The organism is Mycobacterium paragordonae (genome assembly GCF_003614435.1).
GTDB classification, from domain to species: Bacteria; Actinomycetota; Actinomycetes; order Mycobacteriales; family Mycobacteriaceae; genus Mycobacterium; species Mycobacterium paragordonae.
This window is the reverse complement of the sequence record NZ_CP025546.1, coordinates 2,973,688-3,031,358: the sequence shown is the minus strand read 5'-3', so window position 1 is coordinate 3,031,358 and position 57,671 is coordinate 2,973,688. Positions and strand designations below refer to the sequence as shown.

At 67.1% G+C, this 57,671-nt stretch carries 51 protein-coding genes and 1 tRNA gene (2 of these 52 only partly in view); 27 read left to right on the top strand and 25 right to left on the bottom strand.

The window, feature by feature from the left end; genetic code table 11:
* On the top strand, positions 1 to 230 hold the end of the coding sequence (locus C0J29_RS14000; protein WP_065049054.1) for an oxygenase MpaB family protein. 814 nt of this gene lie to the left of the window's left edge; the window shows 230 of its 1,044 coding nt (coding positions 815-1,044); the start codon falls outside the window, past its left edge; the stop codon is at positions 228 to 230.
* A gap of 89 nt (positions 231 to 319) precedes the next feature.
* Here C0J29_RS14000 and C0J29_RS13995 read toward each other — a convergent pair whose 3' ends face one another.
* The 6 genes from C0J29_RS13995 to infC all read right to left on the bottom strand — a co-directional run bounded on the left by C0J29_RS13995 (position 320) and on the right by infC (position 4,579).
* On the bottom strand, positions 320 to 1,114 hold the full coding sequence (locus tag C0J29_RS13995) for a PE family protein (RefSeq protein ID WP_120792688.1): 795 nt from the start codon (positions 1,112 to 1,114) through the stop codon (positions 320 to 322).
* A gap of 185 nt (positions 1,115 to 1,299) precedes the next feature.
* Positions 1,300 to 2,286: a PE family protein gene (locus tag C0J29_RS13990; protein ID WP_120792687.1), complete on the bottom strand. Its 987-nt coding sequence runs from the start codon at positions 2,284 to 2,286 to the stop codon at positions 1,300 to 1,302.
* 152 nt (positions 2,287 to 2,438) lie between these two features.
* Complete coding sequence (locus C0J29_RS13985; protein ID WP_120792686.1) at positions 2,439 to 3,239, bottom strand: TrmH family RNA methyltransferase; 801 nt, start codon at positions 3,237 to 3,239, stop codon at positions 2,439 to 2,441.
* 19 nt (positions 3,240 to 3,258) lie between these two features.
* Positions 3,259 to 3,648: a 50S ribosomal protein L20 gene (gene rplT, locus C0J29_RS13980; RefSeq protein WP_065049062.1), complete on the bottom strand. Its 390-nt coding sequence runs from the start codon at positions 3,646 to 3,648 to the stop codon at positions 3,259 to 3,261.
* An 89-nt stretch (positions 3,649 to 3,737) separates the two neighbouring features.
* On the bottom strand, positions 3,738 to 3,932 hold the full coding sequence (rpmI, locus tag C0J29_RS13975) for a 50S ribosomal protein L35 (RefSeq protein ID WP_065049064.1): 195 nt from the start codon (positions 3,930 to 3,932) through the stop codon (positions 3,738 to 3,740).
* Between the two features lie 56 nt (positions 3,933 to 3,988).
* Complete coding sequence (gene infC / locus C0J29_RS13970; protein ID WP_082978315.1) at positions 3,989 to 4,579, bottom strand: translation initiation factor IF-3; 591 nt, start codon at positions 4,577 to 4,579, stop codon at positions 3,989 to 3,991.
* Between the two features lie 415 nt (positions 4,580 to 4,994).
* Here infC and lysX point away from each other — a divergent pair, with 415 nt between their 5' ends.
* Genes lysX through C0J29_RS13940 form a run of 6 tightly spaced genes read left to right on the top strand, consistent with a single transcriptional unit; the run spans position 4,995 to position 12,738 of the window.
* Entirely contained in the window at positions 4,995 to 8,330 is a 3,336-nt protein-coding gene (gene lysX, locus C0J29_RS13965; RefSeq protein ID WP_120792685.1) for a bifunctional lysylphosphatidylglycerol synthetase/lysine--tRNA ligase LysX, read from the top strand.
* 57 nt (positions 8,331 to 8,387) lie between these two features.
* Positions 8,388 to 9,896 (top strand): alpha/beta hydrolase, encoded by a 1,509-nt coding sequence (locus C0J29_RS13960; RefSeq protein WP_120792684.1) that lies wholly within the window; start codon positions 8,388 to 8,390, stop codon positions 9,894 to 9,896.
* A gap of 3 nt (positions 9,897 to 9,899) precedes the next feature.
* Entirely contained in the window at positions 9,900 to 10,337 is a 438-nt protein-coding gene (locus C0J29_RS13955; RefSeq protein WP_065049070.1) for a DUF6653 family protein, read from the top strand.
* Between the two features lie 10 nt (positions 10,338 to 10,347).
* Positions 10,348 to 10,596, top strand: coding sequence for a hypothetical protein (locus C0J29_RS13950; RefSeq protein ID WP_065049116.1), 249 nt, complete (start codon positions 10,348 to 10,350; stop codon positions 10,594 to 10,596).
* A gap of 41 nt (positions 10,597 to 10,637) precedes the next feature.
* Positions 10,638 to 11,819, top strand: coding sequence for a winged helix DNA-binding domain-containing protein (locus C0J29_RS13945; protein ID WP_120794719.1), 1,182 nt, complete (start codon positions 10,638 to 10,640; stop codon positions 11,817 to 11,819).
* A 34-nt stretch (positions 11,820 to 11,853) separates the two neighbouring features.
* Positions 11,854 to 12,738, top strand: coding sequence for a DMT family transporter (locus C0J29_RS13940; RefSeq protein ID WP_172834742.1), 885 nt, complete (start codon positions 11,854 to 11,856; stop codon positions 12,736 to 12,738).
* A gap of 31 nt (positions 12,739 to 12,769) precedes the next feature.
* Here C0J29_RS13940 and uvrA read toward each other — a convergent pair whose 3' ends face one another.
* Positions 12,770 to 15,673 carry an excinuclease ABC subunit UvrA gene (gene uvrA / locus C0J29_RS13935; RefSeq protein WP_065049072.1) on the bottom strand — a complete coding sequence of 968 codons (2,904 nt, stop codon included), beginning with the start codon at positions 15,671 to 15,673 and terminating at the stop codon, positions 12,770 to 12,772.
* Between the two features lie 145 nt (positions 15,674 to 15,818).
* Between uvrA and C0J29_RS13930 the strand changes: the two genes are divergently transcribed.
* A complete protein-coding gene (locus C0J29_RS13930; protein WP_120792683.1) occupies positions 15,819 to 16,505 on the top strand; it encodes an MBL fold metallo-hydrolase in 687 nt (228 codons plus the stop codon).
* Positions 16,506 to 16,514: 9 nt separating this feature from the next.
* Here C0J29_RS13930 and C0J29_RS13925 read toward each other — a convergent pair whose 3' ends face one another.
* Positions 16,515 to 16,955, bottom strand: a complete 441-nt coding sequence (locus C0J29_RS13925; protein ID WP_065049076.1) for a universal stress protein — start codon at positions 16,953 to 16,955, stop codon at positions 16,515 to 16,517.
* A gap of 123 nt (positions 16,956 to 17,078) precedes the next feature.
* Between C0J29_RS13925 and C0J29_RS13920 the strand changes: the two genes are divergently transcribed.
* Positions 17,079 to 18,650: a mannosyltransferase gene (locus C0J29_RS13920; protein WP_120792682.1), complete on the top strand. Its 1,572-nt coding sequence runs from the start codon at positions 17,079 to 17,081 to the stop codon at positions 18,648 to 18,650.
* On the opposite strand, the gene C0J29_RS13915 is transcribed toward C0J29_RS13920, so the two are convergent.
* The 5 genes from C0J29_RS13915 to C0J29_RS13895 all read right to left on the bottom strand — a co-directional run bounded on the left by C0J29_RS13915 (position 18,639) and on the right by C0J29_RS13895 (position 27,733).
* Positions 18,639 to 20,045, bottom strand: coding sequence for an MFS transporter (locus C0J29_RS13915; RefSeq protein ID WP_120792681.1), 1,407 nt, complete (start codon positions 20,043 to 20,045; stop codon positions 18,639 to 18,641). The genes C0J29_RS13920 and C0J29_RS13915 overlap by 12 nt on opposite strands.
* 27 nt (positions 20,046 to 20,072) lie before the next feature.
* Entirely contained in the window at positions 20,073 to 21,506 is a 1,434-nt protein-coding gene (locus tag C0J29_RS13910) for an MFS transporter (protein ID WP_120792680.1), read from the bottom strand.
* Positions 21,503 to 23,659: an excinuclease ABC subunit UvrB gene (gene uvrB, locus C0J29_RS13905; RefSeq protein ID WP_120792679.1), complete on the bottom strand. Its 2,157-nt coding sequence runs from the start codon at positions 23,657 to 23,659 to the stop codon at positions 21,503 to 21,505. The genes C0J29_RS13910 and uvrB overlap by 4 nt, the downstream gene beginning before the upstream one ends.
* A 75-nt stretch (positions 23,660 to 23,734) precedes the next feature.
* Positions 23,735 to 25,588 carry a PE family protein gene (locus C0J29_RS13900; RefSeq protein ID WP_120792678.1) on the bottom strand — a complete coding sequence of 618 codons (1,854 nt, stop codon included), beginning with the start codon at positions 25,586 to 25,588 and terminating at the stop codon, positions 23,735 to 23,737.
* A 177-nt stretch (positions 25,589 to 25,765) separates the two neighbouring features.
* A complete protein-coding gene (locus C0J29_RS13895; protein ID WP_120792677.1) occupies positions 25,766 to 27,733 on the bottom strand; it encodes a serine/threonine-protein kinase in 1,968 nt (655 codons plus the stop codon).
* A 158-nt stretch (positions 27,734 to 27,891) separates the two neighbouring features.
* Between C0J29_RS13895 and C0J29_RS13890 the strand changes: the two genes are divergently transcribed.
* From C0J29_RS13890 to C0J29_RS13875, 3 genes are all read left to right on the top strand, one after another.
* Positions 27,892 to 30,438 (top strand): FHA domain-containing protein, encoded by a 2,547-nt coding sequence (locus C0J29_RS13890; protein ID WP_242460431.1) that lies wholly within the window; start codon positions 27,892 to 27,894, stop codon positions 30,436 to 30,438.
* Between the two features lie 87 nt (positions 30,439 to 30,525).
* Entirely contained in the window at positions 30,526 to 30,990 is a 465-nt protein-coding gene (locus C0J29_RS13880) for a ribonuclease FAU-1 family protein (RefSeq protein WP_120792675.1), read from the top strand.
* Between the two features lie 59 nt (positions 30,991 to 31,049).
* A complete protein-coding gene (locus C0J29_RS13875; RefSeq protein WP_120792674.1) occupies positions 31,050 to 31,526 on the top strand; it encodes a DNA polymerase ligase N-terminal domain-containing protein in 477 nt (158 codons plus the stop codon).
* Positions 31,527 to 31,542: 16 nt separating this feature from the next.
* On the opposite strand, the gene C0J29_RS13870 is transcribed toward C0J29_RS13875, so the two are convergent.
* On the bottom strand, positions 31,543 to 31,989 hold the full coding sequence (locus C0J29_RS13870; RefSeq protein WP_120792673.1) for a hypothetical protein: 447 nt from the start codon (positions 31,987 to 31,989) through the stop codon (positions 31,543 to 31,545).
* A 39-nt stretch (positions 31,990 to 32,028) separates the two neighbouring features.
* On the opposite strand from C0J29_RS13870, the gene C0J29_RS13865 reads away from it, so the two are divergent.
* Positions 32,029 to 32,727, top strand: coding sequence for a TetR/AcrR family transcriptional regulator (locus tag C0J29_RS13865; protein ID WP_231513393.1), 699 nt, complete (start codon positions 32,029 to 32,031; stop codon positions 32,725 to 32,727).
* On the opposite strand, the gene C0J29_RS13860 is transcribed toward C0J29_RS13865, so the two are convergent.
* The 6 genes from C0J29_RS13860 to C0J29_RS13835 all read right to left on the bottom strand — a co-directional run bounded on the left by C0J29_RS13860 (position 32,713) and on the right by C0J29_RS13835 (position 40,623).
* On the bottom strand, positions 32,713 to 33,693 hold the full coding sequence (locus C0J29_RS13860) for a DUF2889 domain-containing protein (RefSeq protein ID WP_120792672.1): 981 nt from the start codon (positions 33,691 to 33,693) through the stop codon (positions 32,713 to 32,715). The two genes, C0J29_RS13865 and C0J29_RS13860, sit on opposite strands and share 15 nt — an antisense overlap.
* 93 nt (positions 33,694 to 33,786) lie before the next feature.
* On the bottom strand, positions 33,787 to 35,001 hold the full coding sequence (gene coaE, locus C0J29_RS13855; protein ID WP_120792671.1) for a dephospho-CoA kinase: 1,215 nt from the start codon (positions 34,999 to 35,001) through the stop codon (positions 33,787 to 33,789).
* Positions 35,002 to 35,010: 9 nt separating this feature from the next.
* Complete coding sequence (rpsA, locus tag C0J29_RS13850; RefSeq protein WP_065049098.1) at positions 35,011 to 36,456, bottom strand: 30S ribosomal protein S1; 1,446 nt, start codon at positions 36,454 to 36,456, stop codon at positions 35,011 to 35,013.
* Positions 36,457 to 36,577: 121 nt separating this feature from the next.
* On the bottom strand, positions 36,578 to 37,543 hold the full coding sequence (locus C0J29_RS13845) for a lysophospholipid acyltransferase family protein (RefSeq protein WP_065164767.1): 966 nt from the start codon (positions 37,541 to 37,543) through the stop codon (positions 36,578 to 36,580).
* Positions 37,544 to 37,571: 28 nt separating this feature from the next.
* A complete protein-coding gene (gene polA / locus C0J29_RS13840) occupies positions 37,572 to 40,238 on the bottom strand; it encodes a DNA polymerase I (protein ID WP_065049128.1) in 2,667 nt (888 codons plus the stop codon).
* Between the two features lie 97 nt (positions 40,239 to 40,335).
* Positions 40,336 to 40,623, bottom strand: a complete 288-nt coding sequence (locus C0J29_RS13835) for a putative quinol monooxygenase (RefSeq protein ID WP_120792670.1) — start codon at positions 40,621 to 40,623, stop codon at positions 40,336 to 40,338.
* Positions 40,624 to 40,763: 140 nt separating this feature from the next.
* On the opposite strand from C0J29_RS13835, the gene C0J29_RS13830 reads away from it, so the two are divergent.
* Positions 40,764 to 41,207, top strand: coding sequence for a Zn-ribbon domain-containing OB-fold protein (locus C0J29_RS13830; protein ID WP_120792669.1), 444 nt, complete (start codon positions 40,764 to 40,766; stop codon positions 41,205 to 41,207).
* Positions 41,204 to 42,403, top strand: coding sequence for a lipid-transfer protein (locus C0J29_RS13825; RefSeq protein ID WP_065164764.1), 1,200 nt, complete (start codon positions 41,204 to 41,206; stop codon positions 42,401 to 42,403). Before C0J29_RS13830 ends, C0J29_RS13825 begins: the two co-directional genes overlap by 4 nt.
* 374 nt (positions 42,404 to 42,777) lie before the next feature.
* On the opposite strand, the gene C0J29_RS13820 is transcribed toward C0J29_RS13825, so the two are convergent.
* Entirely contained in the window at positions 42,778 to 43,395 is a 618-nt protein-coding gene (locus C0J29_RS13820) for an ANTAR domain-containing response regulator (protein ID WP_065049129.1), read from the bottom strand.
* Positions 43,396 to 43,466: 71 nt separating this feature from the next.
* Here C0J29_RS13820 and C0J29_RS13815 point away from each other — a divergent pair.
* Positions 43,467 to 43,540: transfer RNA gene (locus tag C0J29_RS13815), tRNA-Leu, on the top strand.
* A gap of 48 nt (positions 43,541 to 43,588) precedes the next feature.
* Here the strand turns inward: C0J29_RS13815 and C0J29_RS13810 are convergent.
* Both C0J29_RS13810 and C0J29_RS13805 read right to left on the bottom strand, forming a co-directional pair.
* Positions 43,589 to 44,704 (bottom strand): tyrosine-type recombinase/integrase, encoded by a 1,116-nt coding sequence (locus tag C0J29_RS13810; RefSeq protein ID WP_120792668.1) that lies wholly within the window; start codon positions 44,702 to 44,704, stop codon positions 43,589 to 43,591.
* Complete coding sequence (locus tag C0J29_RS13805) at positions 44,691 to 45,281, bottom strand: hypothetical protein (RefSeq protein ID WP_120792667.1); 591 nt, start codon at positions 45,279 to 45,281, stop codon at positions 44,691 to 44,693. Before C0J29_RS13805 ends, C0J29_RS13810 begins: the two co-directional genes overlap by 14 nt.
* Before the next feature lie 163 nt (positions 45,282 to 45,444).
* On the opposite strand from C0J29_RS13805, the gene C0J29_RS13800 reads away from it, so the two are divergent.
* From C0J29_RS13800 to C0J29_RS13770, 8 genes are all read left to right on the top strand, one after another.
* The gene (locus C0J29_RS13800; RefSeq protein ID WP_242460430.1) at positions 45,445 to 45,780 is read left to right on the top strand and encodes a helix-turn-helix transcriptional regulator; all 336 of its coding nucleotides are present in this window, start codon (positions 45,445 to 45,447) and stop codon (positions 45,778 to 45,780) included.
* A 110-nt stretch (positions 45,781 to 45,890) separates the two neighbouring features.
* A complete protein-coding gene (locus tag C0J29_RS13795; protein WP_120792666.1) occupies positions 45,891 to 47,510 on the top strand; it encodes an AAA family ATPase in 1,620 nt (539 codons plus the stop codon).
* Between the two features lie 588 nt (positions 47,511 to 48,098).
* Positions 48,099 to 48,461, top strand: coding sequence for a hypothetical protein (locus C0J29_RS32815; RefSeq protein WP_162951461.1), 363 nt, complete (start codon positions 48,099 to 48,101; stop codon positions 48,459 to 48,461).
* On the top strand, positions 48,458 to 49,045 hold the full coding sequence (locus tag C0J29_RS13790) for a hypothetical protein (RefSeq protein WP_120792665.1): 588 nt from the start codon (positions 48,458 to 48,460) through the stop codon (positions 49,043 to 49,045). Before C0J29_RS32815 ends, C0J29_RS13790 begins: the two co-directional genes overlap by 4 nt.
* A gap of 2 nt (positions 49,046 to 49,047) precedes the next feature.
* Positions 49,048 to 49,356, top strand: coding sequence for a hypothetical protein (locus C0J29_RS13785; RefSeq protein ID WP_120792664.1), 309 nt, complete (start codon positions 49,048 to 49,050; stop codon positions 49,354 to 49,356).
* A complete protein-coding gene (locus C0J29_RS13780) occupies positions 49,353 to 49,919 on the top strand; it encodes a hypothetical protein (RefSeq protein WP_120792663.1) in 567 nt (188 codons plus the stop codon). The genes C0J29_RS13785 and C0J29_RS13780 overlap by 4 nt, the downstream gene beginning before the upstream one ends.
* 130 nt (positions 49,920 to 50,049) lie before the next feature.
* Positions 50,050 to 50,895 (top strand): phage major capsid protein, encoded by an 846-nt coding sequence (locus tag C0J29_RS13775; protein WP_120792662.1) that lies wholly within the window; start codon positions 50,050 to 50,052, stop codon positions 50,893 to 50,895.
* Positions 50,896 to 50,977: 82 nt separating this feature from the next.
* Positions 50,978 to 51,445 carry a hypothetical protein gene (locus tag C0J29_RS13770; protein WP_162951460.1) on the top strand — a complete coding sequence of 156 codons (468 nt, stop codon included), beginning with the start codon at positions 50,978 to 50,980 and terminating at the stop codon, positions 51,443 to 51,445.
* An 806-nt stretch (positions 51,446 to 52,251) separates the two neighbouring features.
* Here the strand turns inward: C0J29_RS13770 and C0J29_RS13765 are convergent.
* On the bottom strand, positions 52,252 to 52,848 hold the full coding sequence (locus C0J29_RS13765) for a hypothetical protein (RefSeq protein ID WP_120792660.1): 597 nt from the start codon (positions 52,846 to 52,848) through the stop codon (positions 52,252 to 52,254).
* A 53-nt stretch (positions 52,849 to 52,901) separates the two neighbouring features.
* Positions 52,902 to 53,669 carry a hypothetical protein gene (locus tag C0J29_RS13760; RefSeq protein WP_120792659.1) on the bottom strand — a complete coding sequence of 256 codons (768 nt, stop codon included), beginning with the start codon at positions 53,667 to 53,669 and terminating at the stop codon, positions 52,902 to 52,904.
* A gap of 478 nt (positions 53,670 to 54,147) precedes the next feature.
* On the opposite strand from C0J29_RS13760, the gene C0J29_RS34385 reads away from it, so the two are divergent.
* From C0J29_RS34385 to C0J29_RS13745, 3 genes are all read left to right on the top strand, one after another.
* A complete protein-coding gene (locus tag C0J29_RS34385) occupies positions 54,148 to 56,115 on the top strand; it encodes a PE family protein (protein WP_120792658.1) in 1,968 nt (655 codons plus the stop codon).
* A 117-nt stretch (positions 56,116 to 56,232) separates the two neighbouring features.
* Positions 56,233 to 57,564 carry an adenylate/guanylate cyclase domain-containing protein gene (locus C0J29_RS13750; protein ID WP_065042772.1) on the top strand — a complete coding sequence of 444 codons (1,332 nt, stop codon included), beginning with the start codon at positions 56,233 to 56,235 and terminating at the stop codon, positions 57,562 to 57,564.
* Between the two features lie 49 nt (positions 57,565 to 57,613).
* Positions 57,614 to 57,671: the 5' end (the start) of an HdeD family acid-resistance protein gene (locus C0J29_RS13745; RefSeq protein WP_120792657.1), read on the top strand. Its footprint extends 524 nt past the window's final position; the window shows 58 of its 582 coding nt (coding positions 1-58); the start codon lies at positions 57,614 to 57,616; the stop codon falls past the right edge of the window.

Genomic DNA, 57,671 nt, shown 5'->3' with positions numbered 1-57,671 from the left:
ACCGCCGCGCCGAGGGACGGATCCGCAGCGACGCGCCGTTGGTCGAGGCGCCCGCGTTCATGGCGCCACCGCGGGACCGTCGTGGGCTACCGATGCACTACTTCCCGCCCCGGCCCCGTTCGCCGCTCGAGCCGGCGCGGCTGATCATGGAGCGCGCCGGAGCGCTGGTGCACAGCACTCTGTCGATCGCCGGGCTGCGGCCGGCGCGCGGACGCAGCCGGGCCGCTTGAGACCCGTTGGATCAAACCGGGCGCCTGGGGCCGTTGGATCAAGCCCGGCGGCCTGGGGCCGCTAGATCAAACCCTGCGGCCTGGGGCCGCTAAATCAAACCGAGTGGCTGCAGGAATCGCGGGATGAAACCGAACTGGGTGCCCTGGAAATAGAACTCCCAGCCCAGCGCGGTAATCGAGCCGCCGGTGACGGTGGGTACCGTTCCGTTCACGGTGATCGCGACCGGGCCCAGCGGTGAGGGTCCGGACAGGGATCCGGTGAATCCTCCGGTCGGCGAGACGAGTAGGTTGCCGCCCGCCGACAGCCAGTTCACCGGGCCGAACGCCGTGTAGGCGGTGCCAGTCATATTGGCGGCGAAGCCGCCCACACTGGACAGGTCGGCAGGGATGATCGGTGCCGCACTGAGCGAAAACGATCCCACCGGACCCAGAGGACTGGTGAGGACCGCGGATTGGTACAACCCGCCTAAGCCGTAGCTCGAGGAGATCTGCAACGGGCCGTAATTGGAGTTCTGGCTAACCGTGGTGAGGCTGATGAAGGTGTCCAACGGGCTGGCCTCGGCCGCGCCCACCCCGCCGGCGTTCGCCAAAGTTTGCTGCACATTGGCGAATTCGGCACTCAGATACTGCGCGGCGCCGCCATTCAATAAGTTGACGAAGGTGTCGTGGTAGGCAGCGGTCTGCGCGCTCAGGGCTTGGAATTGTTGGCCGTGCCGGCCCAGCAGCGCCGTGATGGCCGCCGAGATTTCATCGAGTGCCGGGGCCGCGATTGCGGTGGTTCGGGCTGCCGCCGCCGCATTCGCCGTTCGTAGCCCGGCACCCACCGATTCCAGGCACCCACTGGCCGTCTTCAAAAGTTCTGGCACCACGGTTAATTGCGACATAGCCAACCCCTGCCCGAGAGTCTTGCGACGCGTCGACTATTCGACGTGAGGCGAATACTAACAGCGGGATATGCGATATCAGCTCAACGAATTCGCATGTCGCGGAGGAATTGCGTCATGCAAATAATTTGCTATCGCAGGCGAATAACCTGCACCTGACGCCGTTTAGGTCCGTGCGCCGTCGGTTAAAGCGGAAGACCGAAAGCCTTCAAGACTTCCGTGCCGAGACCGCCGAACTGTGAGCCGCCGAAGGCGAAGTTCGAACCAGACCACGCCTGGGTGACGGAGGGTACGGCGCTGGCGTCGGTGATGCTGAATGCGGGCACAGACATCGTGATCGGCGCCGAGGACGCGAAGAGCCCACCGAACGGAATGCCAAGGCTGACGTCTGGACCCGTCCCACCGATCTGCCCCAGCGGCAAGGTGATCGTCTGATGACCGAAGAGGACGGCATTCGTCCAGTTGAATGGCGCGGAGAAGAAGGCGGTGGCCGCTCCCAGGACGTTTCCGCCGGTCATGGCGGAGGTAAACGCGTTGTAGCTGTTGAACAGCGAGTAGCCGCCGGTGATCATCGGACCTGCCGCGCCGATGGCGAGTCGCAGCGGGGTGGGCACGCTGATCGTCCCGCCGGTGAGCCCGAGTGTCGACACCACGGACGTGGGGCTGCCCACTGTGGAGACCGCACCGTTGACGGCGAATGACACGGGACCAAGAGGCGTGACGGCACTGATCGCTGCGCTCAGCGGTCCGTTGCCTGACGACGGGACATCGAACGTCTGCGTGATGGATATCGGGCCGAACGGGGTACTGATCGAGCTGGTTTGGCTGACGGCCTCGGCCGGGTTGATGACGCCGGCGCCGCCCAACAAACCGCTCAAAGCCTGCTGAGCATTGGCGATCTCGGCGTTCACATACTGGGCCGCGCCGCCGTTCAAAAGTTTTACGAACTCGGCTTGAAAAGCCGCGGCCCTGGCATTGACTGCGGCGAATTCCTGGCCATGTGTTCCGAATAGCGAGGTGATCGCCGCCGAGATTTCATCAGCACCCGGCGGCGCGATCGCAGTGGTGCTGCGCACCGCCGCGTCGCTCGCGCTGCGTAACGACGAGCCCATGCTTTCAATGTTGCTGCTTGCCGTCGCCACAGCGTCCGGAACAACCGTGAGAAGTGACATGAATTCCCCCTTTACGGAGACCCGCCGACCCCAGACCCGCCTATTGGACGAGAGCCGAATAGTAACAGTCAGGCGTCAGCACTGTCACCAATGAGTTTCAAAGGCTTTACCGATTCGGCCTGCCTCATTGAGCCGAGCGGGCGACCGAAAGGTCACCTTCGCTGACCAAGTCTTAATTCGCGGGCACTCTGGTACAGGCAGATGGCAGCGGCCGCAGCAACATTCAGGCTCTCCGCTCCCCCTGCCATCGGGATACGCAACCGGCGATCGGCTTGCGCGGCAACCTCGGCCGGCAGCCCTTGCGCCTCAGGTCCGAACAGCCACGCCGTCGGCCGCGCGAGGATCGGGTCGGCATCGTCGAGGGAGATTTCGCCGTCCACCGCGGTGGCCAGCACCTGCAAACCGCCCGCCCGCAGCAGGGCGAGCACCTCCGCGGTGTCGGGTGCGACCACGACGGGTATCGAGAAGATGCTGCCGGTCGAGGCGCGCAGGCACTTGCCGTTGTAGGGGTCGACGCTGTGCCCCGCCAGAAGTACCGCCGCGGCGCCCATCGCATCGGCGATGCGGATGAGCGTGCCGGCGTTGCCCGGTTCGCTGATGTCCACCGCAACCGCGATCAGCCCCGGCGATGAGGCAAGCACGTCGTCCAGGCTCGTCGCCGGGATCTCGCATACCGCAATCAGACCACTGGGAGTCACCGTGTCGGACAACGCCTTTGCGGCGCGTTCGGTCACCGGGTGCACCGGCACCCGCTGCCCGGTGACCAGCGCGTCGTGCCGGCGCGCGGCGTCCTCGGTAACGAACAGATCCCGGACCAGCCCACGCTGCAGGGCCGCTTCAACCAGATTGGGACCTTCGGCGAGAAACAGCCCTGCGCGGCGCCGGCCCACGTGACGGTGCAGCTTGACCGCCGCCGCCACCCGGGCCGAGCGCTCGGTGAGCGCAGCCGTCATGGTCTGCGGACCCGGTGGGTTAGGCAGCCTCTCCGGAGGGTGCGTTGACGTCCTCAGGCAGCGCGGCCCGTGCGACCTCGACCAGCGCGGTGAACGCCGCCGGATCGCTGATCGCGATGTCGGCCAGGTTCTTGCGGTCCACCTCGACGCCGGCGGCCTTGAGGCCCTGGATCAGCCGGTTGTAGGTGATGTCGTTGGCACGCGCGGCGGCGTTGATCCGCGAGATCCACAGCTTGCGGAACTCGCCCTTGCGAGCACGACGGTCGCGGTATGCGTACTGCAGCGAATGCAGTTGCTGCTCTTTGGCCTTGCGGTAGAGCCGGGATCGCTGGCCGCGATAGCCCTTCGAGGCTTTAAGGACGCTGCGCCGCTTCTTGTGGGCGTTTACCGCCCGCTTCACGCGTGCCATGGGGTGTTCCTACTCTCGTTCAAAATCGGTCGGGGGCTGCCGAAAAGCCCGCTGTCGATGGGGGTTTCGTTGGGGGATGCGGCGCGGCGTCAGCCGTTGAGCATCGAGTTGACCCGCTTGGTGTCGTTGGCCGACACCACCGTGCGACCGTCGAGCCGACGGGTGCGCTTGGTCGCCTTGTGCTCGAGCAGATGCCGGCGGTTGGCTTTCTGCCGGACGATCTTGCCGGTGCCGGTGCGCCGGAACCGCTTCGAAGCCCCGCTGTGGGTCTTGGCCTTAGGCATGTTTCCTCGGTTTTCCTGATTCTCGTGAGCTGTTCTGGTGGTGCTGCGTGCTGTTGCTAGGACGGTTGGGCGTCGCCAGCCGCATCGGCCGGTCCTGCCGCACTCTCCGGATGTTGCGCCCTGGCGCGAGTTTTCGCGCCACGGTGCGGTGCCAGCACCATCGTCATGTTGCGGCCGTCCTGCTTGGCCGACGTTTCGACGAATCCGTATTCGGCGACGTCGGCGCCCAGCCGCTGGAGCAGCCGGTAGCCCAGCTCCGGCCGTGACTGCTCGCGGCCGCGGAACATGATGGTGACCTTTACCTTCGACCCCGCTTCGAGGAAGCGGACCACGTGGCCCTTCTTGGTCTCGTAGTCATGGTCGTCGATCTTCGGTCGCAGCTTCTGTTCCTTGACGACGGTCTGCTGCTGATTCCTGCGGGATTCACGCGCCTTCTGCGCCGCCTCGTATTTGTACTTGCCGTAGTCCATGATCTTGCAGACCGGCGGCCTGGCATTGGGAGCAACTTCGACAAGGTCGAGATCGGCGTCCGCGGCAACGCGGAGTGCGTCTTCGATACGCACGATGCCTACCTGCTCTCCCCCCGGGCCGATCAATCGAACTTCAGGCACGCGAATGCGCTCGTTGACGCGGGTCTCAGTGCTGATGGGGCCTCCCTCGTTGGCTTCTGTTTCAGTGCGGCCGTGGACGGGGCCTGGAAACAGTGGTGGAGGCACACCAACCATCAGCAAAAAAGCCCTGCACACGCAGGGCCCATTGCCGACCGATCGCGGCTTGACCTGGTCAAACCGCCTGCGCAATGCACAGAACAGGCATCTTCACGATGCCTGTGACCGGACCGGATTGCCTTGAGAAATCTCGTGGCAACCGGTGGGAGTGGGACTCCTCTTCACTGTCCCTGGCTTGCCGCCGGGATGGTCGCAGCGATCAGTCTAGCAGGCATAACGGATCGGTCCGGCAATCCGCCAGGCTCAGACACCCGGCTCCATTTATCAAGCCAGTCTTGGCAAGTCGTCGCTAACGCCGGGAATTTCCCAGCCTAAGCGAATATCCTCGCGGTCTGTGACACTCACTAAGCCGCGCCCGACGCGCCGGCCGACTTCCCGGTATCACTGGCTGCCAGCGGCAGCCGGGTGGATTGTCGGCGTCATCGCGACCGTGTCGCTGCTCGCCAGCGTGTCCCCGCTGATCCGGTGGCTGATCCACGAGCCGCGGGAGTTCATCAACAAGTACCTGTTCAACTTCCCCGATACCAGCTTTGCCTGGTCATTCGTGCTGGCCTTGCTGGCGGCGGCGCTGGCGGCTCGCAAACGCATCGCCTGGTGGGTGTTGCTGGGCAACATGGTGGTGGCCGCCGGAATCAATGCCGCCGACATCGCCGCCGGCGGCAACACTCCCGCCGAGGCGTTCGGCGAAAACCTCGGGTTCGCCTTCCACGTCGTGACCATCGTGCTGCTGGTCCTCGGGTACCGGGAGTTCTGGGCCAAGGTCCGCCGCGGCGCGTTGTTCCGGGCGGCGGGCGTGTTGCTGGTCGGGGGCGCCATCGGGATCCTGCTGTCCTGGGGTCTGGTGGAAATGTTCCCCGGGACGCTGGCGGCGCCGGACCGGTTGCCCTATGTGGCAAACCGCGTCGTCGGCTTCGGATTCGCCGATCCCGACCTGTTCACCGGCCGGCCGCACACATTCCTCAATGCGATCTTCGGGTTGTTCGGTGCGTTTGCGCTGATCGCCGCCACCATCGTGCTGTTCCTATCGCAGCGCGCCGACAACGCCCTGACCGGTGAGGACGAGTCCGCCATCCGCGGACTCGTCGAACTCTGGGGGAAGAACGACTCGCTGGCCTACTTCGCCACCCGCCGCGACAAGTCGGTGATCTTCGCCCCCAGCGGCCGCGCCGCGATCGCCTATCGGGTCGAACTCGGGGTCTGCCTGGCCAGTGGGGACCCGATCGGCGATCCGCGGGCATGGCCGCAGGCAGTCGCGGCCTGGATGGAACTCTCCCAAACCTACGGCTGGTCGCCGGGGGTCATGGGCGCCAGTTCGGAAGGTGCCCGGGTGTATCGGGAAGCCGGCCTGAACGCCCTGGTGCTCGGCGACGAGGCGATTCTGCGGCCGTCGGAGTTCAAGTTGTCCGGCCCGGAGATGCGGGGGGTCCGCCAGGCCGTGACGCGGGCTCGGCGGGCCGGGCTGACGGTGCGTATCCGCCGGCACCGCGACATCCCCCGGGACGAGATGGAGCAGACCGTCGAGCGCGCGGACTCCTGGCGCGACACCGAAACCGAGCGGGGTTTCTCCATGGCACTGGGCCGCCTTGGCGATCCGGCCGACGGTGACTGCCTATTGGTCGAGGCGATCGGCCCGGACAACCAGGTGGTGGCCATGCTGTCACTGGTGCCGTGGGGTAACACCGGTGCCTCACTGGATGTGATGCGCCGTTCCCGGGAATCCCCGAACGGCACCATCGAACTCATGGTCAGCGAACTTGCGCTGCACGCTGAAAGCCTTGGGATCAATCGTATTTCGCTGAACTTCGCGATGTTTCGTTCAGCGTTCGAGCAGGGCGAACAATTGGGCGCCGGCCCGGTTGCGCGGCTGTGGCGCGGACTGTTGATCTTCTTCTCGCGCTGGTGGCAGATCGAGACTCTGTATCGCTCGAACATGAAGTACCAGCCCGAATGGGTGCCGCGGTTCGCCTGCTACGACGACGCTCGGTTGATCCCCAAGGTCGGCGTCGCATCGGCGTTCGCCGAGGGCTTTCTGACGTTGCCCTTCACCCGGCGCGACAAGGTACACACCGGCCACCACCCGGCCGTGCCGCAGCAGCTGGTGGACAGCGGACTATTGCACCCCGACGGCACGGCACCCGACGTCAGTGGACTGCAGGTGGCAGACCTGCCGGCGAGCGACGACATGCGGCGCCGTCAGCCCGAACAGGTGCGGGTCCGGTTGGCCAAGCTGAAGAAGCTGCAGGACAGCGGCATTGAGGCGTACCCGGTAGGTGAACCGCCCAGCCACACCGTCGTACAGGCGCTCGCCGCCGAAGACGGAGCCCCCGTCTCGGTGGCCGGACGTATCCTCCGGGTCCGCAATTACGGCGGCGTGCTGTTCGCGCACCTGCGCGACTGGTCGGGCGAAATGCAAGTGCTCCTGGACAATTCGCGCCTGCAGCAGGGCCGGGCGGCAGACTTCAACGCGGCGATCGACCTCGGCGACCTGGTTGAAGCCAACGGACAGATGGGGTTCAGCGACAAGGGCACCCGATCGCTGATCGTCACGAACTGGCGACTGATCGGCAAATGCCTGCGCCCGCTGCCGGACAAGTGGAAGGGACTCACCGACCCGGAAGCCCGGGTCCGGACCCGCTATGTCGACCTGGCCGTCAATGCGGAGTCGCGCCAGCTGATCACGGCCCGCAGCAGCGCCTTGCGGTCGATTCGCGAGACCCTGTTCGCCAAAGGGTTCATCGAGGTCGAAACACCCATGCTCCAGCAGGTCCACGGGGGTGCCACCGCCCGTCCGTTCGTGACCCACATCAACGCCTACGCAATGGACCTGTTTCTGCGCATCGCGCCGGAGTTGTACCTCAAGCGCCTGTGCGTCGGCGGCGTGGAACGGGTCTTCGAACTCGGCCGGGCCTTCCGTAACGAGGGTGTCGACTTCAGCCACAACCCCGAATTCACACTGCTGGAGGCCTACCAGGCGCACGCCGACTACACGGTATGGATCGACGGATGCCGCGAACTGATCCAGAACGCCGCCGAAGCTGCCAACGGCGCCCAGATCGCGCTGCGGCCCAGAACTCAGGATGATTCGATTAGCCACGGAGCGCGACTGGAGCCCGTCGACATCTCCGGTGTGTGGCCGGTCAAGACGGTCCACGACGCGGTCTCCGAAGCCCTCGGCGAGGGGATCGACGCCGACACGCCACTGAAGACCCTGCGCAAGCTGTGCGACGCCGCCCGCATCCCCTACCGGGCCTACTGGGACGCCGGCGCGGTGGTGCTGGAACTGTACGAGCACCTGGTGGAGGACCGCACCGAGCACCCGACGTTCTACATCGACTTCCCGACCTCGGTATCGCCGCTGACCAGGCCACATCGCAGTAAGCGCGGGGTGGCCGAACGCTGGGATCTGGTGGCCTGGGGAGTCGAGTTGGGCACCGCCTACAGCGAGCTCACCGACCCGGTGGAACAACGGCGCCGCCTCGAGGAGCAGTCGCTGCTGGCCGCCGGCGGCGACCCCGAGGCCATGGAACTCGACGAGGACTTCCTGCAGGCGATGGAGTACGCGATGCCCCCCACCGGAGGCTTGGGAATGGGCGTCGACCGTGTCGTCATGCTGATCACCGGTCGCAGCATCCGAGAAACCCTGCCGTTCCCCCTCGCCAAACCGCACTAGGTCCGGCTTAGCTGACGCGCCCGGGTCCAGTTAACTCACAGGAAATATTGCGGAAACATGATCCCGGATGGGATCCCGGCGAACAACAATGAACCCGTGACCGCGTCGACGCCTCATAGCTTGGCGCCCGCCGCGTCGGCTGACGGGTTCTCGACGCAGGCGTTCAGCCACACCTCCCTCATGCACGGCTGGGTGCCGATCACCGTTCAGGTCGTGACGGGCGTGGCGTTGCTGCTGGCGATCGGCTGGCGGACGCGCGCCTGGCGGCTGCGCTGGTTGCCCTTGGCGGCATTGGCCGGGGGCGTGGCGGCGTACGGGACGCGCGCATTCGTCAGCCGGCTTTCCACCGAGCCCGTCCCGGGCGCGCTGTGGCTCTGGGCCGGGCTGGCCGGCCTGGCGGTGACGGTGCTGATGCTCGGCTGGCGCAGCGCGCAATGGTGGCGTCGGGGCATCGCACTGCTGGCTGTGCCGCTGTGTCTGTTCAGCACCGCGTTGACGCTCAACATGTGGGTCGGCTACTTCCCGACGGTGCAAGCGGCGTGGGGTCAGCTCACCTCCGGCCCCTTACCCGACCAGACCGATCCGGCCACCGTCACCGCGATGAAGGGCAAGGGCGTCCGCCCGCCGCACGGGAGCGTGGTGCCCGTCGTCATCCCTTCCGACGCATCGCATTTCAAGCATCGCGGCGAACTGGTGTACCTGCCACCGGCCTGGTTCGCCAGTGACCCACCGCCGCGGCTGCCGACGGTGATGATGATCGGCGGTCAATTCAACACGCCCGCCGACTGGGCACGGGCCGGCAATGCGGTGCGGACCGCCGACGCCTTTGCCGCCGCCCACGACGGCAACGCTCCGGTGCTGGTCTTCGTGGACTCCGGCGGTGCGTTCAACAACGACACCGAGTGCGTCAACGGGCGGCGCGGCAACGCCGCCGACCATCTGACCAAAGATGTTGTGCCGTTTATGGTTTCAAAATTCGGGTCCAGCCCCGAACCGGCCAATTGGGGCATCGCGGGCTGGTCGATGGGTGGGACCTGCGCGGTGGATCTGACCGTCATGCACCCCGGCATGTTCAGCGCATTTGTCGACGTGGCCGGCGACCTCTACCCCAATGCGGGAAACAAGGAGGAGACCATATCCCGCCTGTTCGGTGGCAACGCCGAGGCCTGGGCGGCATTCGACCCGACCACGGTGATCACCCGGCACGGCCCGTACACCGGCGTTGCGGGATGGTTCGCGATCCCCGCGCACCGCGAACTGTCCATCGCCGACACCCCCGCCATGCGACTCGCCGGCCGAGACGCCGCCGCCAACCCCAGCAACCAGACTGCCGCCGCCAACGCGTTGTGTGCGCTCGGCCGCTCCTACGACATCGACTGTGCGGTGATTTCGCAACCGGGCAAGCATGACTGGCCCTTCGCCGACCAGGTCTTCGCGACGGCGCTGCCGTGGCTGGCGGGGCGGCTGGGCACTCCCGGAGTGCCCCGGATTCCATTGCCGGGCACCGCTACTCCCCCGGCGCCCGCCCCGCCGGCGAATGCGCAAGTAGTCGCGGCCGGGCGGTAGCCGGTGCGATCAATTGCCCGGGTCCGCCGCGCGATTTTCGCGCGGCACTGCAACCCGTGGAGCGCGTGGACCCGGTGGGCAAGCACACCCCTGACCCTGGTCCCGGTCTGGACCCGGCGGCCGGTCCACGCTGTGCTGGTCGGCGTGTGGCTGGCGATCAACCCGTTCGTTTTCGGCGAGCCGCACCACCACCGCGCCTGGGCGACGCGGGCGATGCTGGGTGAGGAACTGTGGATCACCCGCCGACCCCGCGACGCCGCCATGGTGGTGAGCGGGGCGACCTCGGTCGCCGCAGCGGTGGGCGTGATCGCGGCTCGCCGACGCCGGCTGCGGCCCGCGGTGATCGCCGTGGCGGCGCAGATGGCACTGACGATGCTCTATTGGCAGCAAATGGTGCGATACCTCGAGCGGCACGACGTTGCCGACGGCGACCACCAGTAACGTGTCGGGCATGCCCGATCAACCGGCTGCCTCCAGCCAACCGACTACCCCTGACCCCGGATACGACGACTCAGGTGTGCCGACGTTCGACTCAGTGCGCGAGAAGATCGAAACACGCTTCGGGGCAGCCCAGGGCGCCGAGGAACTCGCGGCCGAGACCACCGAAGGCAGATCCGTCGAGGAGCAGTACGAGGAGCGTCAGCGGGCGGCCGCAGAGCGCCTGGCCAAGATCCGGGAGTCTATGCGCACCGATGACTGACACCCTGCGGTATGACCGGGCCGCGACACAGTTGGCCCGACGTGCGTAAATTCAGCATCGCGGAGCGCCGGAACCGGTTGGCACGCAGGCACTTTCTCAGCGGTTCCGGGTCGGTGTCTCGGGTCACCGCCGGGTTGATCGGTCTGCACGCCACCGATCCCGCCACTCCGTACCTGTCGCTGTGGGCGCGCTGCCGCGGCTTCTCCCCCACCGACCTGGACCGCGTGCTGTACGAAAAGCGCTCTGCGCTCAAGCATCTCGCGATGCGCAGGACACTGTGGGTGGTGAACTCCGATGACGTGGCGCTGGTGCAGGCGGCGGCCAGCGGCCAGGTCGCCGATAACGAGCAGCGCCGCCTGGTCGCCGACCTGCACAAGGCCGGGGTGACTTCGGACGGCGAAGGCTGGCTCCACCGGGCCTGCGCCGCGGTGCTGCGCCACCTGTCTGAGCACGGCCCGGCCAGCAGCACCGAGTTGCGGGCCGCGCTGCCGGAATTGGCCGGCAGCTATGATCCGGCACCCGGAAAACGTTGGGGCGGGCCGGTTCCGGTGGCCCCGCGGGTGTTGACGGTGCTGTCCGCGCGCGGCGAGATCGTGCGCGGCCCCAACGACGGGGGCTGGACCGCGTCGCGACCCCGGTGGAGCGCCACGACAGATTGGCTGACCGAGCCCGGCGAGCCGGTACCCGAGGCCGCTGCGCGGGCGGAGTTGATCCGCCGTTGGCTGCAGACGTTCGGTCCGGCGTCGGTCACCGACATCAAGTGGTGGTTCGGCACCACGTTGACGGCGGTCCGGGCGGCGCTGGCCACCATCGGCGCAGTCGAAGTGGACCTGCACGGCGGCCCAGGCTATGCGTTGGCCAACGACCTGGCGGTCGAACCGGAGGTGCCGCCGTGGGGCGCGCTGCTCCCCGGCCTGGACTGCACCACGATGGGCTGGTCGGAGCGGGACTGGTACCTGGGCGAGCATCGCGGGCAGGTGTTCGACAGCAACGGCAACGCCGGACCCACGGCATGGTGGGACGGGCGGGTGGTGGGCGGCTGGTGTCAGGACCCCGCCGACAAGAAAGACGCTCGCGTCCACCTGCAACTGTTGGAGGATCCGGGCGCCGAGGCGAGGCGGACATTGCAGCAGCGGGCCGATGAGCTCACCGACTGGCTGGACGGAGTCCGGATCAGCGCACGTTTCCCGTCACCGTTGTCGAAGTCGGTTTCGCAACGGTGACATCGAAGGACGGGACACCGGGTATGCGAGCACCATGGACTGGCTGATGTCGCATGCGGTCGCGATCGGCTCGGCGTTGCTGGCATCGTTTGTCGCGGCGGTGGGCATTGTCGTCCGCCAGGCCGCCCTGCAGAATCCCGCCCTTGAGGGCGGATCCGCCGGCGCCGTCGCCGTCCTTCGTGACCGGTTGTGGTGGGCGGGCACGGCCGCCGCCACTGCCGGATACGCGTTTCAGGCCATGGCCCTGGCGCACGGATCGCTGCTGCTGGTGCAACCGATGCTGGTGTCCTCTTTGCTGTTCGTCCTACCGCTCAGTGCGGTCCGACTGGGACACCGCGTGCCCGGCTCCGAGTGGGCCTGGGCAAGTCTGCTGACCGCCTCGCTCGCCGTGTTCGTGCTGGTGGGGCAACCGCGAGAAGGAAACTACCGGCCTCCGACACCGGCCTGGACGTTGGCACTCGGGGCGGCGGTGCCGGTGCTCGTGGCGGTGCTGGCCGCCCGTCGGACCGAAGGCCGAATCCGCGCCTCGTGGCTGGGCGTGGCGGTTGCCTTGCTGCTCGGAATGATCGCCGTGCTCACCAAGACCTGCACGCACCGCTACGCGGTCGGTGGGTGGAACGCACTTTTCACCTCTCCGGCGCCTTACGTGCTGGTGGTCCTCGCGGTCGTGGCGACAGTGCTGCAGCAGTGGGCATTTCACGCGGGGGCGTTGCAGGCGTCCGTCCCCATCATGCTGGTCGGCGAGCCGGTGGTCGCGGTGATGCTGGGCGTCGCCGTGCTCGGCGAGCATCTGACGGCGCATGGTGTCGGGGCGGTCGCGCTGCCGGCAGCGATCGCGGCCATGCTGGCGGCCACGATTGCGCTGGCCCGTGGTGAAGGCGCGCAGACAGAGGAAGCCGCGTCAGCGCTGCGGCGGTGACTCAGCGATTGCGCCGGCCCGAGCGATGGTATTACGCGCTGACTTTGCGTCGTTTGGTGCTCCGCCGGGCGGCCGGTGGTGCCACGACTTCGGCCAGGAACTTCCCGGTGTAGCTTTCCGGCACCGCGGCCACGTCCTCCGGGGTGCCCTGAGCGACAACGGTTCCGCCGCCGGCCCCACCTTCGGGTCCCATGTCGACGATCCAGTCCGAGGTCTTGATCACGTCGAGGTTGTGTTCGATGACGATCACCGTGTTGCCCTTGTCGACGAGGCCGTTGATCACCTTGAGCAGCTTGCGGATGTCGTCGAAATGCAGGCCGGTGGTGGGCTCGTCGAGGATGTAGATCGTCCGTCCGGTCGAACGCTTCTGCAATTCCGATGCCAGCTTCACCCGTTGGGCCTCCCCGCCGGACAGCGTCGGCGCGGGTTGTCCGAGTCGCACGTAGCCCAGGCCGACGTCGACCAGCGTGCGTAGGTAGCGATGAATGCCGCTGATCGGCTCGAAGAACTCCGCGGCCTCCTCGATCGACATGTCCAGCACCTCGGAGATGGTCTTGCCTTTGTAGTGCACCTCCAGGGTTTCCCGGTTGTAGCGGGCGCCCTGGCATACCTCACACGGCACATACACATCGGGCAGGAAGTTCATCTCGATCTTGATGGTGCCGTCACCGGTGCAGGCTTCGCAGCGGCCGCCCTTGACGTTGAAGGAGAACCGGCCTGGTTGGTAGCCGCGTACTTTCGCTTCGGTGGTGGCGGCGAACAGGGTGCGGATCTTGTCGAACACCCCGGTGTAGGTGGCCGGGTTGGATCGCGGGGTGCGGCCGATCGGTGACTGGTCGACCCGGACGAGCTTGTCCAGGTGATCCAGGCCGGTGACGCGGGTGTGCCGGCCGGGTACCTGCCGCGCGCCGTTGAGACGGTTGGCCAGCACCGCGGCCAGGATGTCGTTCACCAATGTCGACTTGCCGGAACCGGATACGCCGGTCACCGACGTCAGGACCCCGAGCGGGAACGACACGTCGATGCCGCGCAGGTTGTGTTCGCGGGCCCCGACCACCGTGATCTGGCGCTTGCGGTCGGTGGGCCGCCGCAGCGCGGGCATCTCGATGCTTTCGCGCCCGGACAGATAGGCGCCGGTGATCGAGTCCTTGTTCGTGAGCAACTCGCTGTACGGACCGCTGTGCACGATCAGGCCGCCGTGTTCGCCGGCCCTGGGCCCGATGTCGACGATCCAGTCGGCGTGCTCGATGGTGTCTTCGTCGTGCTCGACGACAATCAGCGTGTTGCCCAAATCCCTGAGGCGCGTGAGCGTTTCGATGAGCCGACGGTTGTCGCGCTGATGCAGGCCGATAGACGGCTCGTCCAGCACGTAGAGCACGCCGACCAACCCGGAGCCGATCTGAGTGGCCAGCCGGATACGCTGCGCCTCACCGCCGGACAGCGTGGCCGCCGCCCGCGACAGCGACAGGTACTCCAGCCCGACGTCGAGCAGGAAGCCCAGCCGCGACTGGATCTCCTTGAGCACCTGCCCGGCGATCGCCGCCTCCCGGGTGCCCAGCGTGAGGGCGTTCAGGAAGTCCGAGCAGTCGGCAATCGAGAGCTCGCAGACTTCGGCGATGGACTTGGGGCCGTACTGCCCCGCGGTCAGCATCACCGCCAGGATTTCCGGCTTGAGCCGTGTGCCGTCACAGACCGGGCACGGGATGTCCCGCATGAAGCCCTCGTAGCGTTCCTTCATCTGCTCGGACTCGGTCTGGGCCATCTTGCGTTGCAGGAACGCCAGCACGCCCTCGAACTCCGCGTAGTAGGACCGGGTGCGCCCGTAGCGGTTGCGGTACCGCACGTGCACCTGTTCGTCGGCACCCTCCAGAATCGCCTTGCGGGCTTTGGCGGGCAGCTTTCGCCACGGGGTGTTGACGTCGAACCCGAGCGCGTCGCCCAGGCCCGCCATCATCCGGGTGAAGTACTCGGCGGTGTGGCCCGACGACCACGGCGCCACCGCACCCTCGGCCAGAGTGAGGTCGGGGTCGGGAACCACCAGGTCCGGGTCGACCTCCTTGCGGATGCCCAGACCGACGCATTCGGGGCAGGCGCCGTACGGCGAGTTGAACGAGAAGGACCGCGGTTCCAGGTCGTCCACGGCCAGGGCGTGCCCGTTCGGGCAGGCCAGCTTTTCGGAGAAGCGCTGCTCACGCGGGTGGTCATGCTCGTCCCGGTCATCCGGGAACTCCAGCACCACGATGCCGTCGGCCAGGTTCAGCGCGGTCTCGACCGAGTCGGTGAGCCGCTGCTTGGCGCTGGCTTTGACGGTGAGGCGGTCCACCACCACCTCGATGTCGTGCTTCTCCTGCTTTTTCAGTTTCGGCGGCTCGGTCAGCGGGTGCACCACCCCGTCGACCCGCACCCGGCTGTAGCCCTGTGCGTTCAGCTTGTCGAAGAGGTCGGCGAACTCCCCCTTGCGGGTTCGCACCACCGGGGCGAGCACCAGGAACCGGATGCCCTCCTCCATCGCCAGCACCTGGTCGACGATTTGCTGTGGGGTCTGACGCGCGATGCGCTCACCGCAGATCGGGCAGTGCGGGGTGCCGGCGCGGGCATAGAGCAACCGGAGGTAGTCGTAGACCTCGGTGATGGTGCCGACCGTCGAGCGCGGGTTGCGGTTGGTCGACTTCTGGTCGATGGAGACCGCCGGCGAGAGACCTTCGATGAAGTCGACGTCCGGCTTGTCCATCTGGCCCAAGAACTGCCGGGCGTACGCCGACAGCGACTCCACGTAGCGGCGCTGACCCTCGGCGAAGATGGTGTCGAACGCCAGCGAGGATTTGCCCGAGCCGGACAACCCGGTGAAGACGATGAGGGCGTCCCGGGGTAGATCGAGGTCGACACCGCGCAGGTTGTGCTCGCGCGCACCCTTGACAATGAGGCGGTCAGCCACGCTGCCCCTTTCAGCTGAAACGTGTACGGCCCTGGCGTTGAACGATCACAGCGGAACAGTCAGAGCGGGGGCCGCATTCCATGCTAGGTGCCCCCACCGACAGGTAAGCGGCCAAGCCGCCCGCCACCAAGTAGCGTGCATGGTTATGACCGCTGCCCCCGAAGTCAGTGACAACTACACCGGACACGTCGAACCGGGCACGGCGGCCCGACGCACGCTGCCCGGAGCGACGATCGTGAAGGCCTCGGTAGGCCCCATGGACAACAACGCCTACCTGGTCACCTGTTCCGCGACCGGGGAAACGCTGCTGATCGACGCCGCGAACGATGCCGATGTCCTGATCGAACTCGTTCGACGGTACGCGCCGTCGCTATCGCTGATTCTGACCAGCCACCAACACTTCGACCACTGGCAGGCGCTGGAAGCCGTGACCGAGGCCACCGGAGCGCCGACCGCCGCCCACGAGATCGACGCGGAGCCGCTTCCCGTCCAGCCGGATCGTTTGCTGGCAAATGGCGACACGGTTCGGATCGGTGAGCTGGCGTTCGACGTGATCCACCTGCGCGGGCACACCCCGGGCTCGATCGCGCTGGCGCTGGACGGGCCCGCGACCGGCGGCGTGACCCACTTGTTCACCGGCGACTGCCTGTTCCCGGGCGGCGTCGGCAAGACGTGGCAACCCGGCGACTTCGAGCAACTGCTCGACGACGTTTCAACCCGGGTGTTCGACGTCTACGACGACTCCACCGTGATCTATCCCGGCCACGGCGACGACACCGTGCTCGGCGACGAACGCCCGCACATCCAGGAGTGGCGCGAGCGCGGCTGGTAAAGCCCCGATCTAGGTGGTGTGCACGATCAGGACGTCGACCTTGGCCTTACGCGAGACGTTGGCCGGAACCGAGCCGAGCAGCCGGCCCGCGATGGTGCTCAGACCGACGTTGCCGACCACCAGCAGATCCGCTTTCTCCGACTCGGCCAGCTGCACCAGCGCGTCCACCGGGGCGCCTTCGATCGCCCGGTCTTCGACGTTCTTGGCGCCGGCGTTGTGCGCCCGCTCCTTGGCGTCGTGCAGGATCTCGTAGATCGGCCCGGTGCCGGTGACCTTGTAGCTCTCGCTCTTGAGGGCGTCGACAGCGCGAGCGTCCTCGTGCTGCGGAAGATATGCCGAGGCGATGATCAGTTTGGCGTCCGACCCCGCGATCGCAGCTGCCCTGTCTACCGCGCGCATCGACGAATCTGAGCCGTCAGTCCCTACGACCACGGTTTGATAGGCGCTCATTTACCCTCCCAGGTGTCGGTGTCCGCCAACCCAAGACCCTATCGCGTTGCTGGACGTCGACGGGAGAGGTTTGCGGCGCGGGTCACGTCCGGACCGCGTGTGCACATAAAGTTGAGATCAATCATGTCTGTGTCAATCGTTGAAAATCCCGTGGCTGACGACGCCGAACCGGGCGCCACGGCACATCCGCGCGGGCGTTTCCTGGACCCTTGGGTCGTCGCGGCGCTCACCGCGCTCATCAGCGGGGCCTGGGCCGGCCGGCCGTCGCTGTGGTTCGACGAGGGCGCGACCATCACCGCTGCGGCCAGCCGCACACTGCCCGAACTGTGGAAGTTGCTGGGTCACATCGACGCGGTGCACGGGTTCTACTACCTGCTGATGCACGGCTGGTTCGCGATCTTCCCGCCGACGGAATTCTGGTCGCGGGTCCCCAGCGCGCTGGCGGTGGGAGCCGCCGCCGCCGGTGTGGTGGTTTTCGCCAAGCAGTTCTCCGGGCGCGGGACGGCGCTGTGCGCGGGTGCCGTTTTCGCCATCCTCCCCCGGGTGACCTGGGCGGGAATCGAAGCACGCTCGTCGGCGCTGGTGGTGGCGGTGGCGGCCTGGCTGACGGTCCTGGTGGTCGCCGCGACGCGGCGCAATCGGCCGCGGCTGTGGGTGTCCTACGCGCTGTTGTTGATGGTGGCCATCCTGGTCAACGTCAACATGGTGCTGTTGGTGTTGGTCTACGCCACGGTCCTGCCCTTACTGGCGCCCGGGCGGCCGCGCAAGTGGCCCGCCATCTGGCTGGGCGTGGCATCGGTGGTTGCTCTCGGCGCGATGACGCCGTTCATGCTGTTTGCCCACAAACAGGTGTGGCAGGTCGGATGGATCAACGGGCTCAACCGGAACCTGTTCCTCGACGTCGTACACCGCCAATATTTCGACTACAGCGTCCCGTTCGCGATCCTGGCGGGCGTGCTGGTGCTCGTCGCCGCAGTGCTGCGTCTGGCCGGCAAGGCCCGGGCCGAGGCCGGTGCCGGTCGACTATTGGCAATCAGCGTGCTGTGGGTGGTGGTACCCACGGCCTTCGTCCTGATCTATTCGGCCGTCAACGAACCGATCTACTACCCGCGCTACCTGATCTTCACCGCTCCCGGCGCGGCCGTCGTCCTTGCCGTCTGCCTCGTCGCGGCCACCCGCAGGCGCTGGCAGGTCGTCGCGCTCGTGCTGATCCTGGCCGGCGCGGCCTTCCCGAACTACTACTTCACCCAACGCGGTCCGTACGCAAAGGAGGGCTGGGACTACAGCCAGGTCGCCGACGTCATCAGCGCCCACGCCTCGCCCGGCGACTGCCTGCTGGTGGACAACACGGTGCCGTGGAAGCCCGGGCCGATCCGGGCGCTGCTGGCGACCCGGCCGGCGGCCTTTCGGTCGCTGATCGACGTCGAGCGGGGTTTCTACGGACCGAAAGTCGGGGCGTTGTGGGACGGGCACGTCGCGGTGTGGCTGACGACGGCGAAGATCAACAAGTGTCCCGCGTTGTGGACGATCACCAATCGGGACAAGTCACTGCCGGATCATCAAGTGGGACAAGCGTTGTCGCCGGGCGCGGCGTTCGGGCGGGCGCCGGTCTACCTGTTCCCGAGCTACCTGGGCTTCCACATCGTGGAACGCTGGCAGTTCCACTACTCCCAGGTCGTGAAGTCAACCCGCTGAAGATCGCCGGTCCCGGTGCGTCGCCTGATAGGAGGCGAGGAAGCCGAGCGCGGCCAGTGCGGTGAACACCGAGAACAACCAGCGCGCCGATGTCACCTCGCCGCCCGGTGCGGTGTTGACCACCACACCGGCCAGACCGGCTCCGAAGGCCCCGGAACTCAGTTGGATGATGTTGATCGCGGCGGCCGCGGCGCTGCTCTCGGCCGGATCGTCGACCGCGGTCATCGCCCGCACCGCCAGGTGCGGCCACGCGATTCCGATGCCCGCGCCGGTGATCAGCAGTGCCAGCGCCCAGATCGCGACGATCCCGAGTGGCGCGTAGGGACGCTGGGTGACGGCACCCAGCGCGAGCCCGGTCGCCATGATCAACGGCGCGACCGCAACGACATGCCCGATCACCTGACGATTGGTCAGTGACGCACTGGCGATCTCGCCGATCGTCCACCCGGTAGCCAGTGCCGCGCCGAGAAATCCGGCCTCCACCGGGCTCAGGTCGGCCAGTTGCTGACCGAACAGCGGCACATAGGTGTTGGCCATCGCGGCGACCATCTGCACGGCCATGGTCAGATAGATCCATTTCAACGGCCCAGGGCCGAACACGCTGCGCGGCAACACCGCAACATGCATGCGCCAGTCGACGATCAGAAAGACGGCCACCAGCAGCACCGCGGCGGCCAGCAGCCCCAACGTCTGCACCAGATAATGCGGCAGGGCCGCGACGCTGACGGCCAGAGCGGCGGCCCCCATCAACAGCAGTGACCAGATGGGCACCGCCCGGGACGGCGACTCCTCCTCCGAGTCACGGCGTGCTGCAACGACTTTCACCACCAGCACGCCCATCAGCGCGGCCGCCAGGCCCATCGCGACGAAAGCCCATCGCCACCAACCGAATTGGGCGAAAATCCCGCCGGCGGTGGGTCCGATCAAGGTCGCGACACCCCACATGGTCGACACCAGTGCCGAACCACGGGTCCACAGGTGGCGCGGCAACGCAGTGTTGATCAGGGCGTATCCCAGACCTGCCAACAGGCCCCCGGCCACACCCTGCAACATGCGACCCGATATCAGCACTTCCATCGTCGGCGCCAGCGCGGAGACCAGGCCGGCGAGCCCGAACACGGTGAGCCCCATCAGATATGACGACCGCGCCCCGACACGCAGCAGCATCGGGTTGACCGTGGTGGCCGCCACCACGGAACCGATCAGATACAGCGTCGTCGCCCAGGAGAACAGCCGGTCACCGCCGATGTCGGCGACGATGCTCGGCAACATGCTGACGGTGAGGAATTCGTTGGTGGCATACAGCGCAACGCCGCCGGCCAATACGGTGCAGGTACCCAGGTGCTGGCCGAGCAGCTCACGCCAGCTGCCGGTCTCGCTGACCGTTTCCGTCACTCCTCCACCGTAAGAGGTGCGGGCTTGTTAGGGACGCAACTTCGCTGCCCGTAGCGGCGCGGAACGACGAGCACCGCGGGTCGCCCGATAGGACGCCAGCACGCCGAGCGCCGCCAGCACGGTGAAGACGCCGTACAGCCAGCGGGCCTCCATCAACTCGCCGCCGGTAGCCGAATTCACCACGACACCCGCCAGACCGGCACCGAAGGAGGCGGAGATCAATTGCACGGTGTTGATCGCCGCGGCCGCCGCACCGCTTTCCGCGGGGTCGTCGACGGAGTCCATGGCGCGCGCCGACAGATGCGGCCAGGCCATCCCGATGCCGGTTCCCGCGATCAGCAACGCCACCGCCCAGACTGCGATCCGTCCGAGCGACGCGTCGGCACGCTGGGTGACGGCGCCGAACGCCAGCCCGGACGCCATGAGCAGCGGTGCGGTCAGGACGACGCGGTTGATCACCCGCGGGTTGCTCAGCGAGGCGCTGACGATCTCGCTCAATGTCCACCCGACCGCGAGCGAGGCGCCGAGGAAACCGGCCGCGACCGGACTCAGGTGTCCCAGGCGCTGACCGAACAGCGGCACATAGGTGTCAACCATGACGGCCATCATCAGTACGGCCAGGGTCAGATAGATCCATTTCAGTGGTCCGGTGCCGAACACACTGGGCGGCAAGACGGCGGCCCGGCTGCGACGGTCGACGACGACGAACGCCGCGACCAGCAGCACGCCCACCGCGAGCAGTGCGGCGATGGCCGCGGCGTGGTGCGGCAGCTGCGCGACGCTGACCGCCAACGCCGCCGCACCGACCAACAGCAGCGACCCGACCGGGACCCGGAGCGCGGGGGCCGCCGGGTCGTCCTCGGCGGTCGCGCTGGCCGCCAGCACCGCCGGAACCAGAACGGCCAGCAGCGCCGCCAGGACGGCCATCGCGCCAAAAGCCCACCGCCACAGGCCAAATTGCGCGAACAGACCACCCATCGCCGGTCCGACCACGGTCGCGACGCCCCACATCGCCGAGACGAGCGCCGAGCCGCGCGTCCACAATTCACGCGGCAGCGCGGCATTGATCAGCGCATAGCCCAGCCCGGCCAGAGTGCCGCCGGCGACTCCCTGCAGGGTGCGCCCCGCGATCAGCACCTCCATCGTCGGAGCCACCGCGCACGCGACGCTGGCCACCCCGAACACGGCCAGCCCCAGCAGGAATGAGGACCGCGCCCCGAAGCGGCGCAGGATCGAGTTGACGGTGGTCGCGGCCACCACCGATCCGACCAGGTAGAGGGTGACTACCCAGGCGTACAGGCGATCGCCGCCGATGTCGGCGATGGTGCTGGGCAGCAGGCTGACGGTCAGGAATTCGTTGGTGGCGTACATCGCGACGCCGCCGGCCAGCACCGTGGACGTGCCTAGGTGCCGGCCGAGCAGCTCACGCCAGCTCCCGGTCTCGCTCGTCGTCTGTGTCACTTCAGCCCGGCGGCATCCATTCCGCGCAGCTCTTTCTTCAGGTCGGCGATCTCGTCGCGGAACCGGGCGGCCAGCTCGAACTGCAGGTCGCGCGCGGCGGCCATCATTTGCGCGGTCAGGTCCTTGATCAGGTCGGCCAACTCGGCGCGCGGCATCGTGGAGGTATCGCGTCCCTCGATCACGCCGGCACTTACGGCCCGGCCGGGCTCGCCCTGCGCGCGCCGGCCGCGGGATGCGTTGCGTCCGGATCCGCCGATCTCGACGTCGGTGTCGTCCGCCTCGCGGTAGACCTGGTCGAGGATGTCGGCGATCTTCTTGCGCAGCGGCTGCGGGTCGATACCGTTGGCCTCGTTGTAGGCGACCTGCTTCGCGCGGCGGCGTTCGGTCTCGTCGATCGCCTCTTTCATCGAGTCGGTGATCTTGTCGGCGTACATGTGCACTTCGCCGGAGACATTCCGCGCCGCACGGCCGATGGTCTGGATGAGGCTGCGCACCGAGCGCAGGAAGCCCTCCTTGTCGGCGTCGAGAATCGACACCAACGACACCTCGGGCAGGTCCAGACCCTCGCGCAGCAGGTTGATGCCGACCAGCACGTCGTACTCGCCGAGCCGCAGCTGGCGCAGCAGCTCAACGCGGCGCAACGTGTCGACCTCGGAATGCAGATAGCGCACCCGGATACCCATTTCTAGCAGGTAGTCGGTGAGGTCTTCGGCCATCTTCTTGGTGAGCGTCGTGACCAGCACCCGCTCGTCGCGTTCGGTGCGCTTGCGGATCTCGCCGATCAGGTCGTCGATCTGCCCCTTGGTCGGCTTGACCACAACCTGTGGGTCCACGAGGCCGGTCGGGCGGATCACCTGCTCGACGAACTCGCCACCGGTCTGACTGAGCTCGTACGGCCCGGGCGTGGCGGACAGGTACACCGTCTGCCCGATCCGGTCCGCGAACTCCTCCCAGGTCAGCGGGCGGTTGTCGACCGCCGAGGGCAACCGGAACCCGTACTCGACGAGGTTGCGTTTGCGCGACATGTCGCCCTCATACATGCCGCCGATCTGCGGCACGGTGACATGCGACTCGTCGATGACCATCAGGAAATCTTCGGGGAAGTAGTCCAGCAGGGTCGCCGGAGGCGAACCGGGACCACGACCGTCGATGTGGCGGGAGTAGTTCTCGATGCCGGAGCAGAACCCGACCTGTCGCATCATCTCGATGTCGTAGTTGGTGCGCATCCGCAGCCGCTGGGCTTCCAACAGCTTGCCCTGCCCCTCCAGCTCGGCGAGCCGGTCGGCCAGCTCCTGTTCGATCGTCGAGATGGCCAGGGCCATCCGCTCGGGACCGGCCACGTAGTGGGTGGCCGGGAAGATGCGCAGCGAATCGACCTGGCGGACCACGTCACCGGTCAGAGGGTGCAGGTAATACAGCGCCTCGACCTCGTCGCCGAAGAACTCGATGCGCACGGCCAGCTCTTCGTAGGACGGGATGATCTCCACGGTGTCGCCGCGCACCCGGAACGAGCCGCGGGTGAACGACAGGTCGTTGCGGGTGTACTGGACGTCGACCAGCAGCCGCAGCAGCCCGTCACGCGGCACCTCCATGCCGACCTGCAACTCGACGGAGCGGTCCAGGTAGGACTGCGGCGTGCCCAGGCCGTAGATGCACGACACCGACGCCACCACCACGACGTCGCGGCGGGACAGCAGCGACGACGTGGCGGAGTGCCGCAGCCGCTCGACGTCGTCGTTGATCGAGCTGTCTTTTTCGATGTAAGTGTCGGTCTGCGCGATGTACGCCTCGGGCTGGTAATAGTCGTAGTACGAGACGAAGTACTCAACTGCGTTGTGCGGCAACATCTCTCGTAGTTCATTGGCCAGCTGGGCGGCTAGCGTCTTGTTCGGCGCCATCACCAGGGTGGGCCGTTGCAGCCGTTCGATCAGCCAGGCCGTGGTCGCCGATTTCCCGGTGCCGGTGGCACCGAGCAGCACCACGTCGCGCTCCCCCGCTTTGATCCGGCGCTCCAGTTCGTCGATGGCGGCGGGCTGGTCGCCGGCGGGTTGGTGCGGGCTGACTACCTCGAAGCGGGCTCCGGAGCGCACGACCTCGTCGACGGCCCGGTATTCCGAATGGGCGAGTACTGGGTGTTCGGTGGCGAAAGCCATAGCATCAGGGTAAAGCCAGGCACCGACAGCCTTTATTCCTCAAGCGTGCTGGGCACTTTTGGTGCAGGGGCGTCGCTAAGACGTCCCGTTCGCGCCGGCTTTGCCGGCCAGGCTTCCACCTCGCCCGCCGACGCCGCCGACCGCGCCGCCACCGCCGCCGGCGCCGCCGTTGCCGCCGTCACCGATCAGTTGCGCATTGCCGCCGTTACCGCCGTCTTTACCAACGCCGTCGTTACCCGCGCCACCGAAACCCGCACCACCAGCACCGCCGGTACCACCCGCACCGCCGCCGCCTCCGTTGCCATACCACGCTCCGCCTTGACCACCGTTCGAACCTGCCCCGCCGTCACCGCCGGCGCCACCCACAGCGTTCGTACTCAACCCACCCTGAGCGCCCCTGCCGCCGGCGCCCCCACCGCCGCCGTTGCCGATCAGCCCAGTACCTCCACCCGCTGCACCGGCTCCGCCGCTGCCGCCGATGCCGCCGTTGGGACCGTTGAAGGAAATGCCGCCAGCTGCCCCGTCTCCGCCGGCTCCGCCTGCTCCACCGTTCCCAGACAGGAATCCGCCCATGCCCCCGACGCCGCCGGTTCCGCCGTTGCCGCCGGTCTCCCCCGGCGCATCGCCGAAGTTAGCTCCGCCGATTCCGCCGTTGCCGCCACCGCCACCGCCACCGCCGTTACCGATCAAGCCGGCGGCGCCGCCCTGTGCGCCGGCCCCGCCGGCACCACCCTTGCCGGTCGGGTCATTGGGCATGGCGGCACCGCCACCGCCACCGCCTGAACCCCCGACACCGCCGCTGCCGATCAGCAGCCCGCCCCGACCGCCATAGGCGCCGTCTCCGCCGGCCCCGCTCACGCCGCCGACGTCGCCGGTCCCACCGATACCACCATGGCCGCCGACACCACCCGATCCACCGTCGCCGATCCACCCGCCCGCGCCGCCATGTCCGCCGGCGGCACCCAGCCCACCAGCCCCTCCGACGCTCGGGCCGGCACCACCTTGGCCACCTTGACCTCCCGCGCCGCCGGCTCCGCCGTTTCCGATCAGTCCGCTTGCACCGCCGTGTCCACCAACCCCACCCGACCCGGCGTCCGCACCAATCCCTGCGGGGCCGACACCCGGAACGCTTCCGCCGTCACCGCCGGCGCCGCCCGCGCCGCCGGTTCCGTATAGACGACCGCCGGCACCACCCGTACCGCCCGCTCCCGCGGCACCACCGTCGACTGCACCGGCGCCCGCAGCGCCGAAACCACCGCTACCACCGGCACCACCGGCTCCGAACAGCCCGGCCGACCCACCGTTGCCGCCAATCCCCCCGGCGCCACCGGCAGTGACAGCTGTTCCGCCGGCTCCGCCGGCGCCACCGTTGCCGTACAACCAACCGCCCTGGCCACCGGCGCCGCCCGCAGCACCGGCGCCACCTGCGCCGCCAACCCCGCCCGATCCGATCAACCCGGCGTTGCCACCGGCCCCGCCGGCGACCCCGTTGGCTCCGCCGGCGCCACCGGCCCCGCCACTGCCGTACAGCCAGCCGCCGTCACCGCCGCGCTGACCGGGCGCGCCGTTTGCGCCGTCGCCGACCAGTGGGCGCCCGGTCAGACTCTGCACCGGCGCGTTGATCGCGTTGACCAAGGTCTGCTGGACATTGGCCGTCTCCGCCGTCGCGTACGCGTTCGCGCCCGCGGTCAAGGTCTCCACGAACTGCGCATGAAACGCGGACGCCTGCGCGCTCAGCGCCTGATACTGGCGAGCGTGAGCGTTGAACACCGCCGTAATCGCCGCTGATACTTCGTCGGCGGCGGCGGAAACCAAGTTTGTCGTCGAGCCGACCGCGCCTTGGTTGGCAGCGGCCAGGGCCGATTTGATTCCGGCCAACTGTTCTGCCGTAGCCGAAATCAGCTGCGGAGTTGCCATCGTGAACGACATTCGAGCCTCCCCCGGTCAGGATGGCCCGCAACTTACCAACTCCGATCTAGTTTTGCTCGGGGATGCGAAGAATTCATTTGGGATCCACGAAAAGGGCCAAGAGGACACGCCCGGAGAAGACCAGATGGCAGTCGTGGGGCGGCTTTTCACCTGCCGTCCGACAGGATCGGACCCAGGTCAGCTGTGCCGGGCCCACACCCGGGTGACCGGGTTGCATTCGATCAGGTAGCCGTCGCTGGATGCGGACATGGCGAAAACGGGGATGTCCGGTCGGTCACACGAACTGCCGGCGGAGTGCACGCCGGTCGTGATCGGCGCCTTGCTCCACACGCCGCCCTCGCAGACGACCTGCTCGTTACTGGTCTGGTCGTAGCCGAGCTTGTCCACGTCGCTGCAACTTCCGCTCAGCACCGGCGGCATCGGACGGGTGGCCGGTACGGCGGCCGCGCCCATCACCTGCGCCGGGTCACCGAGAGGCAGATTCGGGGGCACGTCACCCACCCGCGTCGCCACCACCGGCACCCGCAGCACCGCTCCCTGGGCGCCGCATTCGTTGCTGCCTACCGTCTCGGTCTGCACCCCGCGCAGGGTGCCGTCAGACTGCAGGGCCAGCGAGAGCGCCACGGTCTCCTGCTGGGTGTTCTGTGCCGTCTGGTTCGCCTGATGACAGCTGATCCGGATCTGCTGGGAGGCTCCCTGCCAGTAGCCGGCGGCGAACTTCAGCGTGTCGGTCTCGCCGCCGTCGGTGGTGTCAGCCACCTGATGAGTGGCGTCGTCGAGCCGAACCCCGGTGGCCGCGCACCCGCCGGGGGTGCAGACGGACCGGAACGCCCACCAGTTGGTGGTGCCTCCGTCGTGCCGAATGGGGGTGCCGTTGGTGGTGCGCTTAGCCCGGTTCAGGTCGAGCCGGTAAATGCCGTCGAGCACCCTGCCGGACGGTGCGGACACTGCCGCGGAAGGCGCCGGTGCGGCGGGCCGGGCAGCCAGGGCAGGGTTGGGCTGGGATGGGTCGGGTTCGAAGCTGTACAGCGTCGACCAGGTGGCGGCCACGGCGATGAGGACGGCACACACCAGCGCGGCCGCCATCCGGACGCGCGAGGGAACGCGACGGCTCGGGGCTACCTGAGCGAGCGGCGGCTCGGGCGAATCAGCTTCGCAGGCTTCATCTGAACCCGCACGGACCGCGGCGGCGAACATCCGGCACCGCTCGAACCGCTCTTCCGGATTCTTGGCCAGCGCCCTGGCGAACACGTCATCCAACTGAGCCAGATCCGGGCGGTAATCGCTGAGCCGCGGCGGCTCGTCGTGTAGGTGCTGGCTGATGACCGCGACAGGATTGGGGTTGCGGAATGGCGGCGCACCGGTGAGCAGGTGAAACGCGGTGGCGGCCAAGGCATATTGGTCGGCGCGCCGGTCGATGTTGGAGCCCGCCAGTTGTTCCGGCGCCGCATAGGCGACGGTTCCGACCGCGACATTGGTCTGGGTGATTCCGCTGATGTCGGCGAGGTGACGCGCAACACCGAAGTCCGCCAATAGGATTCGACGCTCCTGGCTGTGCGGGTCGGTTTCGGGGTAGGTGAGCAGGATGTTGGCGGGTTTGACGTCCCGGTGCAGCAGCCCGCGGTCGTGGGCGTAATCGAGTGCTCCGGCAACGGCTTCCAGGATCGCGCACACATCGCCGACCGGCATTCCCTGCGGGTGCGCCTCTTTCACCAGGCGGGAGGCATCGGTGCCTTCGACGTAGTCCATGGAGATCCACAGTTGGCCCTGGAATTCGCCACGGTCGTGCACGCCGACGATGTGCGGATGCCACAGCGTCGCCGCGAGATCGGCTTCCCGGTTGAATCTTTCGCGGAACTCGGTGTCCGCGGTGATCGCCTCGGCAAGCACCTTGATCACGTCACGGCGGGGCAACCGCGGATGCAGGGCGAGGTACACCTCGGCCATCCCACCGGCGCCGAGCTGCCGCAGGATCGTGTAGCCGGCGAACGACGCGCCGCGGGCCATTCCCGGCCGAACCGAGAGGTCGGGCGCGGGGCCGGACGCGAGGACCCGGCGCCGACGGTGCGTGACAGTTGTCACAAGCCCGCGGCCGGCCCTGAGCCCAGCCTTGAGACGCCGGGTGGCGCCAGGTCGTTCTTCCATCCGCAAATGCCCCCTCCTCCATTGGCATGATGCACGAAAAGCATTGGCGCAGGACGGGATGCAAGCTATGAAACAGCTATGTATGACCGCCCGGGACACATAGGAACGTCACAGCTGAGACACAACCAGCAACTCACGAGCGGGCTAATCTAGGAGTGGTGAGTCGACCAGCCCCGCCGGCATTGACCATTCGGCATGACGGGTTCCAACGTTCCTTCGCCCCAGGCTATGAGGTGGTTGTCGGGCGCGATCTGCACGCCGATCTCCGCATCCCGGACCCCCGCATTTCCCGCGCGCACCTGATTCTGCGGTTCGACCAGGGCCGCTGGCTGGCGATCGACAACGGGTCGCTGAACGGCACCTACGTCAACGGCTACCGGATGCCCGTCGTCGATATCCATGACGGCCAGAGCATCAACGTGGGCAATCCCGCGGGGCCGCGCCTCACCTTCGAGATCGGCCGCCAGCGCGGGCCGGCAGGCCGGCCACCCAGCACCTTCAACAATCGGGCCCGCCACGACAGCGGGCCGCCCACCCTGGCGTGGTCGGTCAGCCCACCGCGTCCTGCGCCACCGCAGTCCAATGGCCGCCCGGTCCCGCCGCCGCCCAGGCGCCCGGCGGCTCCACCGATGCCGCCCGAGGAAGTCACCACCGTCAATGTCGGGCCCCCGCCCGCCGATGTGACGGTCATCGACGCCAAGTCCGCAGACGTATCGGGCCTGGCCACGCGGATGGTGAGAATTCTGTCGCCGCGCTCGGGCGCAATCTCCGGGGCTCCGAAGTCGACCGGCGCCATCACGATCGGCCGCGCGAACGACAACGACATCGTCGTGTCCGACGTCCTGGCAAGCCGCCAGCACGCGACCCTGCGAACGACACCGCTGGGCACCGAGATCCAGGATCGCAGCGTCAACGGCACGTTCGTCAACGGCACCCGGGTCGGCTCGGCGATCCTGTCTCAGGGTGACGTGGTCACCATCGGCAACGTCGACCTGCAGTTCAGCGACGGCACACTCGTCCCGCGCAGCGATACTGCGACCCGCACCGGCGGTCTCGAGGTACGCGGGGTCAACTACACCGTCGACAACGGCAAACAGCTGCTCGACGGCATCTCCCTGACCGCTCGGCCCGGAACCCTGACCGCCGTCATCGGCGGGTCGGGCGCCGGAAAGAGCACGCTGGCCCGGCTTATCGCCGGGTATGCCCGACCCAGCAAAGGCTCTGTCAGCTTCGAAGGTCATGACGTCCACGGCGAATACGCGTCACTGCGCAGCCGGATCGGGATGGTGCCCCAGGACGACGTGGTGCACCGCCAGCTGACCGTGCATCAGGCGCTCGGATACGCCGCCGAACTCCGGCTGCCGCCGGACACCAGCAAATCCGACCGCGCGCGGGTGGTGGCCCAGGTTCTCGAAGAATTGGACCTGACCAAACACGCCGACACCCGGGTGGACAAGCTCTCGGGCGGCCAGCGCAAACGGGCCTCGGTGGCACTCGAACTGCTCACCGGGCCGTCGCTGCTGATCCTCGACGAGCCCACATCGGGGCTGGACCCCGCCCTCGACCACCAGGTGATGATGATGCTGCGCCAGCTGGCCGACGCCGGCCGGGTGGTGATCGTGATCACGCACATGTTGTCCTACCTGGACATCTGCGATCAGCTGCTGCTGGTCGCGCCCGGCGGCAAGACAGCGTACTCCGGGCCGCCCGACCAGATCGGCGGGGCGATGGGCACCACCAACTGGGCCAAGATCTTCAGCCAGGTGGGCGCCGACCCTGCCGAAGCCAACCGCCGATTCCTGGAACGGAGCCAGTCGCAGGAACGACCAGGACCGGATTCCGCCCCCGCCGACCTGGGTGAGCCGGTGCACACCAGCCTGCGCCGGCAGATCTCGACCGTCGCCCGGCGGCAGGTTCGGTTGGTGGTGGCCGATCGCGCCTACTTCGTGTTCCTGGCACTGTTGCCGTTCATTCTCGGCGCCCTATCCCTGACCGTGCCCGGCTCGAACGGATTCCGCGCGGTCGGAGAGCACGGCGGCACGCCGGACGAATCCGCGCAGATCCTGAACCTGCTGCTGCTGGCGGCGGCTTTCATGGGCACCGCCCTGACCATCCGCGACCTGGTCGGTGAACGGGCGGTCTTCCAGCGCGAACAGGCAGTGGGTTTGTCGACGACGGCGTACCTGCTGGCCAAGACGGCGGTGTTCTGTGTGTTCGCCGTGCTGCAGGCGGCGATTGCCACGGCCATCGTCGTCGGAGGCAAGGGCGCGCCGACCCGCGGCGGGCTGGTGCTGGGGCACGGAAACGTCGCGGCCACCTTCGAGTTGTTCCTCACCGTGGCCGCTACCTGCGTGGCCTCGGCCCTGCTGGGACTGGGCATCTCGGCGGTGGTCCGTTCCACCGAACAGATCATGCCGCTGTTCGTGGTGTCGATCATGGCGCAGCTGGTGCTGTGCGGCGGCATGGTGCCGGTTACCAATCGGATTGTGCTGGAACAGGTTTCCACGGTGGTGCCGGCACGCTGGGGTTACGCCGCGGCCGCGTCGACCGTCGATGTGCGGTCGCTGGTTCCGGGCTCCCTCGTCCCCCAGGACAGGTTCTGGCAGCACACGTCCAAGATCTGGTTGTTGGACATGGGGATGCTCGTCGGGTTGTCGGTGTTCTATGCCTGCTTTGTGCGGTGGAAACTTCGCCTGCGCAGATGAGGGCGCAGGTAGAGTCTGACTATCCATCCGCCGAAGCACGAGACATTCGACCTGGCCGCCCGCACCAACACCGATCCGAAGGGCATTGTGCGGGCGGTCGACGAGTACGCCGTACATCCGTGGGGGCTGTATCTGGCTCGCCCCACACCGGGCCGCGAGCAATTTCACTATCTGGAATCCTGGTTGCTGCCGTCACTGGGTCTGCGCGCCACGGTGTTTCACTTCAACCCAGGTCATGAGCGCAACCACGACTTTTACCTGGACATCGGCGAATACACCCCCGGTCGCACGGTGTGGCGTTCGGAAGACCACTACCTCGATATCGAGGTACGCACCGGTGGCGGTGCGGATTTGGCCGACGTTGACGAACTTTTGGACGCCGTGCACCAGGGGTTGCTGAGCCAGGACGTCGCTGAGCTGGCGATCCGGCGCGCGGTGACCGCCATTGATGGGTTGGCCCGCAACGGATATGACCTGGCTGCGTGGCTGACGAGGAAGGGTATGACGCTCGGGTGGCACGCTTCTGGCGCCAAAACAATTCCCTCCCAATGACACTCGCAGTGTAGTCGAGTACACAGTTTTCCCGGCGACCGGCCGGGTACCCAATTGCCATGTCCCTGAGCAACTACGGGCCAAATGGCCGACATCGCCGGCAGCGCCGCGCTCCTGTAGACGGACCGTGCTTCGTCGTTCAGCACCGGCTGGCACGCAGCGATCACTACGACTTGTGCCTGGAAATCGACGGAGTGCTGGTGTCGTGGACCATCGCCAATGGGCCGTCGGTGAGCCCGGCGGATCAGCGGATGGCCCGGCGCTCCGAAGACCACCCGATCGAGTACGCGGCGTTTGAGGGCGTGATCCCCGAAGGAGAACACGGCCCCGACGGTGTCGTCGTCTGGGACCACGGCACGTACGCCAACGGAACTCGCCACGACATGGCCAAGGGCCTTGCCTGCGGCCATGTTTCGTTCCATCTGCGCGGGGACAAGCTGCGCGGGCGGTTCGCCTTGACCCGGATCCGCGAGGGTGCCGAAGAAACGTGGCTGCTGGTCAAGCGCCGCGACGAGAATGCGCACGCCCTGTCATGACGTGCGCCGCACGAGGTCATGACATGCGCCGCACGAGTTTGCGCCAACGCCGCTGCCGATACCGGAAGATCCCGTTCGCAATCGCCGCGGCGGCACCGGTGAGCGCGCCGGCGTCGATGTCGATGGTGTCGCTGTAGCGGCACGAATCTGCTCGCAGCGCTTCGACACGCAAGGTGTGGTTCCAGGTTTTGAGTAGCCCGCCGTGTTCGTGAGTGCGAATGGTCCCCGTCGGCTGGTCAACCTCGACGACCTCGATGGTGTGTCGATACGCCGGGATCACATGGAACGCCATCAGCCACCCGGTGCCACGCTCACCCGTCCGCAGCGACTCGGTGCGTCCGGCGAGCGCGGGGAATCCGAACATGCCCTTGCAGACGTAGAGGAAGGTGGCCGGCGAGAGCATCGCCGACCACACGCGGTCGGCGCTGGTGGGCAGGGTGGTTTCGACGTGAACGGTGCGCACGGCCGGCTCCTTCGCGAGGCTAGTTAGGGTAACCTAATTTTGCGACCATCCGGTCCGGATGACTACTCGCTTTCACCCAGGAGACGGACGATCACCCCGACAGACCGATTTCGGCAGCGCAAGCAGCCCAAACAGGGGCGGGCAACCGAAACCCGGCAACGCATCCTCGATGCGGCTGCTCAGGTTTTCGCCGAGCATGGCTACGTCGCGGGGACCACCAACCGCATCGCCGAAGAGGCCGGACTGTCGATCGGGTCGCTGTATCAGTACTTCCCCAACAAGGACGCGGTGCTACGGGCACTGATGGACGCCCACGTAGACGCGGGATCGACGTTGCTGGGCGAACGTCTGGCGGGTGGCTTGCCACCACGGCTCGACGACACGCTGCGGTTGTTCGTGCGTGCGGCCATTGACAACCACCGAGACAACCCGCGCCTGCACCGCGTGCTGTTCGAGGAAGCTCCGCGCGCGCCGGCGTTTCTGGCACGGATGCGCGAACTGGAACAGTTCGGTGTGGACGTGGCCGCCCGGCTACTCGAGCAGCACCCCGACGTCCGAACCGGCCGAATGACCGCGCATGTCGTCGTCGCGACGATCGACTCGCTGGTGCACCGCCTCGTCACGTCACCGGACGGGGCGGATTTCCAGGATGTCTTCCAAGTTGTCGAAGACGAAATCGTCCTATTGCTGATGGGCTATCTGCGTCAGCCGGGCCGCAGATCATCAACGCGGGAGTAACGCGTCCAGGTCGGCGATCGCGCGCAGCGTGTCGTTGAGATGCGTGCAGGTACTGGTGCCGACGAATTCGCCGCGTACGCGGTCGCGTAATTCGGTGAGGGCCATGCCCTCGATGCGTGCCGCACTTGCGATCGCCCCGGGGCACTCCTGCCACGGCAGCACCCGCACTTCGGCGTCGACCGAACTGATGGTCCGCGTCGAGGTGTCGACCCGGCCCGCCACGGTGTATTCGTGCACGATCGTCTCGACGAGATCGTCGTCCATATGGGAATCGCGGAAGTGCGCTTCGAAAGCCGCCGACTCCGCGGAGCCGTCATCCACCGGCCACACGTCGAGGCGACGGAACCTGCGCATGCCCCGGGCACGCAGCGGCTCCACGGGGTGCAGGCCGTCCAGCGGTGGCGCCACCGGACCGCGGCCGGTCGGAATGACGTCGTGCTGGCGGGTGTACCGGATCAAGGACGCCTCAGGGGCGAAGCCCGCGCAGATTTTGGACATCCGGTCGGCGACGCCGGGCGGCATCTTTTGCTCTGTGCCCACAACGATCGCCGCGTGCTGAGTGGCGTATCCCGAGACCAGGGCCGCCCCGACCCAATCGTCGAGCAGCAGGTTGAGCAGGCTGGCGCGCTGCACGTCCTCGGGGAACAGCGTCTCGAGCGTCGTCCGGAACCCGCGGCCGACGCGGCAGTCTCGCAGCCGATCCAGATCGCCGGCCTGCGGCGATGCAGAGATCTCCGCGACGACGTTGTCTACCAGACGAGCACTGACCCGGACCTCGCCCAACACATCGCTACCGTCCGCGTCGCGGGCCCGAAGGTCTACCTGTGCCTCAATCGGACCGGAGCCCCCCGTCTCGTCCGGATGGGTGTCGATGGTGCTGGTGCGCCGTCTCCGGCCCGCCACCAGCGGCGGCGCCGAGTGGGCAACGGGCCTTCGCGGGCCGAGGATGTCCGTGACGAACGGCATGAAACGACGGTACCGGCGGCTTGCGGACCCGCGAAGCCAGGGCATCGAGCGGCGCCAGGGCATCCAGCCGGCGCCAGGGCATCCAGCTGGCGGCTAGGGTTTCCAGCCGGTCGCGTCAGCCCACTCCCAGGCGCGTCGGTAGGCATCCAGGAACCACGGTTCCTTGGCACTCACGTATCGCACGATGTTGCCGTCGCCGGTCGCGTCGGCCGCCCGCTTGACCGCCAAATAGTCTTCGCGCACAGCAGGATTCGCCTTCAGCCAATCGACGAACAACAGCGCGAACTGCTGATTGGGCCAGCCGTCCACCCGGATGTGCACATTGGTGGGCCGGCCGGGATCGGCCGACGCGTGAATCCGCTTGTGCCACAAAGCGGGATCATCGCTGTGATCGAAGCCGGGGACCGTGCTGCGAGCGTCGGTCTTGGCGGCATCCTGGGTGATGTGCTCGAGGCGCGGGTAGCCGGCCGCCAGCAGTGGTTCGGCCAGTTCGTCGGCGACATCCAGTGATGGCACGGTGATCTGGATGTCGATGACGTTCTTGGCGTCCAGCTCCGCCACGGCGGTGGAGCCGATGTGGTCGACCCGCACCAGTCGGTGGCCGCCCGCGGTCTTCAACCGGTTGACGATGCGGCGGGCCTGATCCGGCCACGCCGGGTCGGCCGGGGTCAGCCGGGCCTCCGCACGCGCGGGTTGACGCTCAGTCAGGTTGTGCGCAAACGGCAGGATGCGGTTGTGCCACACGTCGCGGGCACGAAGCACCAGGTCTTCCTGGCTGCCCGAGTTGTCCAACCAGATGTCGGCGACGGCACGACGCTGGTCGTCGGTGGCTTGCGCGGCGATGCGTGCGCGGGCATCGTCCTCGGCCATCCCCCGTTGTTCGACCAGCCGCCGCACCCGCAGTTCGACGTCAGCGTGCACGATGACGACAAGCGGGAACAGCGGCGCCATCCCCGATTCAACCAGCAGCGGAATGTCTTCCACCACAACGGAATCCTGCGCGACGGCGTCGATGATCTCGGCGCGGCGCTTGGCAACCAGCGGATGCACGATGCCGTTGAGCTTCTTGCGCTCTTCCTCATCGGCAAAAGCCTTGGCCGCCAGAGCCGGTCGATCCAGGGCACCGTCGGGACGAAGAATGTCTTCGCCGAAGGCGTCTACCAGCGACGCCAGTCCTTCGGTCCCTGGTTCGACCACCTCACGGGCGATGACATCCCCGTCCACGATGATTCCACCGCAATCCGAGAAGGTCTTCGACAACGCCGATTTCCCGGCGCCGATGCCACCGGTCAGCCCGATGCGCAGCATCCGCGCTGGTTACGCGCTGCCGGCGAGCTTTTCCCGCAGAGCCGCCAGCTGGGCGTCGCTGGCCAGCGATCCACCCGCGGACTTCTCCGAGGAGCTGCTGCTCGACGACGACTGACCGCCGCTGGCGTGGTCCGCCGCCTCCGCCGCAGCGAACTTCTCCATCTGCGCGGTGTGCATCTTGTGCCGGCGCTCGGCCTCGGCGTAGCGGGCCTCCCACTCGTTGCGCTGGGTGTCGAAACCTTCCATCCACTCGTTGGTTTCGGCGTCGAAGCCCTCGGGGAAGATGTAGTTGCCCTGCTCGTCGTAGCTGTCGGCCATGCCGTACTTGGCCGGGTCGAACTCGTCGGTGTAGTCCTCGTTGGCCTGCTTGAGCGACAACGAGATCCGGCGACGCTCGAGGTCGATGTCGATGACCTTGACCATCGCGTCGTCGCCGACGGCAACCACCTGGTCGGGCACCTCGACGTGGCGCTCGGCCAGCTCGGAGATGTGCACCAGACCCTCGATGCCCTCCTCGACACGGACGAACGCACCGAAGGGCACCAGCTTGGTGACCTTGCCCGGCACGATCTGCCCGATCGCGTGGGTACGGGCGAAGTGGCGCCACGGGTCTTCCTGAGTCGCCTTGAGCGACAACGAAACCCGCTCGCGGTCCATGTCGACGTCGAGCACCTCGACGGTGACCTCGTCGCCTACCTGCACCACCTCGGACGGGTGGTCGATGTGCTTCCAGGACAGCTCGGACACGTGCACCAGACCGTCCACCCCGCCGAGGTCGACGAAGGCGCCGAAGTTGACGATCGAGGAGACCACACCCTTGCGGATGGTGCCCTTCTGCAGCTGGTTGAGGAATTCGCTGCGCACCTCGGACTGGGTCTGCTCCAGCCAGGCGCGCCGGGACAGGACCACGTTGTTGCGGTTCTTGTCCAGCTCGATGATCTTGGCTTCGATCTCCTTGCCGATGTACGGCTGCAGGTCGCGGACGCGGCGCATCTCGACCAGCGAGGCGGGCAGGAAGCCGCGCAGCCCGATGTCGAGGATCAGGCCGCCCTTGACGACCTCGATGACGGTGCCCTTGACGGCCTCGTCCTTCTCCTTGAGCTCCTCGATGGTGCCCCAGGCGCGCTCGTACTGCGCACGCTTCTTGGAGAGGATGAGCCGGCCCTCTTTGTCCTCTTTGGTGAGAACCAGGGCCTCGACCTCGTCACCGACGGAAACGACCTCGTTGGGGTCGACGTCGTGCTTGATGGAGAGCTCGCGGGCGGGGATGACCCCTTCGGTCTTGTAGCCGATGTCGAGGAGCACCTCGTCCCGGTCCACTTTGACGATGGTTCCCTCGACGATGTCGCCATCGTTGAAGTACTTGATCGTTTTGTCTATTGCGGCGAGAAAGTCCTCGCTGGTGCCAATGTCGTTGACGGCTACTTGCGGCGAGGTGACGGTGGGACTCGGCATATTGTTGGGTTGCTCCGGACAGGGTTCATCGAAGGGACATTTGGGTTTACCCATTGAGGCTACTCGACGGGGCGCAAGCTGGACAAACTCGCCCCCCGCCGAAGCGGCGGGCCTCCCTGCGTCAGCGGCGGCGCCCGATCGAATCCGACACTAGTCCGCCGGGCATCAACCACTGCTGCGGCTCGCGCTCGATGAACACCGCGATCGCGTCCGCCACCCGTTGAGAGGTCTCCTGCACCGCGTCGCGCACGTTCTGGTCGTCACCGCCGAGCGGGACTTCGGCGGGGATCGGCTGGCCGAAGACCGGCTCACGCTGGTGTTTGTGCTGGAAGACCGCGCCCGGGACGATCAGCGCGCCGGTGCGCAGCGCCAGCAGCGCCGGACCCGGCCCGATCGGGCGCTTGATGCCCGCCAGATCAACCTGGATTCCCGTGCTCGTCCCTTCTCGGGCACCTTCGCGGGCCCGGAAATAGTCGCCGGCGATCGCGACGATGCGGCCACGCTTGATGGCATCGGCCATCGCGGAGGTGATGCTGACGCCGGCGGTGCGTTCGACGACGATGAGCTCCAAACCGGCTTTTTGGGCGCCGCGCGTGATCACCCACTGCATCAGGGCGCGCTGCCGGTTGGCGACCACGGTGGTGGGCAATCCGTTGAGCGCAAGCACGATCGGCAGCGCCGCGTACGAACCGAGATGCGGGAAGGCGACGATGGCGCCGACCCCGGCGGGTCGACCGGCGTCGAGCGCGGCATGGATGGGTGACGGGTCGGCGATGTGGAAGCGCCGCCGCGCTGCGGCGTGCGGCGCGGCGAGGAACCAGATGGCGTCGTTGGCGTTGCGGACCAGTGCCCGGTACATCGCGCGGACCGGCTGCCATGTGCGGGTGGAGAACTGAGCCGTCGGGTCCACGTTGTCGCGGAAATCCTGCAGCACGTTCAGGTGCTGGGCGCGACCGCGCCAGTAGACGAATCGGGCCACCACGGCCAGGAACGCGTCGGCCACCGGCGCCGGCAACAGGGCGAACGCTTTCGACGCCACCATCAGCGGGTAACGCAGGAGCGGGCGGCGCTCAGCGACCTCCGACATCTCAGCAGTCTAAGTTCGCGGATCGCCTTTAATGCGCGGCGGCGTCCCAGCTGCGGCCGTAGCCGACCGACACCTCCAGCGGCACGTCCAGCGGATAGGCCCCGCCCATCTTGTCGCGGACCAGCGCCTCGAGCTGGTCGCGCTCCCCGGGGGCGATCTCGAACAGCAGCTCGTCGTGGACCTGCAGCAGCATGCGCGACGCCAGGCCGCTGGCCTTGATCGCCTTTGCGACCTCGATCATCGCCACCTTGATGATGTCGGCGGCGCTGCCCTGGATCGGCGCGTTGAGCGCCGCCCGTTCTGCGGCCTCCCGTACCTGGCGGTTGCTGCTGTCCAGCTCCGGCAGGTAGCGCCGCCGACCCAGCACCGTCGAGGTGTAACCGTCCTTGCGGGCCTGCTCGACGACCGCCAGCAGATAGTCACGCACTCCGCCGAACCGGGCGAAGTACTGGTCCATCTGCTCCTTGGCCTCTTCGGTGGAGATCTTGAGCTGGGCGGACAGCCCGTATGCGCTCAGCCCATAAGCCAGGCCGTAGGACATCGCCTTGACCCGGCGTCGCAGTTCGCCGGTGACCTCGTCGATCGGCACCCCGAAGGCCCGCGAGGCGACGAAGGAGTGCAGGTCCTCGCCCGTGTTGAAGGCCTCGATCAGCCCTTCGTCGCGCGACAGGTGCGCCATGATCCGCATTTCGATCTGGCTGTAGTCGGCCGTCATCAGCTCGGCGTACTCGCCCTTTCCGACGACGAACGCGTCGCGGATCTGCCGCCCCGCGTCCGTGCGGATCGGGATGTTCTGCAGGTTGGGCTCGGTGGACGACAGCCGGCCGGTCGCGGCGATCGTCTGGTTGAACGTCGTGTGAATGCGCCCGTCGGCGGCCACCGAGTTCAGCAACCCGTCCACGGTGACCTTGAGCCGGGTGACGTCGCGGTGAGTCAGCAGGTGCTGCAGGAACGGATGGCCGGTCTTGTCGAACAGCGACTGCAGGGCGTCGGCGTCGGTGGTGTAGCCGGTCTTGGTCCGTTTGGTCTTGGGCATGCCGAGTTCGTCGAACAGCACCACCTGCAGCTGTTTGGGCGAGCCGAGGTTGATCTGCTTGCCGATCACGGCGTACGCGGCCTCGGCGGCGTCGCGGATCTCGTCGGCGAACTGGCTCTGCAGCTCGGTGAGCATGGTCAGGTCGACCGCGATGCCGACGCCTTCCATGTCCGCCAGCACCCGCTGCACCGGAAGCTCCATCTCGCCCAGCAGGGCGGTGGAGTCGATGCGGGCCAGCTCGGCGTCCAGCGCGTCAGCCAGGTCGATGACGGCCCGCGCCCGCAGGATCGCGGTCTGCACGGCCTGGTCGTCGGTGCCGTCCGTGTCGTCGAGCAGTGAAAGTTGTTGTTGTTCAGCAGTTTCCGCCCGCAACTCACGCCTGAGGTAGCGCAGCGAAAGGTCGTCGAGGGTGAAGCTGCGCTGGCCGGGTCGCACCAGGTAGGCGGCCAATGCGGTGTCGGAGGTGACTCCATCGAGCGTCCAGCCGCGGCCTCGGAGGTCGTGGATCGCGAGCTTCGCCTCATGCAGCGCCTTGGGCCGGTCGGGATCGGCCAGCCAGGCTGCCAGCGCGGCGTCGTCCTCGGGTGTCAGGGTGGCGGTCTCGATGTAGGCGCCGTCCCCGTCGGCGGCGGCGATGGCCAACGCCGTGGCGTCCCCGCCGTGCGGCAGATGGGTGCCCACCACGGTCAGGCCGGACCGGCGGCCGTCGTCGGCGTGGTCGGCCAGCCACTGCCCGACGGTGCCGGGTTCCAGCGCGCCCCCACGCACGTCGAAGCCTTCGTCGACTTCGGGTTCGACGGCGGCCAGCGTGTCGAACAGCCGGTCCCGCAGCACCCGGAACTCCAGGTCGTCAAACAACCGGTGAATATGGTCGCGGTCCCAGGGCTGCAACCGCAGCGTGTCCGGGGTCTGTGCCAGCGGCACGTCCTTGACCAGCTCAGTGAGCTCGCGATTCAAGACGACGTTGGCCACATGGGCCCGCAATGCGTCGCCGACCTTGCCGCGCACCGACTCGACATTGTCGACCAGCCCCTGCAGCGACCCGTACTCGATGATCCACTTCGAGGCCGTCTTCTCCCCCACCCCGGGAATGCCCGGCAGGTTGTCGGACGGGTCGCCCCGCAACGCGGCGAAATCCGGGTACTGCCGCGGGGTGAGACCGTATTTTTCGACGACGGCGTCGGGGGTGAAGCGGGTGAGCTCGCTGACGCCTTTGCGCGGGTAGAGCACCGTGACGTCCTCGCTGACCAGCTGCAGCGAATCCCGGTCGCCGGTTACCACCAGAACCCGGTAGCCCTCGTTCTCGGCCTGGGTGGCCAAGGTGGCGATGATGTCGTCGGCCTCGAATCCGGCCTCGGCCAGAACCGTGATACCCAGGGCGCCGAGCACCTCTTTGGTGATGTCGATCTGGCCGTGGAACTCGTCGGGAGTCGAGGACCGGTTCGCCTTGTACTCGGGATAACGCTCGGACCGGAAGGTCTGCCGCGATACGTCGAACGCCGCCGCGATATGCGTCGGGGCCTCGTCGCGCAGCAGGTTGATCAGCATGGCGGTGAAGCCGTAGACCGCGTTGGTGGTCAGGCCGCCGCGGGTCTTGAAGTTCTCCGCGGGCAGCGCGTAGAAGGCGCGGAACGCCAGCGAGTTGCCGTCCAACAGCATCAGGGTGGGCTTGTCGTTGGCGGTGTCTGCGGGAGTCGCCGTGCCGGCTGCCGTCCTTGCTGGGCTCACGGCCCTACTCTAGGCACCGCCGCCGACATCACAGCAGCCGCCGCTGGGCGGTCACGTCGTACTCGCAGACGCAGCCGGAAACTATCGCGTCTTGTTGCTCGTCGCTTGGTCCGCTGGCTCGAAAGGCGTCGACGGCGGCCTGCGACTCCCACCGTTCGACGATGTTGACGCGGCCCGCATCGACTGGGTCGGCGCTGATCGCGAAATCCAGACAACCCGCTGTATGACGGGCCAGCCGGATCACCTCCGAGCAATTGGCCAGGTAGTTGTCCCGGCTCAGCGGGTCGACGACGATGAAGCCCGCGACGATCACCATGAAACGCTCCTCCGCATGCGTGGTCGGTTTCCTGGTATGACCCCCTGCGTCCGCCGATCTCATCGGGTGACCGGCGAGTCGACGTCCCGGCAACTGGAACACGTTTCAGTTTTCCGGCCTTCGTTGAGTAATCTGGCCTGGTGCCAGAGGTCACCAGCCAAGAACCGGCCATCGACGGGTGGTTCGCCACCGATGACGCCGGACATCCCCATCTGATCGGCAGCAAGTGCCCCGCATGCGGAACCTATGTCTTTCCCCCGCGCGAGAACAACTGCCCCAACCCGGGCTGCGACAGCGACTCGCTGGAGTCGGTCCCGCTGTCGCGGCGCGGGAAGCTGTGGAGCTACACCGAGAACCGCTACCCTCCCCCGGCGCCCTACCCCGCCGCGGACCCGTTCGAACCGTTCGCCATCGCCGCCGTCGAACTCGCCGACGAGGGAATCATCGTGCTGGGCAAGGTAATTGAGGGCACGCTCGCCGCGGATTTGAAGGTCGGCATGGAGATGGAATTGGCCACCATGACGCTGTATAGCGACAACGACGGCGTAGAACGCATCGTGCACGCGTGGAAGGTGGCCTCATGAGTCCCGAACCGCTGTACATCCTGGGCGCGGGCATGCACCCGTGGGGCAAGTGGGGCCGCGACTTCACCGAATACGGCGTGGTGGCCGCCCGTGCGGCGCTCGCCGAAGCCGGGTTGGACTGGCGCCAGATCCAATTGGTCGCCGGAGCCGACACGATTCGGAACGGCTACCCAGGATTTATTGCCGGGTCGACGTTCGCGCAGAAGCTCGGCTGGAACGGGGTGCCGGTCAGCTCCAGCTACGCCGCGTGCGCCAGCGGCTCGCAGGCGCTGCAGAGTGCCCGTGCGCACATCCTGGCCGGCTTCTGCGACGTCGCGCTGGTCATCGGCGCGGACACCACCCCCAAAGGGGCCTTCGCCCCCGTCGGCGGGGAGCGCAAGAACGACCCGGACTGGCAGCGCTTCCACCTGATCGGCGCAATGAACCCGGTGTACTTCGCGTTGCTGGCGCGGCGCCGGATGGACCTCTACGGGGCCACCTCCGAGGATTTCGCTCAGGTCAAGGTCAAGAACTCGCAGCACGGCCTGCAGAACCCAAATGCCCGCTACCGCAAGGAATCCTCGGTCGAGGACGTGCTGGCCAGCCCAGTGGTCTCCGACCCGTTGCGCCAGCTCGATATCTGCGCCACCTCCGACGGCGCGGCGGCGCTGATTGTGGCCAGCGCGGACTTCGCCCGCAAGCATCTCGGCTCGCTCGAAGGTGTGCCGTCGGTGCGCGCGGTCAGCACGGTGACCCCGCAGTATCCGCAGCACCTACCCGAATTGCCCGATATCGCAACGGATTCCACCGCAGTGGTACCCGCACCCGAGCGGGTGTTCAAGGACCAGATCCTCGATGCCGCCTACGCCGAGGCCGGCATCGGCCCCGAGGACGTGAGCATGGCTGAGGTGTACGACCTGTCCACCGCGTTAGAGCTGGACTGGTACGAGCATCTTGGCTTGTGCCCCAAGGGCGAGGCCGAGGCGCTATTGCGTTCTGGCGCAACCGCTTTGGGGGGCCGCGTCCCGGTCAACCCGTCGGGCGGGCTGGCCTGCTTCGGCGAGGCGATTCCGGCCCAGGCGATCGCTCAGGTCTGCGAGTTGACCTGGCAACTGCGTGGTCAGGCGACGGGCCGGCAGGTGGAGGGTGCGCGCGTCGGCGTCACCGCCAACCAGGGGCTGTTCGGGCACGGGTCGTCGGTGATCGTCGCCCGCTAGCGCCTGTTTCGGCGGCGTGAGCGTGCGCAGAATGCCGCCGCCAACGGCGTGTCGCTGTACATCTGCGCACGCTCGCGGCAGCCGAACCCTCTGCGGGGGCTTCGTTGGGCGCGAGCGTCCCCAAAATGCCGCCCAGCGCGGCGTGTCCGCGGCAACACGCGGGCGCTCGCTACCCCATCGGTGAGGCCAGCGCCGCGAGGGTCCCCTAAATGCCGCCCACCGCGGCGTGTCCGCGGCAACACGCGGGCGCTCGCTACCCCATCGGTGAGGCCAGCGCGGCGAGGGTCCCCAAAATGCCGCCCACCGCGGCGTGTCCGCGGCAACACGCGGGCGCTCGCGGCCCCCATCGGTGAGGTCAGGACAAGCGCCGGCGCCTACTCCTTCGGAGTGTCGAGGGTTTCCAGCACGACCTCGGCGACGCGCTTCATCGACGTTCGCCGATCCATCGCAGCCCGCTGTATCCACTTGAAGGCTTCCGGCTCGGTCATGCCCTGCTTGACCTGCAGCAGGCCCTTGGCCCGCTCGACGAGCTTGCGTGTCTCCAGCCGGTCCGAAAGCGTCTCCACTTCCCGTTCCAGCGCACTCAGCTCACTGAACCGGCTGACCGCCAATTCGATCGCCGGAACGAGGTCGCTTGCCGTGAACGGCTTGACCAGATAGGCCATCGCGCCCGCGTCGCGGGCCCGCTCGACGAGATCGCGCTGGCTGAACGCGGTCAGCACCACGATCGGCGCGATGCGCTTACTGGCAATTTCAGCCGCCGCGTCGATGCCATCACGCCGGGGCATCTTCACGTCCATGATCACCAGATCGGGCTTGTGCCGCTCGGCCAGTTCGACAGCTTCCTGGCCATCGCCGGCCTCGCCGACGATGTCGTACCCCTCCTCTCGCAGCATCTCAGCCAGGTCCATGCGGATGAGCGCTTCGTCTTCCGCGATGAGGACCCGGCGGGGCGGCGGAGTGGCGTCGGCGTCGGGGGTGGGGCCGGTCATGACGGACATTGTGACGCGACGGCTGTGCGCGGTCACTCGGGGGGTTGCTCTAAGGTGGGAGACCGGCATCAGCCCTCGTATCCCAACTGGCAGAGGAAACGGATTCAAAACCCGTCCAGTGTGAGTTCGAATCTCACCGAGGGCACAACCACTGTGCGCGCATTCGTGCTGGTAGAGGCGATTTCCGAGGCACTCAGACGCTGGTATTTGGCCGCCGTGCCCACATTTTGCCCACATTTTCATCTAACTTCTGCGCAACTCCACTCAAGTCGTCGTCGAAAAGATCGGCGTACACGTCCAGCGTCATAGCCGCCGAGGCGTGCCCAAGCATTCGCTGGACTACCTTGGCGTTCGCACCGGAAGAGATTGCTAGGGACGCGGCTGTATGCCTCAGAGCGTGCGCGGTGATCTGCGGGAACGTCTCGTCAGCGACCCGGCAGCGATCGACGGCACCGGACAGCCACGACTTGTTCGACGCGGGCGGCCCGAGGTATCCACCGTCACGGGCTGGCCAGATCAAGTCATCACGCCCCTTGCCTTCGCACGTCACGGCCAGCTCGTCGACCACGAACGGCGCGAGCGCCACCGTGCGGCTGTGGCCCGACTTGAGCGTGCCCACATGCGTGCGGCGGCCGACCGTGACCGCGTTGCGGTGCAGCACGACGCGCCGCCGCAGAAAGTCGATATCGGCAGGCCGCAGTGCGGCAGCCTCACCCCAACGCAGACCGGCCGTGCCGAGCAGCAGCACCAACGATCCGTAACGCCCCGCTTCCATTGCCAGAGCGCGCAGCTGGGCGGCGCTGAGGTAGATGTTCTGACGGCGGGTACGGGCCGGGAGCTTCACGCCACGCGCCGCGTTGGCGACGATCAAACGATCGCGCACCGCGTCGTCAAGGATGCGGGCCAGCACCGAGTAGATCGCGACGACCATCGACGCCGAGAGCTGATCGGACAGCTCGGCCACCCAAGCTTGGACCTCGGTGTGCACGACGTCGCAGACTCGCACGTGAGCCCACTGCGGCTTGACGTGCACGCGCCAGGCCGATTCATACGACCGGTACCCGCTGGGCTTCATGTGCCCTTTCTGGCGGGCCAGCCAGCCCGGTCCCAACTCCCCCACCGTGACGCGGCCCAGCGATGGCGCGACGTACTCGCCGCGCAGCTTGGTCACTTCGACAGTGCTCGCGAACCGCTCGGCGTCGCGCTTGGTGGTGAAGCCGCGCTTATCGGTCTGACGGCGGTCCGGCGTGCGGTAGCGCACCCGCCAGCGTTTGCCTGACTTCGTTTGATAAGCCTCAATTTTCGCCATCGCTGACCGCCTCTCTGAGTTCCGCCTTAGCCTGCATCCCCACGCGGGCTCGTTTCTGCTTGGTGACACCCGGCCCGGCTCGGCGGTCGCGTTCGTCGGTGAACGACCGGCCCCACAGTCCGGCCATGACTTCGGCGGCCTGATCGGGGTCTAATTCCAGCTCGGCCGCCACCCGGTAATCGACGTCGAGAAAACTGCGGCGCACCGCCTCGCTGGCGCTGAGCGCTTCGGGCTGACGCGGCTGGATCGGTTCGCCCGAGAGCGCGGCACGAATGCTGGCCAGCTCGGCGACGTGCTCATGCCCGAGGCTGACCGGCCCGTCGCCGGGTAGCAGCTCGGTCAGCGTCACTGGCCGCTCAAGCAGGTCGGAGAATGCCTGAGTGAGACCGTAAAGCGTTGCTAGCGTTGGGGTTACGGCTCCGCGTTCTAGCTCGGCGACGCGGCCGGTTGTCCAGCGCGTCAGCCCGGCGAGCTGGGCTGCGCGTGCTACTTCCGCAGTGCGGCGCTCACCGCGCAGCGACCGGCACGCGGCACCGACCACGGCCGCGATTGTTGGTGGTTCGTCGGTGCGGGTCATGAGTCCTGACTATAGACGTAATAACGAGTGGAGTTGCGTGTTTCCGAATATAGCTGTAGACCTAGCTAATGCCAATGCAGCGCCGTATATCAGAGCAAATACGCTTCCAACACAGTGTTTGCTATTCGGTGTTTGCTATTCAGCAAACATTAGGAGTTGGGCCGTGAACAAAACCGCCGCTGACCTGCTGTCTCCCCGAGACCCCGAAGCCGACGCGCGGGCCGTGCGAGCTGGCCGCCCTAGGCCCAGCCCGCAGAATCGCGCCGCCGCCCGGCGTGATCGCCGGTCGCCAGATGAGAAATCAGCCCTGGCAGTGCTTGACCCGCTGCTCAGTTGCGCCGAGGTCGCGCATTGGCTGAACACGACACCCGGCCAGCTTTCGCAATGGCGATTCCACGGTGAAGGGCCGCCGTTTATCAAGCTCGGCCGCGCGGTGCGCTACTCCCGGTCGGACGTGCAGGCGTGGCTTGAGGCGAACACCCGCCAGCAGACCGGCTAACCAAACGGACGCGACCCGCTCACAGGGCGAGTGAGCGGGTCGCAATATCCCACGGACAGGAACCACCCAATGCTATCGAGCACCACCGCCACTCTCGACCGGGTACAACGGTGACCGCCCAACCGGCCGACGCGGGGCGCGACCAACGCCCACCCGAGCCCGAATGGATGAAGGTTGCCGATGAGGAAATCGAGCACCTCAAGCAGATCAATCCCAATTGGAACCCGCGCCGCCGTCGAAACGGTCACAACGGTCACGCCGTGCCGCCCAGCGCGCCGCCAGGCAGCAATCCGGCCTACGTGAAGGCCGCTGTCGACGGCGAGCTGGCCGACTTGGAGTCCGCACCACCGGGCACCCGTAACGCCACCTTGAACGACACGACATTGCGCGGTGGCAGGTTACTACTGCCCTTTGGTCCGGCGGCTCGCGAAGATTTTCGCTCGAATCTCGTCGACGCTTGCCACGCTAACGGGTTAATTCGGGATGATGGCCTGAAAAGTGTTGAAGACACCATTGATTCAGCGTTTCTCAAGGCGGACAGTGACGGCCCGGCCGTCGTTCCGAAGCCCACGGTTCCAGAGCCCAAGGTGGAAATCGTTGCCGCACTGCCACAGAGCGGCAGCTGGACGCCACCCGCGGACGAGGTGAACACGACGAAGTCGCTGGACCGGCCGCGCGTGTTTCGGGCGACTGAGCTGCAACCTGCCCGACAGCCGCGATGGCTGGCCCGTCAGCGGCTACCGCGCGCCGCCGTGAGTCTGCTTATCGGTCCCGAGGGCATCGGCAAGTCACTGCTGTGGGTCTGGTTGGTCGCGTTCATCACGACCGGCAAGCCGTCGCCTGAGTTCGGCATCCCCGCCCGTGATCCGGCGCGGGTGCTGTTGGTGGTGACCGAGGACGACTGGTCGACCGAGGTACTGCCGCGCCTGTTGGTTGCGGGTGCAGATATCGACATGGTTGACGTGATCTGCACCGAGGTCGACGGGAGCGGTTCGCCGCTGTTCCCGCGCGATATGCAGCTCGTCTATGAAACGGGCCACGACGCCGCTCTGATCGTCATAGACGCCTGGCTGGACACCGTTCCGGCACAGATTCATGTTCGGGATACTCAACAGGCGCGAGAAGCGTTGCACCCGTGGAAAGAAGCCGCGACTTCGACCGGTGCAGCCGTGTTGTTAGTCACCCACACGAATCGCATTTCATCCGGCAACACCAGAGACACATACGGGGCAACCGTGGGGCTTCGGCAGAAAGCCCGCATGGCGCTCTACGGAACGCAGGACGACGACGGCAATCTGGTGATCGGTCCCGATAAGGCCAACGGTGTAGCGACGGTGAACGCCAGCGTGTTTGCGATCAGCAGCACGCCGTTCTTCCCGCCCGCCGAGGACCACGACGGCACCGTTGGCCAGCTCGGGTACGTCCGGGACTCTGACCGCCCAATCAAGGCGCACGTGCTTGGTGCGTTCGAGGCCGAGCGTGGAGACGACCCACAGGAACGTGTCAACGCCGAGGTTTGGCTTCGGGAGTACCTGACCAAGGAAGGTCCGCGAGCCAAGTCGGCCGAAGCGAAGCGTGATGCGATCAAGGCAGGCATCTCGGACAAAATGCTTCGCCGGGCGCGGGAGAAACTGCGCGTCGTCTACGGGTATGAAGGCTTCCCGGCCGACAGTGTTTGGTCGCTCCCTGAGCAAATTTCCGACCTTGCCACCGAGGCCGGTGCAATATGACCAATTTCAAGCAGTCGTGCCCGCAGTTGTGCCCCGGCCGCCATATATCTCGTCCGAAGGGCACAACAGGCCCAAACCGGGCAATAGCCGCAGCTCAGATCAGCTATGCCCAGTCGTGCCCCGAAGGCATAGCAGGGCATAACTGGGCACAACAGTCGCGATCTGCGGAAATAGGCTCAAATCCTCCTGTTGTGCCCTGCGATCAGAGATATAGGGGCCGGTGGGCACGACTGCGGACACGGCGGCCAGCACACTCGACAATCGTCACGGTTACGTCGGTGAAGGCAAGGCCGAATAGCAAACTCGGATCACCGATGCGCGCGGCAGTCCGCAGCAGTCCCGCAGCAGTCGCAATTACCGGCCGTTCGACAGTGACGCCGCCGAACCTGGCCCGCTCTGTGGTGTCGGTCTGCGGACTCGCGCACGGCGACCGGCGACTTCGCCAGCTCGCCCGGCGCGTTGCAGCTCGTTGGCAGCTCGTCAACGAGCTGGCCGAGCGCGAGTGCGTCAGTGCGTTGCGAGTGCGTCAACGCACTCGGACCCACGCCGAACCTGGCCCGCCCAACCGCCTAACCGAGAGGAACAACCGTGATCGCTGCCCAACCGCCTCAGAGCGCACTTAAGCGAGCCGCAGAGCACGTGCGCCGCGCACTACCCCCTGACGGCAGTCCGTGGCCGTCGCGGCGCGTTCAGGACGCCGCAGCGGCACTGACACCGCCGATCCCCGCACGCACCGTGCAGCGCGCCGCGAAGGTCGTCGGCGTGATCGTCACTCAGGAATCGACACCAGACGGCCGGATCACCCTGTGGGCACTTCCCGAACCGGTACCGGCACGACGGCCGCCCGAGGTTGCGTCAACCGATCCAGCCAGACCCGCTGTGCGTCGCGGCACCCTCGGCGAACGCGCAAAGACCGTCTTGCACCAATATCGAAGGGAGATCGTCCGATGATCGACACGCCTGGAATCAACTACTGGCGCGACTTTCCCGACGCCAGCGCGCCAGTGAATTGGATCAGGTGGGGCTCAAGCATTCGCGGGCTCGACTGTTGGGAAGCGGACGAACGGCGCGCCGCAAGAGATGTGATCGACGCCGCCGAGAAGTTCGCATACGGAGACCCTGACGGCGCTGTCGCCGCGCTGGTGGCGTCGACCGCGCCGACACCTCTGCTTGCACAGGTCGCGGTGTTCTTCGTGACGGCGCTGATCGCGTTCGCCGAAGATCGGCGCGGGATGGCCGAGGACATGTCGGCGCGGGTGAAGATGCGCTCGGGCAGCACATTCGCAGCCGACGCTATGACGTTGATCGCGATAGCTGAAGCCACTGCCGGATTCCTGATGGAAGAGGTCGACGCCGAGCCGGTGTTTGAGAGCGCCTACACCGACGATCTGTCCCGTATGCACCGACTGTTGCGGGAGTGCCCGACGCCGCTGGCCAAGACAGCCGTGGCGGCCTGCCGCATCGTTGGCGCGATCTGGGACGAGCAGCCAGGATCATTCGACGCCATGCGCCACAACTTCAGAGACGTGGCCTAGCCATGAGCGACAATGGAATTGGCGTGCAGATACCCGACCCGTATCGAGGCTGGCTCGTCTTCGATCACCTGCCCGACGAACTGCAACGCGCCGAGGACGCCACGCTCGCGCACGATAACCAAGACGAACGCAACGCCGCGCGCTGCTACTCACGGCCCGCGACCGAGACAGAGCGCACGTTGCTCGCCCACCTGGGCTGGAACCTTCCCGACGACCTGACTACCCACGTTGACCGCATCACGCCATCGGTGCGCCGCCGTCGCTGGCCGCAGCTCGAAACCCAACTAGCCGCAGAGGAATCAACACCATGACCGCACCCGCTGACACCGCAGCGCCCGCCGACATCGCGGCGATGCCTGACGCCAGCGCTTCACCCGAAGCCCAACCGCCGGCCACCGAACCGCTGGCCGCCGACGACAGCGACGAGCAGGACAACACAGGCGACGACGACGCCCAGGATGACCAGCACGACAACACCGAGCACGACGACGGGCCAGACAACGGCAGAGCGGCGCGCCAAGCTGCCTCGTATCGCCGCCAGCTGCGGGCCGCCGAAGATTCTCTGGTGGCCGCCAACGCAGCGCTGGGATTGCAGCAACAGGCCATCGTCGACGCCGCCATCGTCGCGGCCGGGTTTGATCCGCAATTCGCGAAGCTGCTGGAAACGACGGCCGGACTGGCTGACCTAACCGACGACCACGGTCTGATTGACGCCGCGAAGGTGCGCGACGCCATTCGCACGACCGCGCAGACGTTCGGGGTCGCACCGAAACAACGGCCGCCAGCCCCCACGCCCGGCCAGGGTAGGCCGAACGGTACGGCCAGTGCGGGTTGGTCGAGCTTGCTCGGCGACGCCGCACGCGGCCGCCTGTAAGCTGAAGTTCCTGCCGAACGTCTGGACGCCACGGCAGATTCAGCCCAGAGGGCACACCGGGTTAGGCCTGCGGTCACCGGAGCAGATTCGCTCATTCACCGAATCCTGTTCTGCCTGAAAGGCATTGATTATGACTCTGCTTACAAGCAATAGCGGTGGAATCCTCCGGCCCGAAGATGTCGGAGACCTGATCGTCCGGCCGGTCTCGCAGGCATCGCGTGCGTTCCTGGTTAGCACCGTTGTCCACACCGAATCGAAGGACTATCGCCTGCCGATAGTGGCCGCTGACCCGTCTGCGGCCTGGGTGCCCGAAGGTGGCGAAATCCCGATCACCGACGCCGACGTTGACGAGCTGATCGTCACGCCCAAGAAGGTGGCCGGTCTGACCGTGGTCAGTCGCGAGCTGGCCGAGGACAGCTCACCGGAAGCAACCCAGACAGTCGGCGACGGCCTGGCCCGCGACATCGCCAAGAAGATCGACGCCGCATTCTTCGGCGACACCACGACAAACGGACCGAGCGGACTGCGCGCGCTGGCTGGCGTGACGATGGTGGACGCGACCGGCCCGGTGGTTGATCTGGACGTGTTCGCCGAAGCCATAGCGGAGGCAGAAAATGTTGGCGCACAGACGACGTCGTTCGTCGCCTCGCCCACGGTCGCCCTGGCGCTCTCGCAGCTCAAGACGGGCACACAGCTCAACACGCCGTTGCTTCAGCCCGACCCGACTCAACCGACGCGCCGCCTGATTCAAGGCGTCCCGCTGGTCGTCAGCCCTGCTGTCGGTGATGACGTGATGTGGGCGATCCCGAAGGCTTTCGCCTTCTGCGTGCTGCGCAGCGATGACGTGACGCTCGACATTGACCGGTCTGCGTTCTTCACCTCCGACCGCATCGGCGTGCGTAGCACCCTTCGCGTGTCGTGGGGCTTCCCGCATCCGGCCAGCATCGTGCGCATCGCCCTGGACGACCCGTCCTAACCACGCCGGTCGGCCCGCTGACCGGTATCGAGGGTCAGCGGGCCGCCACGGCACGGCCTGAAAGGCAGCTATGACACTGCGCATGGTTGACGCGGCCTTCGTGCTGCAACACCCGACGCTGCAGGGCGTGACGCTGCCATCGTCCGAGCTGGCCAAGATTCCCGGCTATATCGCGGACGCTTCGGCGCTGATCGAGGGATACCTTCAGCGCGCCTACCCCGACCCACCGAATAACCCGCAGGCGGTCAACCCAGTACCCGAGGCCGCCCGCACCGTATGCCGCCGGATGGTGGCCCGCGTGCTGACGTCGACACCGGTCGATGCGAGCTTCGACAGCTACGCCGCGACGATGGGGCCGATGAGTCACACCAAGCACGTGGCCGCTGACGCCCTCGGTGGTGGTGTGTGGCTGACCAACCAGGACAAACTGATCCTGAACAGCATCACCACTACGGCGCTCGGCGTGGTCCACATTCCGATGTACGCCACCAGCTCATGCCCACCAGCACCGCCGAACTGGTGGAAATTGACCCCGGCGTCCGGCGGGTAACCCTACCGGCTTACGAGAGCTGGGCGTCATAGATCGCCCGCCGGACACCGGTCACACGAAACACGTTGTGCAACACCGACAATGCCACACAGCCGTGGTCGCCGACCCAATGCCGAATCACGTTGCCGGGCAGGGAATTACGGACAGCACAGCACCGCGAATGCCGTTGCAGCACAGCACATTACGCGGTCGTTAGCCGTACTCGACATAGTTTGCTATCTGGCCGCAGTTACCCTGCTTGAAGTTAGCTGAAATCAGCATTGTCGCTGGTCAACGGCTTATCGGAACGCCAGCAAACTTGCCATTACCCCCGGGTGGTCACCCCTGACGTTTGCTGGCAACTCCGGCGCTTGCGCCGCGCTGCCGGTAGGCTCGATTCCCAACATCGCCAAAGACCGAAACCAGTTGTCGCGCAGCATCTTTCGCGCTCACGCTTATCGCCAAACTCATTATGCACCAACGACTTTCACGTCTGCGAATCCGCTTGCAACAGAGTGACTTTCGCCCGCGCCAACCTTGTGACCAGCGCCGATCCGCACCGGCAACGCTCAACGATAGCCGGTCGCCGCTGGTAGCTGTAGTTGGCGGGGTCGCGCCAGCAAACTCCCCGATCAGCTATGCTGACTCCTGCCGCGCGCACCGAGGCGGCCGAATCGGTGCCACCGGGTAGCGGCGCGTTGTTGCTGACGGGCAAACACGCTCGGAACGGCGGCCGGGCTTCGCCGCAGCTCGGAACCGCCGGACGCGGCCCGGTCCCGCTGGCGGGTTTCTTGGCAGAACCTTTCACGCTGGCGGCCGGGCCGTATTCAGTCACCAGCGGTGTCCGTCTTGCCCGGCCAGCCGCACTCAACCGAACGCGCTGTCGCGAGGTCGTATCGGAACTTGCGGCGACCGAGGCCCCTGCGGGGTAGCCACGACCACGACACTTCGAGCACCGGCTTCGGCCGCGACGTGTCAGGACTGCTCATCACAATCACGTCGACCGATTCTCCCGGCCCCAACGCGCTCAGCTTGTCGCTCCACATCGGCCACCCGAGCGCTGGCGGAATGGCTTCGGGCGGACGCATCGTGCCGTCGTCGTCGATCGGCGTGTGCATCTGTTGGTTGCCCATATCCGCCAACCACACTCGCGGTCGGCAATCGCTGCCCGACAATCGGATGTCGAATGCGGTGCCGTCGCCGTAGTTCGTCAGGCGCACGACGCCGCGCTGATCCCAATGCGGTCTGAATCTCGCGGTGTCGCCGTCCGTCTGAGCGCGGTACATCCGCTCGGCGAGGTCGATCGTGTGACCAATCGACGCCATCCGCAAATCGGCCCGTGGCCGCGTCAGCCACATGTTGAGCCCGAACGTCACCAGCGCCGCGACGCTGCCGCCCGTGACCACCGCCGACCAATCGACCACACCGGCACGATAACGGCGGCGCGGTCCCGCTTCAGGGAGGCGCGCGGCCGTTGTTAAGCGACCTCGAAGGGCTCTGACGGCATCAAGTAGCGCTGATCGAAATCGGACGTCAGGCCGATACGCGCATGCCACTCACGCGCGAATGCGATGACCGAGTCACACGCCCAATCAGCGCAGCCAGCTGCCAGGACCTTATTTGGATACCAGGGTTCGGCGATCGGTTGCCGGTTCTCGCGTCCGACAAGCTTGTCGCGCAGCTTTGCTACGAACGCTGCCTCATCCCGCCCGTCGTCATGCCACCATCGAGGCGTGAAGTGCACCAATGCATTTCGCAATCCAATCAGCACATTAGCGCTCTGGTAGGGCTCGGAGCCTCTGTCCATCGGAGCTTGTCCGGCACACACAAGTGCGACCTGAAACTTGCTCAGAACAGACAGCATCCGCTCGGCCCTGTCCTTGCCGTTCCACAATTCGCGCATCGTCGAGACGGCTGTGTCCGGAATGCCCTCGATGTGCCCTGGCTGGCGGTCCGCTGCGTCCTGCCAGACCTCGTTTGCGACCGCCTCTAAGAACGCGACCGCCGATAACACGCTGGCCATCGCGTGCGATCGGAGCCTCAAGTCGGCGTTAGGCTCCGCCAGTAATAGATCTTCGCGCTTCCGGCACAACCACGCTTCACGCCGCGCGTTCCATAGATGTTGGCCGGACAGGTAATTCCGGATTGACACTGACGCGCTCAACTTGGCCTCCACGGTGAGCATTGCGGTTCCGGAGTGCGCGTTACCCCGCTGAGTCTGTTCGGGTTCGATCGGTTCGATCACGTCTCCTAACGCTACTTGTTGCTCGGCCAGCCACCACGTATGAGCACATTTCGTCGCAATCCAGAGAGGCTCGGTGTCGGTTTGCCGCAACTCTTTCGCAAAGCGGAGCCCAGTTAGCTGGCGGTAGTAACCATCGGCGTGACGACGCTTCCTACCGGTCCTGTCCTCCGTGCCCACTTTCTGCCCACATTTTGCCCACAGTTACAGTAACTTTCGCTAACCCTGACTAACGAGAATATGCAGGTCGAGCGGTTTCCGCCCCCTTGAAATGGGCCTGAAATACAGTTCGAATCTCACCGAGGGCACCACATTCGCGGCGCATCCGCAGCATTCCGCGTCAAGACATCAGCCGGTCAGATCTCCGCTCGAGTCACGCAACGCCTTCCGGTGATCGCCGCACCGTTCTATGATTTGCGTTCGCCGAGTCTTTGCTATGCGTTCTATATGCACTCGGCACCGTCGCATCGAGGGGGCAGCCATGCCTTATGTGATCGCCACACCGGACCTGCTGACTGCCGCGGCGGTAGACGTCGCGAGCATCAGATCATCGCTGGACGCCGCCAACGCGGCCGCCGCCGGTCAAACCACCCAGCTGCTCGCCGCCGCTGGTGACGAGGTGTCGGAAGCGATCGCATCGCTGTTTTCCAGCCACGCCCGGGCCTATCAAGCGTTGAGTGCGCAGGCGGCGACCTTTCAGAACCAGTTTGCGCTGGCCCTGGGCGGCGCGGGCAGCGCGTATTCGGTGGCCGATGCGGCCAGCGCCTCGCCGTTGGAAATCGTGGAGCAGGACATCCTCGCGATAATCAACGCCCCGACCAATCTGCTGTTGGGGCGGCCGCTGATCGGCGACGGCACCAATGGGGCGCCAGGAACAGGGCAACCCGGCGGGGCAGGCGGCATCCTGTGGGGCAACGGCGGCAACGGCGGGTCGGGAGGAGCCGGGCAGGCCGGCGGTAGGGGCGGCGACGCCGGACTGTGGGGCAACGGCGGCATGGGCGGGGCCGGCGGAATCGGCACGACGGGAAGCCAGGGCGTAGCGGGACCCGGCGGCACTAACGGCGGCATCGGCGGTGCCGGCGGTAACGGTGGGGCGGGCGGCACCGGTGGGCTGCTGCACGGCGACGGCGGTGCCGGCGGGATCGGCGGTGCCGGCGGATTCGGCGGGACCGGTGGCCTCGGTATCGCCGGCACCAACGGCGGCGGGGGCGGCAACGGCACCAACGGTGGCCAAGGGGGTACCGGCGGCACTGGCGGGGCCGGGGGCCAGGGCTCGGTCTTCTTCGGCCATGCCGGGGCCAGCGCTGATGGCGGCGCGGGCGGCCAGGGCGGGCAGGGCGGGCAGGGCGGCGTGGGCGCGACCGCCGCCGGCGCGCTCGGCGCCGGCCACGGCGGCAACGGCGGCAATGGCGGGGCCGCCGGCCTCGGCGGCAGCGCGGGTGGCCCCGGCGCTAGTGCCGGTGCTGCGGGCACCGGCGGCACCGGCGGCACCGGCGGCAATGGCGGCGGCACGGGCACCACAAGCAACTTCACGGCCGGCGACGGCGGCAATGGCGGCCAGGGCGGCAACAGCGCCGGTGGCGCAGGCGGTCAAGGCGGACTAGGCGGCAACGGCGGCAACAGCACCACCGCCGGCGCGGGTGCGTTCGTTCAGGCTCACGGCGGCCTCGGCGGCAACGGCGGCACCGGCGGCACCGGCGTCACCGGCGGCGCCGGCGGCGCCGGCGGCAACGGCGGCGACGCCACCGCTGGTAACAACAACCCCATCAGCGGCGCTGCTGGGGCCGCCGGCGGTGGCGGCGGTGGTGGTGGAGCGGGCGGCGTCAGCACTGGCGGCGGCAGCGCCGGCAGGGGCGGCGACGGCGGTAACGGGGGCGCCTCCAAGGCCCAAGTCGTCGGCGGTGACCTCGCTATAGGCGGCGGCGGTGCGGGTGGCGGCGGCGCCCAAGCCGTCGGCGGCGGCCCCGGGGGTGGCGGCGGTGGTGGTTCGGCCTCCGCCGTCGGCAACATCAGCATTGTCGGCTCAGACGGCTCAGACGGCGCCTTCGCCGGCAGCTTCTCCGCCCCTGGTAGCGGCGGGCAGGGCGGTTCTGCCACCGGCGCCGTTACCGCCGTTGGCAACAGAACAGGCGCCAGCGCCGGTGGTGGTGGCGGCGGCGGCGCGGCGTTCCCTGGCGGAGCGGGCGCTGGCGGCGGCCAAGGTGGAAGCGCCCTTGTGAACTCTGGCACCGAGGCAGGGGGTCTGGGCGGGCCCGGCGGCACCGGCCAGACAATCGGCGGCGCAGGTGGCGACGGTAAACCCGGTCAGGTCTCCTCCGCCGGCGGTACTTCCACCGCCGGCACCGGCGGCATAGCCAGCGTCGGCGGCGGTGGTGGCGGCGGCGCCGCTAGTAGCGACGTTAACGCGACTGCCACGGGCGGTGACGGCGGTGGGGGCGGCGGCCCCTAGCGCGGACGGGGCATCACTCGACGTCGATCCGGAATACCACCGCCCACATCAATCGTTGCGACCTTAGACGGGCGGTAAGTCCGCTCGTTTTGCGAGGTCAACAGTTAGGCTTTATCCGTGGCCGCCAAGAAATGCGGAGACCGATCGGCCGGCGCGGACGGCGAACAACGCCGGCCGGACTGTGTCGCCGCCGTGCGGTCGCCGACCCGCGACTTGCGGCAGCACTACGCCGCCAGTGCGGCTCGGCGGGCTCGCATTCTCAATATCGCTGCCTGGATGTCGGTCGTGGTCAGCGCCAGCTTCGTCGGCGTGCAGTTCTTCATGGGCTCGTGGCTGTGGGAAGTCCTTTGGATCAACATCGCCGCAATGCTGATCTTTGCGATCGTTCCAATGCTGCACCGTTTCGGGGAACTCGTGGCGCCGCTGACCTTTATCTTCACGGCGTACACCACCGTGTTCGCCAGTTGCTGGGAAGTCGGCACCGGGTCGGGCGCCAAGCTGTTTTTCCTGGTCGGCGCCTGTCTGGTGGTGCTGGTGTTGGGCATCGAGCACATCGTGCTCGCCGGCTTTTTGGCTGCGCTCTCCGCTGCCCTGGTCATCACCGCCGAACTGGTGATTCCGCGAGACACGGGCCTGCAGCCGCCCTGGGCACAGACGACTGGCTTCGTGATCACCACCCTGTCCGCATGCGTGGTCGTGGTGGTGACGGTGTGGTTCGCCCTGCGTGACACCGCGCGTGCCGAGGCGGCGATGGAGGACCAGTACGAGCGCTCGGAAGCGCTGCTGGCCAACATGTTGCCCGCCAGCATCGCCGAACGCCTCAAGGAGCCGGAGCGGCGCGTCATCGCCGACAAGTACGACGAAGCCTCGGTGCTGTTCGCCGACATCGTCGGCTTCACCGAGCGCGCCAGCAGCACCCCGCCCGCCGAACTGGTCCGATTCCTGGACCGCCTGTACAGCGCCTTCGACGAACTGGTGGACAAGCACGGGCTGGAGAAGATCAAGGTCAGCGGCGACTCCTACATGGTGGTCAGCGGCGTCCCCCGGCCCCGGCCCGACCACGTCCACGCACTCGCCGACTTCGCGCTGGACATGGCCGACGTCGCCGCCGCGCTGAAAGACCCGCACGGCCGCGCGGTACCGCTGCGGGTGGGTTTGGCGACCGGCCCTGTGGTCGCCGGAGTAGTCGGATCGCGCCGCTTCTTCTACGACGTCTGGGGCGACGCGGTCAACGTCGCCTCCCGGATGGAATCCACCGACTCCGTCGGCCAGATTCAGGTGCCCGACGAGGTCTACGAGCGGCTCAAGCACGACTTCGTGCTGCGCGAGCGCGGCCACATCGACGTCAAGGGCAAGGGCGTGATGCGCACCTGGTACCTGGTCGGCCGCAAGACGCCCGAAGAGACCGCGGACCTGCGGACCGAGGGCGCCGAAGCCGCGCGCGTCTGAGGTCAAAAGCCCCTATCCCAGAACCACCACATGCGCCACACTGGTGCTCATGGAAACCAGCCCCGCAAACAGTGCCGCGACGTTGCCTCCGCCGAGTTTGCTGCCAC

What these genes read in the sequence shown, in the direction of transcription:
- C0J29_RS13770 (WP_162951460.1), top strand. Translation starts at nt 50,978, where the DNA reads ATGGTTGACGCGGCCTTCGTGCTGCAACACCCGACGCTGCAGGGCGTG.
- C0J29_RS13820 (WP_065049129.1), bottom strand. Translation starts at nt 43,395, where the DNA reads ATGACCGGCCCCACCCCCGACGCCGACGCCACTCCGCCGCCCCGCCGG.
- C0J29_RS34385 (WP_120792658.1), top strand. Translation starts at nt 54,148, where the DNA reads ATGCCTTATGTGATCGCCACACCGGACCTGCTGACTGCCGCGGCGGTA.
- polA (WP_065049128.1), bottom strand. Translation starts at nt 40,238, where the DNA reads ATGCTGTTGGACGGCAACTCGCTGGCGTTCCGCGCCTTCTACGCGCTG.
- C0J29_RS13920 (WP_120792682.1), top strand. Translation starts at nt 17,079, where the DNA reads ATGTCTGTGTCAATCGTTGAAAATCCCGTGGCTGACGACGCCGAACCG.
- C0J29_RS13940 (WP_172834742.1), top strand. Translation starts at nt 11,854, where the DNA reads ATGGACTGGCTGATGTCGCATGCGGTCGCGATCGGCTCGGCGTTGCTG.
- C0J29_RS13925 (WP_065049076.1), bottom strand. Translation starts at nt 16,955, where the DNA reads ATGAGCGCCTATCAAACCGTGGTCGTAGGGACTGACGGCTCAGATTCG.
- C0J29_RS13900 (WP_120792678.1), bottom strand. Translation starts at nt 25,588, where the DNA reads ATGTCGTTCACGATGGCAACTCCGCAGCTGATTTCGGCTACGGCAGAA.
- uvrB (WP_120792679.1), bottom strand. Translation starts at nt 23,659, where the DNA reads ATGGCTTTCGCCACCGAACACCCAGTACTCGCCCATTCGGAATACCGG.
- C0J29_RS13845 (WP_065164767.1), bottom strand. Translation starts at nt 37,543, where the DNA reads ATGTCGGAGGTCGCTGAGCGCCGCCCGCTCCTGCGTTACCCGCTGATG.
- rplT (WP_065049062.1), bottom strand. Translation starts at nt 3,648, where the DNA reads ATGGCACGCGTGAAGCGGGCGGTAAACGCCCACAAGAAGCGGCGCAGC.
- C0J29_RS13780 (WP_120792663.1), top strand. Translation starts at nt 49,353, where the DNA reads ATGACCGCACCCGCTGACACCGCAGCGCCCGCCGACATCGCGGCGATG.
- C0J29_RS13825 (WP_065164764.1), top strand. Translation starts at nt 41,204, where the DNA reads ATGAGTCCCGAACCGCTGTACATCCTGGGCGCGGGCATGCACCCGTGG.
- C0J29_RS13995 (WP_120792688.1), bottom strand. Translation starts at nt 1,114, where the DNA reads ATGTCGCAATTAACCGTGGTGCCAGAACTTTTGAAGACGGCCAGTGGG.
- C0J29_RS13985 (WP_120792686.1), bottom strand. Translation starts at nt 3,239, where the DNA reads ATGACGGCTGCGCTCACCGAGCGCTCGGCCCGGGTGGCGGCGGCGGTC.
- C0J29_RS13805 (WP_120792667.1), bottom strand. Translation starts at nt 45,281, where the DNA reads ATGACCCGCACCGACGAACCACCAACAATCGCGGCCGTGGTCGGTGCC.
- C0J29_RS13810 (WP_120792668.1), bottom strand. Translation starts at nt 44,704, where the DNA reads ATGGCGAAAATTGAGGCTTATCAAACGAAGTCAGGCAAACGCTGGCGG.
- rpmI (WP_065049064.1), bottom strand. Translation starts at nt 3,932, where the DNA reads ATGCCTAAGGCCAAGACCCACAGCGGGGCTTCGAAGCGGTTCCGGCGC.
- C0J29_RS13860 (WP_120792672.1), bottom strand. Translation starts at nt 33,693, where the DNA reads ATGCCGTTCGTCACGGACATCCTCGGCCCGCGAAGGCCCGTTGCCCAC.
- rpsA (WP_065049098.1), bottom strand. Translation starts at nt 36,456, where the DNA reads ATGCCGAGTCCCACCGTCACCTCGCCGCAAGTAGCCGTCAACGACATT.
- C0J29_RS13835 (WP_120792670.1), bottom strand. Translation starts at nt 40,623, where the DNA reads ATGGTGATCGTCGCGGGCTTCATCGTCGTCGACCCGCTGAGCCGGGAC.
- C0J29_RS13875 (WP_120792674.1), top strand. Translation starts at nt 31,050, where the DNA reads ATGTCCCTGAGCAACTACGGGCCAAATGGCCGACATCGCCGGCAGCGC.
- coaE (WP_120792671.1), bottom strand. Translation starts at nt 35,001, where the DNA reads ATGCTGCGCATCGGGCTGACCGGTGGCATCGGCGCCGGGAAATCGGCG.
- C0J29_RS13790 (WP_120792665.1), top strand. Translation starts at nt 48,458, where the DNA reads ATGATCGACACGCCTGGAATCAACTACTGGCGCGACTTTCCCGACGCC.
- C0J29_RS13895 (WP_120792677.1), bottom strand. Translation starts at nt 27,733, where the DNA reads ATGGAAGAACGACCTGGCGCCACCCGGCGTCTCAAGGCTGGGCTCAGG.
- C0J29_RS13775 (WP_120792662.1), top strand. Translation starts at nt 50,050, where the DNA reads ATGACTCTGCTTACAAGCAATAGCGGTGGAATCCTCCGGCCCGAAGAT.
- C0J29_RS13990 (WP_120792687.1), bottom strand. Translation starts at nt 2,286, where the DNA reads ATGTCACTTCTCACGGTTGTTCCGGACGCTGTGGCGACGGCAAGCAGC.
- C0J29_RS13930 (WP_120792683.1), top strand. Translation starts at nt 15,819, where the DNA reads ATGACCGCTGCCCCCGAAGTCAGTGACAACTACACCGGACACGTCGAA.
- C0J29_RS13950 (WP_065049116.1), top strand. Translation starts at nt 10,348, where the DNA reads ATGCCCGATCAACCGGCTGCCTCCAGCCAACCGACTACCCCTGACCCC.
- C0J29_RS13785 (WP_120792664.1), top strand. Translation starts at nt 49,048, where the DNA reads ATGAGCGACAATGGAATTGGCGTGCAGATACCCGACCCGTATCGAGGC.
- C0J29_RS13960 (WP_120792684.1), top strand. Translation starts at nt 8,388, where the DNA reads ATGATCCCGGATGGGATCCCGGCGAACAACAATGAACCCGTGACCGCG.